The 57,671-nt window shown below is 60.2% G+C and carries 48 protein-coding genes (2 of these 48 running past the window's edge); 21 read left to right on the top strand and 27 right to left on the bottom strand.

The features are described 5' to 3' along the window. The 6 genes from rlmM to dinB form a co-directional block, all read right to left on the bottom strand. On the bottom strand, window positions 1–760 hold the 5' portion of the coding sequence (rlmM, locus tag AB5Y80_RS00855) for a 23S rRNA (cytidine(2498)-2'-O)-methyltransferase RlmM (RefSeq protein ID WP_041211280.1). It extends 335 nt beyond the left edge of the window; 760 of the gene's 1,095 nt are visible here — the first part of the coding sequence; it begins with the start codon at window positions 758–760; its stop codon lies beyond the left edge, outside the window. Then, complete coding sequence (locus tag AB5Y80_RS00850; RefSeq protein WP_010673377.1) at window positions 753–1,139, bottom strand: DUF423 domain-containing protein; 387 nt, start codon at window positions 1,137–1,139, stop codon at window positions 753–755. Before AB5Y80_RS00850 ends, rlmM begins: the two co-directional genes overlap by 8 nt. A gap of 43 nt (window positions 1,140–1,182) precedes the next feature. Next, entirely contained in the window at window positions 1,183–1,818 is a 636-nt protein-coding gene (locus AB5Y80_RS00845) for an alpha/beta fold hydrolase (RefSeq protein WP_042015876.1), read from the bottom strand. A gap of 12 nt (window positions 1,819–1,830) precedes the next feature. Then, complete coding sequence (locus AB5Y80_RS00840; RefSeq protein ID WP_029313926.1) at window positions 1,831–2,751, bottom strand: transcriptional regulator GcvA; 921 nt, start codon at window positions 2,749–2,751, stop codon at window positions 1,831–1,833. A gap of 286 nt (window positions 2,752–3,037) precedes the next feature. After that, complete coding sequence (locus AB5Y80_RS00835; RefSeq protein WP_042015878.1) at window positions 3,038–5,173, bottom strand: methyl-accepting chemotaxis protein; 2,136 nt, start codon at window positions 5,171–5,173, stop codon at window positions 3,038–3,040. A 67-nt stretch (window positions 5,174–5,240) separates the two neighbouring features. Next, entirely contained in the window at window positions 5,241–6,293 is a 1,053-nt protein-coding gene (dinB, locus tag AB5Y80_RS00830; RefSeq protein WP_010673373.1) for a DNA polymerase IV, read from the bottom strand. A 218-nt stretch (window positions 6,294–6,511) separates the two neighbouring features. Here dinB and AB5Y80_RS00825 point away from each other — a divergent pair, with 218 nt between their 5' ends. Further along, a complete protein-coding gene (locus AB5Y80_RS00825) occupies window positions 6,512–6,724 on the top strand; it encodes a hypothetical protein (protein ID WP_039040708.1) in 213 nt (70 codons plus the stop codon). Window positions 6,725–6,804: 80 nt separating this feature from the next. On the opposite strand, the gene nqrM is transcribed toward AB5Y80_RS00825, so the two are convergent. The 9 genes from nqrM to AB5Y80_RS00780 all read right to left on the bottom strand — a co-directional run bounded on the left by nqrM (window position 6,805) and on the right by AB5Y80_RS00780 (window position 14,631). After that, on the bottom strand, window positions 6,805–7,029 hold the full coding sequence (gene nqrM / locus AB5Y80_RS00820) for a (Na+)-NQR maturation NqrM (RefSeq protein ID WP_010673371.1): 225 nt from the start codon (window positions 7,027–7,029) through the stop codon (window positions 6,805–6,807). Between the two features lie 12 nt (window positions 7,030–7,041). Beyond that, a complete protein-coding gene (locus AB5Y80_RS00815; protein ID WP_368172413.1) occupies window positions 7,042–8,079 on the bottom strand; it encodes an FAD:protein FMN transferase in 1,038 nt (345 codons plus the stop codon). A gap of 3 nt (window positions 8,080–8,082) precedes the next feature. Beyond that, the gene (gene nqrF / locus AB5Y80_RS00810; protein ID WP_010673369.1) at window positions 8,083–9,306 is read right to left on the bottom strand and encodes an NADH:ubiquinone reductase (Na(+)-transporting) subunit F; all 1,224 of its coding nucleotides are present in this window, start codon (window positions 9,304–9,306) and stop codon (window positions 8,083–8,085) included. Window positions 9,307–9,323: 17 nt separating this feature from the next. Then, window positions 9,324–9,920 carry an NADH:ubiquinone reductase (Na(+)-transporting) subunit E gene (gene nqrE / locus AB5Y80_RS00805; protein WP_005303538.1) on the bottom strand — a complete coding sequence of 199 codons (597 nt, stop codon included), beginning with the start codon at window positions 9,918–9,920 and terminating at the stop codon, window positions 9,324–9,326. 3 nt (window positions 9,921–9,923) lie between these two features. Beyond that, window positions 9,924–10,556 (bottom strand): NADH:ubiquinone reductase (Na(+)-transporting) subunit D, encoded by a 633-nt coding sequence (locus AB5Y80_RS00800; protein WP_005303545.1) that lies wholly within the window; start codon window positions 10,554–10,556, stop codon window positions 9,924–9,926. Next, window positions 10,549–11,337, bottom strand: coding sequence for a Na(+)-translocating NADH-quinone reductase subunit C (locus tag AB5Y80_RS00795; protein ID WP_324032268.1), 789 nt, complete (start codon window positions 11,335–11,337; stop codon window positions 10,549–10,551). Before AB5Y80_RS00795 ends, AB5Y80_RS00800 begins: the two co-directional genes overlap by 8 nt. After that, window positions 11,327–12,556 (bottom strand): NADH:ubiquinone reductase (Na(+)-transporting) subunit B, encoded by a 1,230-nt coding sequence (locus tag AB5Y80_RS00790; RefSeq protein ID WP_010673367.1) that lies wholly within the window; start codon window positions 12,554–12,556, stop codon window positions 11,327–11,329. The genes AB5Y80_RS00795 and AB5Y80_RS00790 overlap by 11 nt, the downstream gene beginning before the upstream one ends. 3 nt (window positions 12,557–12,559) lie before the next feature. Further along, a complete protein-coding gene (locus tag AB5Y80_RS00785; RefSeq protein ID WP_257706924.1) occupies window positions 12,560–13,903 on the bottom strand; it encodes a Na(+)-translocating NADH-quinone reductase subunit A in 1,344 nt (447 codons plus the stop codon). Between the two features lie 419 nt (window positions 13,904–14,322). Then, window positions 14,323–14,631 carry a BolA family transcriptional regulator gene (locus AB5Y80_RS00780; protein WP_010673364.1) on the bottom strand — a complete coding sequence of 103 codons (309 nt, stop codon included), beginning with the start codon at window positions 14,629–14,631 and terminating at the stop codon, window positions 14,323–14,325. 207 nt (window positions 14,632–14,838) lie between these two features. Between AB5Y80_RS00780 and AB5Y80_RS00775 the strand changes: the two genes are divergently transcribed. The 6 genes from AB5Y80_RS00775 (at window position 14,839) to AB5Y80_RS00750 (ending at window position 20,031) form a co-directional block, all read left to right on the top strand. After that, entirely contained in the window at window positions 14,839–15,972 is a 1,134-nt protein-coding gene (locus tag AB5Y80_RS00775) for a methyltransferase (RefSeq protein WP_042877855.1), read from the top strand. A 24-nt stretch (window positions 15,973–15,996) separates the two neighbouring features. Continuing rightward, window positions 15,997–16,569, top strand: coding sequence for a YajG family lipoprotein (locus tag AB5Y80_RS00770; protein WP_039040711.1), 573 nt, complete (start codon window positions 15,997–15,999; stop codon window positions 16,567–16,569). 14 nt (window positions 16,570–16,583) lie between these two features. Next, on the top strand, window positions 16,584–17,135 hold the full coding sequence (locus tag AB5Y80_RS00765; RefSeq protein ID WP_010673361.1) for a peptidylprolyl isomerase: 552 nt from the start codon (window positions 16,584–16,586) through the stop codon (window positions 17,133–17,135). 114 nt (window positions 17,136–17,249) lie between these two features. Continuing rightward, the gene (locus AB5Y80_RS00760) at window positions 17,250–17,579 is read left to right on the top strand and encodes a hypothetical protein (RefSeq protein WP_042877853.1); all 330 of its coding nucleotides are present in this window, start codon (window positions 17,250–17,252) and stop codon (window positions 17,577–17,579) included. 187 nt (window positions 17,580–17,766) lie between these two features. Further along, complete coding sequence (locus AB5Y80_RS00755) at window positions 17,767–19,068, top strand: MFS transporter (protein ID WP_039040718.1); 1,302 nt, start codon at window positions 17,767–17,769, stop codon at window positions 19,066–19,068. Between the two features lie 156 nt (window positions 19,069–19,224). Further along, complete coding sequence (locus tag AB5Y80_RS00750) at window positions 19,225–20,031, top strand: outer membrane protein OmpK (RefSeq protein WP_039040713.1); 807 nt, start codon at window positions 19,225–19,227, stop codon at window positions 20,029–20,031. A 103-nt stretch (window positions 20,032–20,134) separates the two neighbouring features. On the opposite strand, the gene AB5Y80_RS00745 is transcribed toward AB5Y80_RS00750, so the two are convergent. Beyond that, on the bottom strand, window positions 20,135–20,617 hold the full coding sequence (locus AB5Y80_RS00745; RefSeq protein WP_010673357.1) for a YajQ family cyclic di-GMP-binding protein: 483 nt from the start codon (window positions 20,615–20,617) through the stop codon (window positions 20,135–20,137). A gap of 358 nt (window positions 20,618–20,975) precedes the next feature. Here AB5Y80_RS00745 and AB5Y80_RS00740 point away from each other — a divergent pair, with 358 nt between their 5' ends. Together AB5Y80_RS00740 and AB5Y80_RS00735 are read left to right on the top strand one after the other, a co-directional pair. Then, entirely contained in the window at window positions 20,976–21,923 is a 948-nt protein-coding gene (locus AB5Y80_RS00740; protein WP_039040714.1) for a ketopantoate reductase family protein, read from the top strand. Between the two features lie 30 nt (window positions 21,924–21,953). After that, window positions 21,954–22,529, top strand: coding sequence for a DJ-1 family glyoxalase III (locus tag AB5Y80_RS00735; protein ID WP_323904624.1), 576 nt, complete (start codon window positions 21,954–21,956; stop codon window positions 22,527–22,529). A 118-nt stretch (window positions 22,530–22,647) separates the two neighbouring features. Here the strand turns inward: AB5Y80_RS00735 and AB5Y80_RS00730 are convergent, their stop codons facing one another. From AB5Y80_RS00730 to AB5Y80_RS00715, 4 genes are read right to left on the bottom strand one after another with little or no spacing between them, the layout of a single operon-like run. Further along, the gene (locus AB5Y80_RS00730) at window positions 22,648–23,391 is read right to left on the bottom strand and encodes a hypothetical protein (RefSeq protein ID WP_368172412.1); all 744 of its coding nucleotides are present in this window, start codon (window positions 23,389–23,391) and stop codon (window positions 22,648–22,650) included. Then, entirely contained in the window at window positions 23,391–26,570 is a 3,180-nt protein-coding gene (locus tag AB5Y80_RS00725) for a toxin VasX (RefSeq protein ID WP_368172411.1), read from the bottom strand. Before AB5Y80_RS00725 ends, AB5Y80_RS00730 begins: the two co-directional genes overlap by 1 nt. Then, complete coding sequence (locus AB5Y80_RS00720; protein ID WP_368172443.1) at window positions 26,567–27,430, bottom strand: DUF4123 domain-containing protein; 864 nt, start codon at window positions 27,428–27,430, stop codon at window positions 26,567–26,569. The genes AB5Y80_RS00725 and AB5Y80_RS00720 overlap by 4 nt, the downstream gene beginning before the upstream one ends. 5 nt (window positions 27,431–27,435) lie before the next feature. Then, on the bottom strand, window positions 27,436–29,481 hold the full coding sequence (locus tag AB5Y80_RS00715; RefSeq protein WP_368172410.1) for a type VI secretion system tip protein VgrG: 2,046 nt from the start codon (window positions 29,479–29,481) through the stop codon (window positions 27,436–27,438). Window positions 29,482–29,526: 45 nt separating this feature from the next. Between AB5Y80_RS00715 and AB5Y80_RS00710 the strand changes: the two genes are divergently transcribed. Continuing rightward, window positions 29,527–29,772 carry a hypothetical protein gene (locus tag AB5Y80_RS00710; protein WP_324021678.1) on the top strand — a complete coding sequence of 82 codons (246 nt, stop codon included), beginning with the start codon at window positions 29,527–29,529 and terminating at the stop codon, window positions 29,770–29,772. Window positions 29,773–29,834: 62 nt separating this feature from the next. On the opposite strand, the gene hcp1 is transcribed toward AB5Y80_RS00710, so the two are convergent. After that, window positions 29,835–30,353: a type VI secretion system effector Hcp1 gene (gene hcp1, locus AB5Y80_RS00705; protein WP_005332563.1), complete on the bottom strand. Its 519-nt coding sequence runs from the start codon at window positions 30,351–30,353 to the stop codon at window positions 29,835–29,837. 232 nt (window positions 30,354–30,585) lie between these two features. Further along, complete coding sequence (locus AB5Y80_RS00700; protein WP_368172409.1) at window positions 30,586–31,350, bottom strand: LuxR family transcriptional regulator; 765 nt, start codon at window positions 31,348–31,350, stop codon at window positions 30,586–30,588. A gap of 574 nt (window positions 31,351–31,924) precedes the next feature. Here AB5Y80_RS00700 and AB5Y80_RS00695 point away from each other — a divergent pair. Further along, window positions 31,925–33,415: a SulP family inorganic anion transporter gene (locus tag AB5Y80_RS00695; RefSeq protein WP_368172408.1), complete on the top strand. Its 1,491-nt coding sequence runs from the start codon at window positions 31,925–31,927 to the stop codon at window positions 33,413–33,415. Between the two features lie 146 nt (window positions 33,416–33,561). On the opposite strand, the gene AB5Y80_RS00690 is transcribed toward AB5Y80_RS00695, so the two are convergent. Together AB5Y80_RS00690 and AB5Y80_RS00685 are read right to left on the bottom strand one after the other, a co-directional pair. Next, a complete protein-coding gene (locus AB5Y80_RS00690; RefSeq protein WP_368172407.1) occupies window positions 33,562–34,641 on the bottom strand; it encodes an ATP-binding protein in 1,080 nt (359 codons plus the stop codon). Continuing rightward, window positions 34,638–35,366, bottom strand: a complete 729-nt coding sequence (locus tag AB5Y80_RS00685) for a response regulator (protein ID WP_368172406.1) — start codon at window positions 35,364–35,366, stop codon at window positions 34,638–34,640. The genes AB5Y80_RS00690 and AB5Y80_RS00685 overlap by 4 nt, the downstream gene beginning before the upstream one ends. A 155-nt stretch (window positions 35,367–35,521) precedes the next feature. Here AB5Y80_RS00685 and AB5Y80_RS00680 point away from each other — a divergent pair, with 155 nt between their 5' ends. The 6 genes from AB5Y80_RS00680 to AB5Y80_RS00655 all read left to right on the top strand — a co-directional run bounded on the left by AB5Y80_RS00680 (window position 35,522) and on the right by AB5Y80_RS00655 (window position 45,457). Beyond that, window positions 35,522–36,679, top strand: coding sequence for an efflux RND transporter periplasmic adaptor subunit (locus AB5Y80_RS00680; protein ID WP_368172405.1), 1,158 nt, complete (start codon window positions 35,522–35,524; stop codon window positions 36,677–36,679). Window positions 36,680–36,693: 14 nt separating this feature from the next. Continuing rightward, window positions 36,694–39,828, top strand: coding sequence for a multidrug efflux RND transporter permease subunit (locus AB5Y80_RS00675; RefSeq protein WP_368172404.1), 3,135 nt, complete (start codon window positions 36,694–36,696; stop codon window positions 39,826–39,828). A gap of 834 nt (window positions 39,829–40,662) precedes the next feature. Next, on the top strand, window positions 40,663–42,000 hold the full coding sequence (locus AB5Y80_RS00670) for a putative glycoside hydrolase (RefSeq protein WP_124814158.1): 1,338 nt from the start codon (window positions 40,663–40,665) through the stop codon (window positions 41,998–42,000). A 61-nt stretch (window positions 42,001–42,061) separates the two neighbouring features. Continuing rightward, a complete protein-coding gene (locus AB5Y80_RS00665) occupies window positions 42,062–43,351 on the top strand; it encodes a carbohydrate porin (protein ID WP_041214661.1) in 1,290 nt (429 codons plus the stop codon). Between the two features lie 74 nt (window positions 43,352–43,425). Continuing rightward, window positions 43,426–44,295 carry a MalM family protein gene (locus tag AB5Y80_RS00660; RefSeq protein ID WP_039041337.1) on the top strand — a complete coding sequence of 290 codons (870 nt, stop codon included), beginning with the start codon at window positions 43,426–43,428 and terminating at the stop codon, window positions 44,293–44,295. 139 nt (window positions 44,296–44,434) lie between these two features. Then, a complete protein-coding gene (locus tag AB5Y80_RS00655) occupies window positions 44,435–45,457 on the top strand; it encodes a LacI family DNA-binding transcriptional regulator (RefSeq protein ID WP_039041338.1) in 1,023 nt (340 codons plus the stop codon). Window positions 45,458–45,797: 340 nt separating this feature from the next. Here AB5Y80_RS00655 and AB5Y80_RS00650 read toward each other — a convergent pair whose 3' ends face one another. From AB5Y80_RS00650 to AB5Y80_RS00640, 3 genes are all read right to left on the bottom strand, one after another. After that, window positions 45,798–47,129, bottom strand: coding sequence for an extracellular solute-binding protein (locus tag AB5Y80_RS00650; protein ID WP_323923684.1), 1,332 nt, complete (start codon window positions 47,127–47,129; stop codon window positions 45,798–45,800). 10 nt (window positions 47,130–47,139) lie between these two features. Continuing rightward, window positions 47,140–49,113: a methyl-accepting chemotaxis protein gene (locus AB5Y80_RS00645; RefSeq protein WP_368172403.1), complete on the bottom strand. Its 1,974-nt coding sequence runs from the start codon at window positions 49,111–49,113 to the stop codon at window positions 47,140–47,142. 93 nt (window positions 49,114–49,206) lie between these two features. Next, on the bottom strand, window positions 49,207–51,927 hold the full coding sequence (locus AB5Y80_RS00640) for a glycoside hydrolase family 3 N-terminal domain-containing protein (RefSeq protein WP_368172402.1): 2,721 nt from the start codon (window positions 51,925–51,927) through the stop codon (window positions 49,207–49,209). 676 nt (window positions 51,928–52,603) lie between these two features. On the opposite strand from AB5Y80_RS00640, the gene AB5Y80_RS00635 reads away from it, so the two are divergent. The 4 genes from AB5Y80_RS00635 to AB5Y80_RS00620 all read left to right on the top strand — a co-directional run. Further along, window positions 52,604–54,955: a glycoside hydrolase family 9 protein gene (locus AB5Y80_RS00635; RefSeq protein WP_368172401.1), complete on the top strand. Its 2,352-nt coding sequence runs from the start codon at window positions 52,604–52,606 to the stop codon at window positions 54,953–54,955. An 849-nt stretch (window positions 54,956–55,804) separates the two neighbouring features. After that, window positions 55,805–56,110, top strand: coding sequence for a PTS sugar transporter subunit IIB (locus AB5Y80_RS00630; RefSeq protein ID WP_368172400.1), 306 nt, complete (start codon window positions 55,805–55,807; stop codon window positions 56,108–56,110). A 27-nt stretch (window positions 56,111–56,137) separates the two neighbouring features. Then, window positions 56,138–57,490 (top strand): PTS cellobiose transporter subunit IIC, encoded by a 1,353-nt coding sequence (locus AB5Y80_RS00625; RefSeq protein ID WP_010673338.1) that lies wholly within the window; start codon window positions 56,138–56,140, stop codon window positions 57,488–57,490. 57 nt (window positions 57,491–57,547) lie between these two features. Further along, window positions 57,548–57,671, top strand: partial view of a glycoside hydrolase family 1 protein gene (locus AB5Y80_RS00620; protein WP_010673337.1) — the start only. Its footprint extends 1,256 nt past the window's final position; 124 of the gene's 1,380 nt are visible here — the first part of the coding sequence; its start codon is at window positions 57,548–57,550; the stop codon falls past the right edge of the window.

Raw genomic sequence — 57,671 nt, 5'->3', positions numbered from 1 at the left:
TCACCTGGCCTGTGTCCATCAGGGATTGTGCCATCATGCCGTTGTCCACCGCCGTCACCATCATGCCGCGACGCACCAGCTGATAGGTCCAGCCACCCGGGCAGGCGCCAAGATCCACGGCCTTCAGTCCGGAGCACAGGCGCAAGTCCCACTCTTCCTTCGGCACGAAGACGTAGAACGCCTCTTCCAGCTTGAGGCTGGAGCGGCTCGGGGCATCGGCCGGGAAGCGCAGGCGCGGGATCCCCATGTGGAAGGCAGAGTTGTTGAAGGAGTAGGAGTACCCCAGCATCAGGTGGTCATTGGCCAGGAAGAATGCGTGGAACACGGGACGGTTCGGGGTCTCCTTCTTGGTCAGGATCTCGTTGCTGCGCAGCGCCTGGCGAAGCGGCACGGTGAACTTGCGGCAGAAGGCGGAGAGCTCCTTCGCCTCGTTGGTGTCGGCCGTCTCCACCCGCAGATCTCCGCAGATGGCGTAGCCACTCGCCGCCTCCAGGATGGGAGAGACTCGATCGCTTATTTCCAGATCTTTCAGCTCGTGGGTCACCACCAGCATCTGGCGAATGAAGATGAGCTCGCGGAACGGCAGCTTGCGCGCCAGCAGATCGGCCTGCTCCTCGTCATACAACTCGAAGATCACATAGCCGCTGTCGTCCTTGACCCGGGCAAAGCCGTAGCACTGCATGTTGCCGGCACGCTCGGTGATCTCTGCCGCCGCCTCTTTCTCAAAACCCGGGCGGCAATAAAGCAGCAGATTATTCATTCTTTCCTCCAAGACGACAGCCGGCCCACATCAGAGCCGCCCATCCCAACATAAAACAGAGGCCACCGGCCGGGGTGATGAGCCCCAGCCCCTTGCTGCCAAGCAGCACCATGGCGTAAATACTGCCGGAGAATCCCAGGATCCCCAGCACAAAGACGGCGCCCGCGAAGGTGATCACCTTGCCGCGCACGCCGCACAACCCCAGCACCAGCAGGGCCAGGGCGTGGAAAAACTGGTATTGCACGGCGGTGTTGAACGCCGCCAGCAACGAAGGGGCGATGCCGGTCGCCGCCAGCCCATGAGCGCCGTAGGCCCCGAGCATGGTGGCCGTCAGGCCGAAGAAACCCGCCAGCACCAGCCAATGTCGTTGGATCTGCATCTTCTCTCCTTGCACGCTTCTTCTCTCGACCCGCTCGAGATGGTCAGGAGCGCCCCACCGCCGCGATAAAACCCTTGATCCGCTCCGCGGCCAGGCGCAGGTTCTCCTGCTCGCTCATGCCGCTCGCCTTTCTCGGTTTGAAACCATGATCCCCGTCGGTCAGCCAGTGGACCGATACGGCGGGTGAGAAGGGGAAATCGGCCAGCTCTGCGCGGGAACCGAAGGTATCGCGCTCCCCCTGCAGCAGCAGTGTGGGCGTCGTGATCTGCTTGAGCACCTCGCCCCGCCATGCGTCGGGCTTGGCCGGGGGGTGGAAAGGATACCCGAGAACGATCAATCCTGCAGCATCCATCTCGTCGCCCCCCTCGCAAAACAGCTCGGCCGCCATCCTCCCCCCCATGGACTTGCCCGCCAGAAACAGCCGGGGATGGGCAAACTGGCGCACCATCTCGCGCCAGTGAGCCAGCAGCACGGGTTGTCTGTCCGGCGGCCTGCGTTTGCCGTCCTGAGCCCGTTTGGTCATGTAGGGGAAGTTGAAGCGCACCACCTCGATCTCCGGCCCCGCCAGCAGTCGCGACAACTCGGCCAGGAAGCTGTGCTCCATGCCCGCCCCCGCGCCGTGGGCCAGCAGAATGCGAACGGGGGCGTCACTCGCCCCCTCTCTTGTCAGGTCAGTCACCAGGTCAACTCCTCAGGCATCGGCAAGGCGGGCACGCCTGCGGGCCTCTTCCTGCTCCACCAGTTCCAGCATCCAGTCACGGAAGGCCACTATCTTGCCCTGATCGGACTGCTGCTCCTGACACACCAGATAGAAAGCGTTCTTGCTCACCAGCACCTGCTCGAACGGGCAGATGAGACGACCCGCCTCGATCTCCGGCTGGGCCAGCACACTGTGGCCGAGCGCCACCCCCTGACCGTGGATCGCCGCCTGGATCACCATGGTGGAGTGGCTGAAGATGGGCCCCTGATTGACATTGGGGGCATCGATATCGAGCTGGCGGAACCAGGCCTTCCAGTCGCGCCGGGAGGTGTCGTGCAGCAAGGTGTGGCGGGTCAGATCGTCCGGGGTGCGCAGGGGCTTGGGGCCGGTCAGCAACAGGGGCGAGCAGACCGGGATCAGATATTCGGTGTGCAGCTTGTCCGAACGAAGACCCGGCCAGTTGCCGCGGCCGTAGTAGATGGCCACGTCCACGTCGTCGGTCAGCGACCCCTCGTCCATGTCCACCGCCTTGATCCGCACATCGATGTCCGGGTGGCGTTCGCTGAACTTGACCAGGCGGGGCACCAGCCACTGGATGGCGAAGCTCGGCTGCAGGGAGACGGTGAGCGCCCCCTTGGCGCTGCGGGCCAGCAGCTTGTCGGTCGCCTCGGAGATGGAGGCGAAGATGTCCTTGATGTCGAGGAAGTAGCTCTGCCCCTCCTCGGTCAGTAGCAGGGAGCGATTCTTGCGGCGAAACAGCTTGATGCCGAGATACTCCTCCAGCGCCTTGATCTGGTGGCTGATGGCTGCCTGGGTCACGAACAGCTCTTCTGCTGCGCGGGTAAAGCTCAAGTGACGAGCCGCGGCTTCAAACGCTTTCAGTGCATTGAGCGGAGGTAAACGACGAGACATGGAATCGGCCGACGATGAATTTTTCTAATGGGGCGCATTATAAATTGTCGGTTGCGGGTCGACCAGTGAATAAACATAATTCGCCACGCAATTCGTTGTCATATGGCTCACACCTTCTCTTCCATGTTGGTTTACATGTGGTTTTTGTGAGTGAGTCGACAGTGATTGTGGTGTTGTGTTTCTTCCTCTGCGGGAAGAAGGGCTAAATCAGGTCGATTTAACCCAGTCTGTCATCTGAATGTGTTTGGCGCCTCCGGTTGGATGGCGCCTTTTTTCTTATCCTCCCCTACACCCGGAACTGCCCCACCAGTTGCTGCTGCTTGTCCGCCAGTTGCGACAGCTCGCGCCCGTTGTCGGCGGAGGTCGCCGCTTCCGCCCGAATGGTATGGCTCACATCGCGAATGTTGCTGACGTTGCGATTGATCTCGTCCGCCACTCCGCTCTGCTCCTGCGCGGCCCTCGCGATCTGCTCGTTCATCTGGTGGATGGTGCCGACCGCCTGGATGATCTGCTCCAGCACGCTGACCGACTGCTCCACCTTGGTGAGGGTCAGATCCGCCTGGTGATGACCGGTCAGGATCGCCTTCACCACCGCCTCCGTCCCCGACTGCAACTGGCCGATGAGGTTCTGGATCTCGACGATGGCGTTCTGGGTTCGGCCCGCCAGGTTGCGCACCTCGTCGGCGACCACCGCAAAACCGCGCCCCTGCTCACCGGCTCGGGCCGCCTCGATGGCCGCGTTCAAGGCCAGCAGGTTGGTCTGCTCGGCAATCCCCTGGATCACCACCAGGATGTCGTTGATGTTGTCGCTGTTGGCGGAGAGGTGTTCCACCACTGGTTTGGCGTCGCTTATCACCGTCATCAGTCTGGACATGGCCTCCTGGGTCTGCGCCACCACGGACTTGCCCTCCTGGGCCGCCGTGTCGGCCTCATCGGCCGCCGCCACCGCCGCATTGGCATTGCCGGCGACCTGCAGGGCGGTAGCGCTCAACTCTTCAAACGCGGTCGCCACCAGATCCACCTCCTGATACTGGGACTGCATGCCGGCGCTGGTACGGGCTGCCCCTTGCGCCGCCAGGGCCGCACTGGCCCGGGTGCCCGCAACGGTGTCGATCACCTGGCTGATGGTGGATTGCAGCTTGTCCAGGAAGTTGTTGAACCACTTGGCCAGCTCGCCTATCTCGTCATCCCTGCGCAGATCGATGCGCTGAGTGAGATCCCCCTCCCCGCTGGCGATGTCCTTGAGGCGTGCCACCACGGCGCGGATGGGCGCCACGATGCGCTGGGCCATCAGCCAGATGCAGAGCAGGGCGAGCGCCGAAATCCCGCCACCTATGGTGAGCTGGGTGGCCACGCTGCGCTGGGCCTGATCCTCAAGCTCCCCTTGCAGTTGCAGGGCCGAGGCGAGCACCACGGCGCGGGGCAGCTCGATATAGATGCCCCACTTGCGATCCGTACCGCGCATGCTGACCGGCACGAAGGTCTGCAACAGTGCGCCATCCGGGCTCCAGCGCGTCACCACATCTCCCTTGGTCAGCCACCCCTTGAGATCCTGCGCCAACCCTTGCTGCTCCAGCAGATTGCCAAGGGCGACCGGGAACCCTTCCACGCCGGCCACCCGCCCTTCACTGCTGAGCAGGAGCACCTTGCCCTGCCCCTTGTAGAGGGTCCGGCCCATCTCTTCCACCAGGCTCTGCAGGGTCCCCAGAGAGATGTCGACCCCCACCATGCCAAGCAGGGAGCCCTGGTCCAGCAGCGGCACGGTCACCGAGGTCATCAACACCTGCTGGGTCCCCACCTCGTCCACATAGGGCTCGAGCAGACAGAGCGCCTTGCTGCGGATGCTGCAACTGTACCAGTCGTTCTCAAGACCGCCGTGTCCGGAGGGCTTGTCGTTGGCCAGCATCGCCTCGTCCATCACCTCCAGGTTGACCTTGCCGTCGACCCTGGCCCAATAGCTGGAAAAACGCCCCTTGTCGTTGGCGCCGAGCGCCGTCGACCCCTGATAGTTGTCATCCTCCCCGTCGAGCTGGTTGGGTTCGAATACCGCATAGACACCGAGCAGGTTCGCTGACGACTCCGCCGCATCCTGCAACTGCTGGTTGACGGCATTGCGCAGCGCCTCGGAGTGAACGAAGTTGTCGGCCGCGTTCTTGCGCTGGAACAAGATGCCCTCGGCAAGCAGGGTCGCCCTGAAGTAAGCCTCATCGAGGTAGCTGGTCACCCGGGCTGCCTGGGTCGCCCCCATGGCCTGCATCCAGTTTTCTGCCGCGTGCTGCCCCTCCAGGGTGGTGGAGGTGAGCACCTGCTCCTGCATGCGGGCCGCGTTGAAAAGAGAAGAAGCCACCAGCGCGACGGCACTGGCCAGCAGACAGCAACCGGCGATCAGGGTGATCCGTCCCTGAACAGAAAGAGAACTCATGCCACTATTTCCTAACGTCTACAGATGTGAACACTGTATCGGTTTTGGATACAAAAACTTAACTAAATCAGCAGAGATCCAGGCTTAATTGATTGATTTCACCCGCTCCGGGCAAACCAACGACCAGACCGAGCAGGCGAATGGGCTTTCCTTGAGCCCGTTGCAGTCCCTCGTGCAGCAGATCGTGGAAACGTGCCGCCTGATAACTCCCCTTGCGGTAGACGGTGGTCTGGTGAAAATCGGCAAACTTCAGCTTGATCCCCTGCCCCATCAGCATCTCCGCAGGGCAGGCCTTGGCAAAACGCTGCTCCAGCTCGGGAATGAGCCGGCTGAGTACCTGCCAGCAGGCGTCCTCGTCCAGCACATCGCTGGCGAGCGTCGTCTCTACGCCGATGCTCTTGCGCACCCGCCGGGCCTGCACCGGCTGATCGTCATGCCCCCAGATGCGGCCAGCCAGCATCTCCCCGAGCTTGCCGAAACGGGCGATCAGCTCCTCGTTGCCGAGCTGGCGGGCATCTTCGCACGAATACAGCCCGAGGGACTCCAGCCGCTCTGCCGTCTTGCGGCCGATGCCGGGCAGCTTGCCTAGGGGGAGCTGGCGCACGAACTCGTCCACCTCCTGGGGGCGAATGACGAACAGGCCGTCAGGCTTGCGCTGCTCGGAGGCGAGCTTGGCCAGAAACTTGTTCGGCGCCACACCGGCCGAGGCCGTCAGCCCAAGCTCGGCGCTGATGGCGGCACGGATCTCCGCCGCCATCAGGGTGGCGCTGCCACCGCAGCGGGGACTCTGGGTCACGTCGAGATAGGCTTCATCGAGGGAGAGCGGCTCCACCTGCTCGGTGTAGCGCAGGAAGATGGCGCGCAACTGGCGCGAAGTTTCTTTGTAGACGGCCATCCGCCCGGGGATCAGCACCAATGGCGGACAGAGCTTTCTGGCCAGGGCGCTCGGCATGGCGGAGCGCACCCCGAAGCGGCGCGCCACGTAGTTGCAGGTGGAGATGACTCCGCGTCGGTCGGCGGCGCCACCAATGGCGAGCGGCACCTCCCTGAGGGCCGGGTTGTCCCGCATCTCCACCGCGGCGAAGAAGCAGTCCATGTCGATGTGAATGATCTTGCGCATGGCCGTGTCTGTTGCTGTGTCGACAGCCTCCCGAACAGATCATAGGGATAGACCCTGGGCATCCGGCGAGGAGACGTGTCGAACGCCAAAAATACTGTATGGATAACCAGTTGAACGTTCCATGCTACCCCAAGCCTGTCATTTCTGCCAGTCTGCGCGCGGGCGCGGCGGCATAGACTCTCAAGGCCACATCCACACGAGACTCAAGGAGGAGAAGCATGAGCATCATCCGGGCGGGGCTCTGCCTGCTGCTGTTGCCGCTAGCGACCATGGCCAAGGATCACCCGACGGCCGAATGCAGCTGGCTGTACAAGCGCATCGAGATACTGGAAACCGCCATCAGGCAGGGGGATGAACTGGGCACCAGGGAGGAGCTGGCAAAGCGAAAGAAAGAGTTCAAGGCAAAGGCATGCAGCCAATATGACTACTGACCCCATGCCACATAAAGAACGAGCCGACCCAGGGGTCGGCTCGTTTCGTTGCAAGGCTGCCTTCAGAGCGATATCCGCCGTTAGATGATGCGGTTGTCCACCAGCATCTTGCGACGGGCCTCTTCCTTGGCCATCTTCTTCTTGCGGTTGTCACAAGGCTCGGGGCAGTCGCACTCCTTCTCGATCCCGATGGAACCCAGGCCGCCACAGGAGCCGGAGATGGACTTGCGCTGGAAAATGTAGCCGATGGCCATGGCCACCACGACCATCAGAAACACCCCGAAGGTGATCAGAAAGATCTGCATGTAAGTTACCCCTTACTTCTTGACCAGATATGGTTTGAAGGCATCCGAATAGGCCTCTTCGAACCCGTCATCCGTCTTGGTGATGGTGAAGATGGCCAGCCCCCGTTCCTTGGCATAGGCCAGGCTCTTCTCCGGCCCCATGACCATGAACACGGTCGCCAACCCGTCTGCAGTCATGCAGGAGGGGTGGATGACGGTCACCGACACCAGGCGGTGCTGGATGGTCTTGCCCGTCAGTGGATCCATGGTGTGGGAGAAGCGCTTGCCGTCCAGCTCGTAATAGTTGCGGTACTCGCCCGAGGTGGCCACCCCGTTGTCACCGGGCAGAATCACCTCCTGTACGGAACCGGCATTGACGGTCGGCTTCTCGATGGCGACACGCCAGGGATGCCCCTTGCCGTTGACACCGTTGATCCGCAGCTCGCCGCCGATCTCCACCAGATAGTTGCGCGCCCCCTGGGACTCCAGGTACTCGGCCACCTTGTCCACGCCAAACCCCTTGGCAATGGCGGAGAGATCCACGTAGAGGTCCGGGATGTCCTTTTGCAGGGTATCGGCATCGGCAGAGGTTATCACATGCAGATTGCCAAGGCCCGTCTTCTGCCGGGTCTGGGCGATCAGCTCGTCGGACGGCACCTTGGTCGGTCTGGCATCCGGCCCAAAGCCCCACAGATTGACCAGAGGACCGACGGTGACGTCCAGCGCCCCGCGGCTCTCGCGGCCAATGTGAATGGCCTCGGTCACCACCCGCGCGGTATCGCGGGAAACCACCACAGGGGTATTGCTCTTGTGCTGGTTGAAGCGTGACAGCTCGGAATCCGGGCGATAGGTCGACATCTGATCGTTGACCCGCTCCAGCAAGACATCGACCTCGGCTTGCAGCCTGGCGGCATCCTGAACGGCGCTATCCGCCACCTTGATGGAGTAGTAGGTACCCATGGTGCTGCCGGTGATGTGGATCTCCGGCTTCGATTGGACCGTTTCCTGACCGCACCCAGTCAAGAAAAAGGCTAGCCCGAAGGCTAGCCAGGTCTTTACAACGCTGTGCATGGATTAACCACCGAAGTCATCCAGCAGGATGTTCTCGTCTTCAACACCGAGGTTTTTCAGCATGTTGATGACGGCGGCGTTCATCACGGGAGGCCCGCACATGTAGAACTCGCAATCCTCAGGCGCCTCGTGGTTCTTGAGGTAGTTCTCGAACAACACGTTGTGGATGAAGCCGGTGTAGCCATCCCAGTTGTCTTCCGGTTGCGGATCGGACAGGGCGACGTGCCACTGGAAGTTGTCGTTCTCGGCCTGCAGCATGTCGAAGTCTTCGACATAGAACATCTCGCGCTTGGAACGGGCACCGTACCAGAAGCTCATCTTGCGCTTGGTCTTCAGACGGCGCAGCTGGTCGAAGATGTGGGAGCGCATCGGCGCCATACCCGCACCACCACCGACGAACACCATTTCGGCGTCGGTGTCCTTGGCGAAGAACTCGCCGAACGGACCGGAGATGGTCACCTTGTCACCAGCCTTCAGGCTGAAGATGTAGGAAGACATCTGGCCGGGAGGGGCAGTCCAGTTGCTGGGCGGCGGGGTTGCGATCCGCACGTTCAGCATGATGATGCCGAACTCTTCCGGATAGTTCGCCATGGAGTAGGCACGGATGATCGGCTCGTTGACCTTGGACTCCAGCTCGAAGATCTTGAAGCGATCCCAGTCGCCACGATACTCCTCGGGAATATCGAAGTTCTTGTACTGCACGTGGTGGGCAGGCGCTTCGATCTGGATATAACCACCGGCGCGGAACGGCACGCTCTCGCCATCGGGGATCTGCAGCTTGAGCTCCTTGATGAAGGTGGCCTTGTTGTCATTGGAGATGACGGTACAGTCCCACTTCTTCACGCCGAAGATCTCTTCCGGCAGCTCGATGTCCATGTCGGAGCGCACGGTGACCTGACAGGCCAGACGCTCGCCATGACGGGCTTCGCCCTTGCTGATGTGATCCAGCTCGGTCGGCAGGATGTCGCCGCCGCCGGATTTCACACGCACCTTGCACTGACCACAGGAGCCACCGCCACCACAGGCGGAGGAGACGAAGATACCACTGCCGGCGAGCACGCCAAGCAGCTTGCCACCCGCCGGGCTGGTCACAGCCTTGGCCGGGTCGCCGTTGATGCTGATTGTCACGTCACCGGCGGTCACCAGCTTGGACTTGGCGAACAGAATGACTGCCACCAAGGCCAGCAGGATCACGGTGAACATGACCACACCCAGAATAATTTCCATCTATATTTCCTTTCCGATTACAGGGAAATACCAGAGAAGGACATGAAGCCCAGCGCCATCAGACCCGCGGTGATGAAGGTGATGCCAAGGCCACGCAGGCCTTCCGGAACATCGGAATATTTCATCTTCTCGCGGATCCCTGCCATCGCGACGATGGCCAGCATCCAGCCTGCACCCGAACCCACGCCATAGACCACGGACTCAACGAAGTTGTAGTCACGCTGCACCATGAAGGAGACGCCACCGAAGATGGCGCAGTTCACTGTGATAAGCGGCAGGAAGATACCGAGGGCGTTGTAGAGGGCCGGGAAGTACTTGTCCAGCGCCATCTCCAGGATCTGTACCAGGGCCGCGATCACCCCGATGAAGGTGATGAAGCTCAGGAAACTCAGATCCAGACCGGATACCAGGGCACCGTCTTTAAGCACGTAGTTGTAGATCAGGTTGTTGGCCGGGACGGCAACGGTCTGAACCACGATAACGGCAATCCCCAGGCCCATGGCGGTCTTGACCTTCTTGGACACCGCCAGGAAGGTACACATCCCCAAGAAGAAGGAGAGCGCCAGGTTCTCGATGAAGATCGAGCGAATCAACAGACTGATATAGTGTTCCATACCTTAATCCTTCGCCTCCACCTGCTTGGGATCCTTGGTGCGCACGCCCCAGATGATCAGACCAATGATGAAGAACGCACTCGGCGGCAGCAGCAGCAGGCCGTTGGGCACATACCAGCCACCATTGTTCACCAGCGGCAGCAGCTCGATGCCGAACCAGGTGCCGGAACCCAGGATCTCGCGCACGGTGGCCACGGTCAGCAGCACGGCGCCATAACCCAGACCGTTGCCGATACCGTCCAGGAAGGAGGGCAGCGGGGCACTCTTCATGGCGTAGGCTTCGGCACGACCCATCACGATACAGTTGGTGATGATGAGACCAACGAACACCGACAGTTGCTTGGAGATGTCATAGGCATACGCCTTGAGCACCTGGTCAACCACGATAACCAGCGAGGCAATCACCGCCATCTGGGCGATGATCCGCACGCTGTTCGGGATCTGGTTGCGGATCAGGGAGATGAACAGGTTGGAGAAGGCGGTGACCGCGGTAACGGCCAGCGTCATCACGAACGCCGTCTTCATCTGGCTGGTAACGGCCAGCGCGGAACAGACACCCAGCACCTGCAGTGCGATGGGGTTGTTGCCGAGCACAGGCGTCAACAGCAACTTTTTCATTTCGCTCTTGTCAGCCATTGTTGATTTCTCCTGCACGTACCTTGGCCAGGAAGGGACCGAAGCCCTTGGGGCCCATCCAGAAGTCGAAGGTGTGCTGTACACCATTACCGGTCAGGGTTGCACCAGACAGGCCGTCGATTTCATGCTCGGAACCAGCCGGAGCATGGCCCTTGATCACCCGCAGCGCAGGCTGACCGTTCTGGTCGAACAGCTTCTTGCCGACGAACAGCTCGCGCCAGGCCGGGTTCTCGATCTCGCCACCCAGACCCGGGGTTTCACCGTGGTCATAGTAGGTGATGCCCTTGATGGTCTGACCGTCGGCCGCGACCGCTACGAAGGCATACATGGTGGACCACAGACCCTGGCCGTAGATCGGCAGGATGATGTTGTCGACCTTGCCTTCGGCATCTTTCGCGAAGAACACGGGAACCAGCTTGGAGATCTGACGCAGGCCGGCCTTGTCGTCGGCCGGGGCCAGACGGATGCTCTTGGCCGGATCCTTGGCGGCAACCTTGGTGTCGAAGTTGTCGGCGTCGCCTTCAACGAACTCACCGCTGGTCAGATCCACCAGACGCGCTTCAATCTTGTCGCCATAGAGCTGGGCCAGATCACGCTTGGCCACGGCGCTGATGTCGACGCCGGCGACGGACAGGATGTTGCTTTGCTTGTCCAGTGCCTTGTTTTCCAGCTGGGCCGGACGCAGACCCACGGCAGCCACGGAGACCACGATGGAGCAGACCAGACACAGACCGGTCACTACGGCGAGGGTGCCGGTAGTAGAGTCTTTATTAAACGCCACGTGCGATCCTCCGCTTGATGTTCGCCTGCGCCACGAAATGGTCAAACAAGGGGGCAAACAGGTTGGCGAACAGAATGGCCAGCATCATGCCTTCCGGGAAGGCGGGGTTCACTACCCGGATCAGCACCACCATCACGCCGATCAGGGCGCCATACCACCACTTGCCCTTGTTGGTAAAGGCAGCGGAAACGGGGTCGGTCGCCATGAAGGCCATGCCGAACGCGAAGCCACCCAGCACCAGGTGCCAGTGCCACGGCATACTGAACATGGGGTTGGTATCGGAACCGATGACGTTGAACAGCAGGGAGGTCGCGACCATGCCGACCATGACGCCGGCGATGATGCGCCAGGAGGCGATGCGCATGTAGACGATCATGGCTGCGCCGATGAGGATCATCAGGGTGGAAACTTCACCGATGGAACCGGGCAGGTTGCCAAGGAAGGCGTCCATCCAGCTGATGGCTTCACCGGTGGCACCGTTGATCAGCGCCATCTGGCCGCCCTGGGCCCACTGGCTCAGTGCGGTTGCGCCGGAGAAGCCGTCAACGGCAACCCAGACCGCATCACCGGAGATTTGACCCGGGTAGGCGAAGAACAGGAAGGCACGACCCGCCAGCGCCGGGTTCAGGAAGTTTTTGCCGGTACCACCGAACACTTCCTTGGCCAGCACCACACCGAAGGTGATACCCAGGGCAGCTTGCCACAGGGGCAGCTCGGGCGGCACGATCAGGGCGAACAGGATGGAGGTCACGAAGAAGCCTTCGTTGATCTCGTGCTTGCGCACCATGGCGAACAGCACTTCCCAGAAACCACCGACGATGAAGACGGTGATGTAGATCGGGAAGAAGTGCGCCGCACCGATCAGCATCTTGCTGCCGATGCCGGCGACGGCCGGATCCAGCGAGGCACCGAACAGGGTGGCCAGGGCGTATTGCCAGGAATCGGCACCGGCCGCGCTGCCCATGTGGGCGATGGCGGCGATGGACTGGTTGCCGACGTTGTACATGCCCCAGAACATGGCCGGGAACACGGCCAGCCACACCATGATCATCATGCGCTTCAGATCGATCGCATCACGGACGTGGGCGGCATTGCGGGTCACGGAACCCGGGGTATAAAACAGGGTGTACGCCGCTTCGAACAGGGCATAGTACTTGGCGTACTTGCCACCCGGCTCGAAGTGATGTTCCATATTTTCAAGAAGTTGCTTGAAACTCATCGCTTAACCTTCCAGTTCGATCTTGGTCAGGCACTCACGCAAGACGGGGCCGTACTCTGTCTTGCCGGGGCAGACGAAGGTACAGAGCGCCAAATCTTCCTCATCCAGCTCCAGGCATCCGAGCGCCTGCGCGCTGTCGGTGTCACCGGAGATCAGATCCCGCAGCAGCAGGGTCGGCAGGATGTCGAGCGGCATCACACGCTCATAGTTGCCGATAGGCACCATGGAGCGATCACTACCGTTGGTGGTGGTAGTGAAGTTGATGAGTTTGCCCTTCATCAGGTGAGAGAGGGTGGTACGGGTGATGGAGAACTTGTTGGCACTGGGTTTGACCCAGCCCATGAACTCTTTCTCACGGCCTTCGCCCAGCACGCTCACCTGGTTGTGGAAGCGACCCAGGTAGTCATGGACCCCTTCGGCCTTGGCACCGCTCAGCAGGGAACCGGAGATGATGCGGTTTTCGTCCGCACGCAGCTCGTTGTTGGTCAGCTGGCTGAGGCTGGCACCCAGACGGGTACGCAGCAGACGCGGCTTGATGACGTTCGGGCCAGCCAGGGAGATCACCTTGTCGGTGAAGATCTGGCCGGTGGTGAACAGCTTGCCGTAAGCGATCACGTCCTGATAGTTGATGTGCCACTGCACCTTGTTGGCACCGACCGGATCCAGGAAGTGGATGTGGGTGCCCGGCAGACCGGCGGGATGCGGACCAACGAACACGGCTTCCTTGACCTGGGCCAGGGAGGAGTGCGGCAGGCTGGCTTCGCCCTTGCAGACGTGGACGGTACCATCGGTCAGGCGGGTCAGCACGGCCAGACCGTCGAGAAAGGCCTGGGCCTGCTCCTTGATGATCAGCTCCGCACTGGCGGCCAACGGGTTGGTGTCCATGGCGGTAACGAAGATGGCGCGCGGGGTGGAGCCCAGGGCCGGCACCTTGCTGAACGGGCGGGTACGCAGCGCGGTCCATTGGCCTGATGCGACCAGGATCTCCTGCACCTTGCTGCGCTCGAGCTGTGCCAGCTCGGCGGAGGCAAAATGCTCAAAGGTCACCTGCTCGTCGGACCCATCGATGTCGATGACGACGGACTGGAGAACACGCTTGGCACCACGGTTGATCTCAGAAACCACACCGGTGGCAGGGGCCGTGAATTTAACGCCGGGATTCTTCTTATCTTCGAAGAGCTCCTGACCTTTAATGACGCGATCACCTACTTTGACAAACATAGTAGGACGCATCCCCACGAACTCTTCGCCGAGTGTAGCAACACGGGTGATGGCCGGGCCATCGTAGATTACTTGCTCCGGAGCACCCAGCACGGGGATGTCCAGTCCTCTTTTAATTGTAATCATACTCACTTGCACTACCGTTAAGGGAAGACAGGTTGGTTAGCGCCGAGAAATACATCACGACGAGTTGTTGAATGAGCCCGTCAACATCGCGGAAAGCTGTCGAAGAAATAAACAAATCAGCAACATACAGGATCATTCAAAAGCGCCTGAGTTTACCACCTTAGGCGAGTTAGCCGCCACGCCAAATGGGGAAAATCCCCGCCCTATCACAAAATTAACCTTCACTGAATATTTCGCGCACGTCCTTGCAAACCGTGGTTTTAAAGGACCTTTCGCAAAACTAACCATATAGAGGTATTTTTCAGGCGTAAGGAAAAGGATTAGAAAAAATAATGCTACACCCCTCATCCCTGGCGGCACACCATTCGTGATAGCGTTGTTAATGGCCCGAGGAAGGCGCCATCAGAAGGTCCAACGGCTCACGCAAAGGGGGATTTGCTGACGCAACCCGGCGTCTTTGGCGCCTGCTCCCTGGCCTGCCACTCGGATTCGGTATAGGTATGCAACGCCAATGCATGAATGGCTCCCGCCAGCTCGTCGGCCAGCACCCCGTTCACCTGACGATGGCGCCCCAGCAAACGCTGTCCCTCAAACGCCTGGCTCACCACGACTACCTTGAAGTGGCTTTCGGAGCCCGGTGCCACCCTGTGCATGTAGCTTTCATTGATCACTTCCAGGTGGCTCGGGGAGAGCGCGGCGGCCAGCTTGGCCTCTATCTGTTGTTGCATGCTCACGGTAAGGACTCCTCGTTGAATATCCGGCCATTGTAGCCAGGGTTGTGCGCCCGATGCATCAGGTACGAAGGATCCGCTCGCTCTCGCCGTACCGGACTGGTGAATTTCTCCGCCGCCGCTAGAATAGCGCCACTTTCACCGCTGCCGGGCAACACGGGGCAGACGGTCGCCATTCATCAATCACACGTTGGACTCTTGCCTATGCAAACCCTGCTCGACACGGCCCACTGCCGCCTGACCCTGTATCGTTACCCGCGGCAGAGCCAGGACCCTCTGCAGGCCTGGGATGCGGCGGACGAGTACCTGATAAGCCACCTTGCCGAATCGCAGCAGGCACCTGACGGCCCCGTCATCATCATGAACGACGGCTTCGGCGCCCTGGCAGGCTATCTGCATGCCCACGCCCCCGTCTGCGTGACCGACTCCCACATCAGCGAGCGGGCCACCCTGGCCAACCTGGCGGAAAACGGGCTGGCTCCCCACGCCATCACCCTGCAGGATGCGCTGGCCCCCCTGCCCGATGCCCCCGCCCTGGTGGTGATCAAGGTCTCCAAGTATCAGGCGCTGCTGGAGCAGCAACTGCTTGCCCTGCGCGGGGTCGTGACCCCTGCGACCCGCATCATTGCTGCCGGCAAGGCCAAGGACATCCACACCTCCACCCTCAAGCTGTTCGAAAAGTATCTGGGGGAGACCCGCACCTCGCTCGCCTGGAAGAAGGCACGCCTCATTCATTGCACCCCGGCCGCCGAGCGCCCGTCCCTGACCAGTCCCTTCCCGACCGTCTGGCCGCTGGAAGGCACCGACATGCTCATCCACAACCATGCCAACGTGTTCTCGCGCACGAGCCTGGATATCGGCGCCCGCTTCATGCTGGACAACCTGCCCATCCACAGTGCCCGCAGGGTGATCGATCTGGGATGTGGCAATGGCGTGCTCGGGCTCTCCCTGCTCACGCGCGACAGCGAGGTGGAGGTGACCTTCATCGACGAATCCCGGATGGCGGTGGCGTCCGCACGGCTCAACGTCGAGCACAACCTGCCCGATGCCCTGCCCCGTGCCCACTTCATGGTCAACAACTGTCTCGATGACGTTCCCGTCGGGGCAGCGGACAGGATCCTCTGCAATCCCCCCTTCCATCAGCTGCAGGCGATCACCGATCACATCGCCTGGCAGATGTTCAGCGACGCCCATCGGGTGTTGCCTCAGGGGGGCGAACTCTGGATAGTAGGCAACCGTCATCTGGACTATCACAACAAACTCAAGCGCCTGTTTGGCAACGCACAAGTCGTTGCGTCGAACAGCAAATTCGTTATTTTGAAAGCCATCAAACGCTAAAGATAAAGCTAAAGGAAACCCATGATGAAAAAGTCACTCTTGCTGCTGGCCGCTCTGGTATTAGGCGGTTGTGCTACTCACTGGCCCGAGAGCGCCCTGCTCAACCCGCAAGTCATCCCCTCCAACCAGCAGTATTACTCCGGCAACCGCATCACCATGGAAGGGGTGGACAAGCGTGAAGCCGCCTATGTCTTCTCCATCAAGAAGAAAGAGAAGGCCCCTGTGCTGGTGAACAGCAGTCAGCCTCTCAACAGCCTGCTGGCTGAAAAACTGGCGGAAGGGCTGCGCAGCCAGGGCCTGGAAGTGGGCAACAGCGGCACCACCAACCTGACGCTGGCCATCTCCACTGCCGCCGTCACCGTGGAAGAGAAGACCTTCACCTATGTCACCAAGTCCCGCGTCAGCCTGCAGGTGATTGCCGACTTCCAGGGCAGCAAGCTGACCAAGCAGTTCAACATGTCCTCCAGCAAGGAGGGCCCGGGCGAGCCGAGCATGGCCGATCTGGAATCCACTCTGAACCAGCAACTGGGCAGCGTGCTGCAGCAGATCATGGCCGACGAGGCGCTGCGCGGTTATCTCAAAGGTCAGCCGAGCTGAGCGAGGACATATAAATGAAGAAACTCTGGTTACTGGTCACCCTGATCGCCCCCCTGGCTTTTGCCGGTCAAAAAGTCCAGATGGAGACCAACCATGGCACCATCGTCGTGGAGCTGGCCCCCAAACAGGCGCCCCAGACCGTGAAGAACTTCCTGCGCTACGTGGCAGACGGCAGCTATGACGGCAGCCTGTTCCACCGGGTGATCCAGAACTTCGTGGTGCAGGGTGGAGGCTACAACCAGCAGTTCCAGCCCCTGCCGACCTTCGATCCCGTGGTCAACGAGTCCAGAGGCGGCCTGCCCAACAAGCGCGGCACCATCGCCATGGCCCGCACCCAGGCGGTCGACAGCGCCACTCGCCAGTTCTATTTCAATCTGGTGGACAACGACAACCTCAACGCCAATGCCGGCGCCGGTTACACCGTGTTCGGCCAGGTCGTGAAGGGGATGGAGGTGCTGGACAAACTGGCCCAGGTCCAGACCGGCTACAGCTCCATCCTGCGTGCCAACGACGTCCCCACCAGCCCCATCATCCTGAAGAAAGTGGTGCTGCTCGCGGACAAATAACGCGGCCCGGATCACATTCCACCGCGTCCCTGAACGGGTCACCGGTCTCTTTTTCTATACTCTGCTCCCCGATGTGTGCCACGCATCGGGGAGCAGAACCAGAAGGAGGAACCGGTGACCTGTCATGATTACATAGCCCAACACGCCGGCCCGCTGGCCCAGGCGGTTCGCCATTTTCTGGCACGCAAGATTCCCTACCAGCAGCTGGAGGACTTGAGCTGGCAGCTCCTCTCCCATTGGCAGGCGCTCTGCGTGATCCCCATGGACAAAACCCCCGCCAACGCACAGGAAGGAGTGTTCTGGCATCTGCTTCACAGCCTGCACCTGTGGGATGAGCAGCGCCTCCTTTGTGATGACGCGCTGCGCCTGCAACTCATGGCCTGCGCCAATTTTCTCGCCGACGGGGGCCCCTGCCCGCACCACTGCATCGGCTCACGCCCCTGAAACCTGCCGCTCCCCCCTCGGCTTGCCTTGGCTACGCCTGCCGAACCTGACAAAATGACCCCCTTTTCCCCGAGGAGTCAGGCAGTTGAACAATCTCCGCCCGCCCAGCCACACACCGGGCCGCGCCACCCGCTGGCGAGATGCCCTCGCCGTCTATCTGGAAGCGCGGGTACTCATCCTGTTTGCCATGGGATTCTCCTCCGGCCTGCCCTTGCTGCTGGTCTTTGGCACCCTCTCGTTCTGGCTGCGCGAAGCGGATGTCAGCCTGACCGACATTGGCTACATGAGCTGGGTAGCGCTGGCCTACGGTTTCAAGTGGCTGTGGTCGCCCCTGGTGGATCGGCTGCCCCTGCCCCTGCTGTCACGGCTGCTTGGGCGGCGACGCAGCTGGATGCTGTTCTCCCAGGTGCTGATCGCCCTCTCCCTGGTGGGGATGGCCTATTGCGATCCCAAGACCCAGCTCGCCCAGCTGGCCCTCTTCGCCCTGCTGGTGGCCTTCTCCTCTGCCACCCAGGACATCGTCATCGACGCCTATCGCATCGAATCCGCTCCCGAGCGGCTGCAGGCGGCCATGGCCGCGTCCTATATGACGGGGTATCGACTCGCCATGATCATGGCGGGAGCGGGGGCGCTTGCGCTGGCGGCCTGGCTCGGCAGCAACAGCGGCTATGACTATCGCGGCTGGCAGCTCACCTATCTGCTGATGGGAGGGCTGATGTCTCTTGGCATCCTCACCACCCTGATGAGTCACGAGCCGCAGATCGATCTCAAGAGTCAGGACGAGCAGCAGATGGCGCGCAAGGCCACCCTGCTGGCACGGGGTTGGTCCCCCACGCTGGCCGGGCTGGGGGCCTGGACCTACGAGGCCATCTGGTGTCCCTTCGCCGACTTCTTCCGCCGCTACGGCTCCTCGGCCCTGCTGATCCTGGGGCTTATCGCCTGCTATCGCATCTCGGACGTGGTGATGGGGGTGATGTCCAACAGCTTCTATGTGGATCTGCAGTTCAGCAAGACGGAAGTGGCCACCATCACCAAGGTCTATGGCGTCATCATGACGCTGGTGGGAGCCGCGCTCGGGGGCGTGCTGGTGATGCGCTTTGGCACCCTGCGCATCCTGTTCCTCGGCGCCGTGCTGACCGCCAGCACCAACCTGCTGTTCGCTCTCCTCAACGAAGTGGGCCACAACCTGGAGCTGCTGACTCTGATCATCTCGCTGGACAACCTCAGCGCCGGCATCGCCACGGCTGCGTTTGTAACCTATCTATCGAGCCTCACCAACGTCGCCTTCTCCGCCACCCAGTACGCCCTGTTCAGCTCCATCATGCTATTGCTGCCCAAGTTGCTGGCGGGGTTTTCCGGTCGCGTGGTGGAGCAGATCGGCTACAGCCACTTCTTCATCGGCACCAGTCTGCTCGGCATTCCGGTGATGATCCTGATCATCATGGTTGCCAAACGAGGCAGGGCCTTGTCACCACAAACGCACAAATAGCAAGCGTTTGCGCATTTTAGGGGGTGATTAGATTCACAAATCCTGACAAAGTTCCCTGGTGCTTGTTTATCCGCTGAATTTATTTGGCTAGAATCCCTCCCGCTCCTTGTGGGCAGGCTACGGAAAACCTCAACTAACGCACAAGAGACCAATAAAATGGCCAAATTTACCAAGACTCTGATCGCTGCCGGTCTGCTGGCTGCCTCCGCCACTCCGGCCTTCGCTGCCGACTACAGCGGCGACATCCACAAGAACGACTACAAGTGGTTCCAGTTCAACGTGATGCACACCATCGACCAGCTGCCCTACGCTGAGTCCGAAGGTGGTTACAACGATACCTACTTCGAAATGGAGTTTGGTGGCCGTTCCGGTATCTTCGATCTGTACGGTTACGTCGACGTATTCGACATCTTCCAGAACCGTCACGACGACAAGCACAACCAGGACAACCTGTTCATCAAATTTGCACCGCGCATCTCCATCGATGCCATGACCGGCAAAGATCTCTCCTTCGGCCCGGTGCAGGAAGTCTACATCGCCAACCTGATCAACGTCGGTGGTCCGGATGGTCTGTTTGAAGCCATGACCGGTCTGGGTGCAGACGTCATGGTGCCCTGGTTCGGCAAAATGGGCATGAACCTGTATGCCCGTCACGTCAATGAAGGCGGTGGCGAGCAGGGCTGGAACGGCTATCAGTTCTCCATGAACTGGTTCAAGCCTTTCTACACCTTCTCCAACGGCAGCTTCGTAGCCTATCAGGGTTACCTGGATCACCTGTTTGATGCCAAGGACACTTCCACCGACGGTACCGCCATGTTCAACGGCCTGTACTGGCACTCCGACCGCTACGCCGTCGGTTACGGTCTGAAGTACTTCAACGACATCTACGGCATCCAGAACGGTTCCTACGGTCTGAAGACCACTGGTTTCGGCCACTACTTCTCCGTGACCTACAAGTTCTAATCGAACTCGTCACACGGACACAAAAAAACCGGAGCAGCTGCTCCGGTTTTTTTATGCCCTCATGCTGGCAGTGGGGGGAGAGCCGCGCCCTCCCCGTTCGCCATCAATCGCGGAAGTTCTGGAACTGCATCGGCTGGCCCAGTTCGGCGCCACGCACCAGCGCCATGGTCTCTTGCAGATCGTCGCGCTTCTTGCCGGTGACCCGCACCTCGTCGCCCTGGATGGCGGCCTGCACCTTGATCTTGGAATCCTTGATGAGCTTCACCAGCTTCTTGGCCACTTCCTTGTCGATCCCCTGCTTGAACTTCACGGTCAGGTGGAAGCGCTTGCCGGAGTGGACGCTGTCACCCACGTCCATGGAACTGTTCTCGATCTGGCGCTTGAGCAGGGCGCCACGCAGGATCTCGACCATCTGCTTGAGCTGAAAATCGGCGTCGGCTTCCAGCTTCACTTCTTCCTTGTTCAATTCGAAGCTGGCTTCCACACCACGAAAATCGAAACGGGTCGCCAGTTCACGGTTGGCGTTATCAACGGCGTTCAACACCTCGTTCATTTTGACTTCAGAGACAATATCGAATGACGGCATAGCCGGGCTCCTCATGCTGTACTTCAGGTTGTGCTGACAGGTGGGCAAATCTACCAGAAAACGGGCAAATTTGCTGATTTCGATGGGATTGCTCTGCTAGAATCCCCTGCGCACAGGAATGGTGAGACCCGTTAGAACCCGTTCAGGAGCAGTCGCGAGAGGTCCGACACTCGGTGAAGTGCAGCCCAGACACCCGCATGTTCATGCATACATGAGGCTCCCTGGCTGCGCATGAACCTTGAGCACGACCCGGCAACCAGCTCATGCACCGGTTCCAGGTATTCACCAAGCGACATCTTCCCTTATCCCGGGTTGGCGGTTGACAGGATGGCAGCCCTTCCCATGATCGAGCCTCTTCATGCCAAGCGGATTACGCGACAACAACCTGAAAACACGCCGTCACCCTGTCTCTCCCGAGTGGACCTTGCTGGGCTGCGGCGCCCTGGGTGGCGTCTTCGCCTCCCTGTTGACCCAAAGCGGCCAAGCAACCCGCCTCCTGCTGCGCGAGCGCCATCGTGCCACCTTGCACCCCGGCGTCGACTTTACCTCCCTTGAGGGGCATACCCAGCTCCTGGCCATCGAACGCGCCTTCATCGACAAGCCGGGCAGCATCAAACGCCTGCTGGTGATGACGAAGGCGGGGCAGGTGATATCGGCCCTCACTCCCCTGGTCGGGCAACTGGCGGCAGGGGTACCCATCGTGCTGCTGCACAACGGCATGGGGATCGCCGATCAGGTGGTCGCACTCTTCCCCGACAACCCGGTGATCGCCGGCGTCACCAGCCATGGCGCCATGCAGAGCGGCCACTTCGTGTTCCGCCACACCGGCAAGGGGGAGACCTGGCTGGGCCCAATCAACGAAGCGGCCCGTGCCCATGCTCACCTCGCCGACGAGCTGGCCAGCGCCCTGGGTCAGGCCGGTTGGGATGAGCAGATCCTGACACGTCAGTGGCAGAAACTCGCCGTCAACTGCGCCATCAATCCCCTCACCGCGCTCTACAAGCTCAAGAACGGCGAATTGGCCGGTCCGCGTTTTGCCGATGCCCTACAGCAAATCTGCGTGGAAGTGGCTGATGTCATGCGGGCCGAAGGTCAGCCCACCGGCAGCGAAGAGCTGCTACGCCGCGTCATGATGGTGGTGGAGCTCACCGCCGACAATTACTCTTCCATGTATCAAGACATGGAACAGGGCCGCGAGACCGAGATCGAAGCCATCACCGGCTTCCTGCTGGGCAAGGCCGCCCTTCACGGTATCGCGGTGCCGGTCAATCAGGGTCTCTATCAGGCCGTCAAAGAGAAGCGCTGAGCAGAGCAACTGGCAAGCAAGGAGTGCAAGATGAACGTACTGGTACTGGTGGCCCCCGGGTCGGAAGAGATAGAGACGGTTGCCATCGTCGATACCCTGGTTCGGGGTGGCATCGATGTGGTGCTGGCCTCCTGTTGCCCCACCGGAGCGCGCCAGATCCGCGCCTCTCGCGGGGTGCAACTGGTGGCGGATTGCCATCTCGACGAGCTGACCACCCGTGACTTCGATGCCATGGTCGTGCCGGGCGGTCTGCCCGGCAGCGAAGTGATCCGCGACACCCCCCTCGCCATCGACCTGCTACGGGAGCAGGCAGGCCTCGGCCGCTGGCGCGCCGCCATCTGCGCCGCACCCGCCGTGGTACTGCACCATCACGGCTTGCTGGGGGATGCGAGCACCACCTGCCATCCGGGCTTTCAGGCCCGTCTGCCCGCGACACAATTGAGCACGGCGCGGGTCGTGACCGATGAAGCCCATCGCCTGATCACCAGCCAGGGCCCGGGTACCGCCATCGAGTTCGCCCTCGAGATAGTACGGGTACTGCGAGGTGACGAGGCTGCTCACGCGGTGGCCGGTCCCATGGTGTTGCCCCCTTCGGTGTTGCCATAATCGCACCAATCACTTCTCTGAAAACGGCAGAGCCCCTTTGCCACAGGCAAGGGGCCTCTGTTTTGGAGGCTCAGACGGCATGGAGACGGTCTTCACCTCACAGCTACGATATAAAAAATCAAATCATTGGATGGCCTTTTATATATTTTATATCGACACATCTAATCTGCTCTTTGATCAGACCGACAACTTTTTCAAAATCTTCAGATTTACAATATAAATTGTCGCTATGTGAAATCTTAAATGGCGTTGATTCAAACCTTAATGCTTTCTTTTTATTGGAGATGATTAACGTATAGTCCCAATCTTTTTTAAACATGGTTTCATGCTCTGTTACTTCACTTTTAAAATCAGTGAAAAATATCGCAAGGAGTGCCATCCCACCAGCACCGACTAGAGAAAATGGTCCCAATACAGCCACTGCAAATACACAGACCACCACGCCAAGCCAAGCCAAACCACGGACTATCGTATAAGCTACTTCTGGAATAACATCCTGATAAGTGACAATAACGCCTTCTGTTGTAAGACGGTAATGATAGTTTTTATCTGCCATCACTAAATAACGAAAATAAGGGATCATTGCTATAGCAACACCGAATGCTAGATAAGCAAACCCCCAATCAACATCACCTGTAAGTAATACACAACCTACAGCAAATAACGTCATAACTGCAGTGACTAGAAAAATAATAAGCCAAGCAAATGGTGTAGAAACCCGAATATTCCACTCCTGAAGAATTGGGGCCTCACGCACTTTTTTTTGATTGGCATCGAGAATACGTTGTTGCTCTTCCTGTGGTAATAGACGAAAAGGAATCTCCTGCTCATTCACATCAACTTCCTCGTTTGACTTATCCATTATTTATTCCCTTGCTTGCCGACCACCAACGCGGGCATTGTACCCAGATCGCCGCTGCAGCTATTCAATGTCACAGGGCCGCCACTACTACTGTTGCCCTTGAAAATAAACTCCCGCTGAACCATGCCCCCGAGATACCCCAGTTCCAGTTTGATGGCCGAGTTGGTATCAACCTCCAGCGGCAGGGAATAGACCATGTCCTCCCAGCTCCCGCGTAGTGTATCTATCATCTTGGGTTTCATTGCAGCCAGATAGCGGTCAAGCTCCTCTTTGGAGCGCGCGGGGATCATCTGACCAGCACTGGCAAGTGGTTGAGAAGTGACATTTAACCCTATGGTTTGTCCTCGCAAATGGGCAGGGAGTGAAAGTTGCAACTGCCACTGGGAACGACCGGTATCCATCCACCCCTGAGGTGCGGTGCGTACCACAGTCAAACTGGCCCCAGGCTTATTGACCAACATTTCAAAGCGAGCCAGTTCATCTTCGGCGGACCAATTGGCAGGCTGCTTTCCCCAGATTGATTTCAGCAACCATTTTTCCAAATCCGAGCGTTTAAAAATATTCAGCAACATAGTTAAAGCCAGATAGGCAATACCCAACACAAAGAGCCCGACAACCATCCAAGGCGCAAAAATAGCAGCGATGGATGAAAAACCTAAACCATTGGCACCTAAATACGCAAGCTGGATAAGGAAAATGCCACTTTGCCCAAATAGCACCCCTGCTTTCATCTGCAAAAGCGTTTTTTCCATACCACTTATCAGTGGATCTTGGCTAGCCTGCCAACTGTCCAAGGCTTCAAGCCCTGCCGCAGCCAAACCTAGACTAGAAAATGCCAGCATCCGTAGAGAGAAGGCTTTAACCCAGACCGCATGCTCACCTTCTTTTATTGCTGCTTTTATCGAGATTGCTGTCAGGGCTCGTTTACCTCCATCAGTAGTGAGCGGCTTTAGCTTCTCCCACGCCGCCCCCTGATAGAGCGCGGCGATGGCATTACCCGTCCAGGCGAAGGCCGAGCCCAACTGCATATTTGCCCGTTCCCGACCGATGGACTGGGCGTTTTGCGCCGTCCCTGCGATGACCACTGTCAGATTCCAGAGGTTGAGCAGGGCAACCAGCCCGCCAAAGGTCGCCAGATTGGGAATTCTCTCGTTCATGGCCGTGATGCGTTGATTCACGCCGCTACGTACGCTCGCCAGATAGTCACCAACATATTGTCTGGCTTGTTGCTGGTAGAGATCGCCTTTCAGTTTCACCAGCAGGGGCATTTCGCTGGCAATCAGGGTATCAAGCTGTTGCTGCAAGGTTTTTAGCTGACCGTTGATGGCCTTCACCGTGGTGCTGCGCCCGGGAGGGGGGGAGCTGATGGCCGACATCTCCTTGACTATGATCCAGACCTTCTGCTGGAAGCGGTTGTGGAGCATCCGATAGTCTCGGTTGACCTGCAGCGGCTGGTCGCCGAGCAGGGATTCCAGCAGTACCAGTCTGAGGTTGCCCGCCAGGCTGTTCTTCCAGGCATGGGGCAAGATGGCCGCCATGATCTGGGCGTGAGCCCCCTTGGCCATGGACTTTCCAGCCATTTTCATGGCTTCAATGACGGCTTCGATCGTCTGGAACCAGGACTTTTGCTTGAATCTCTCGTCCCCCAATAGCGTCTCCAGATCAGCCGTTCTGCCATAGAGGGCTGTCATATCCCCAGAGGAGGTGCTGAGCCAGGCATTGTCTACCGTCAGCTCGCTCAGTCCCTTGTGCAACGCGGCATCAAAGCCATAAGGGGCCAGCGCCAGCAAGTTGTCGCGGCTCTTTTCGCCCAGCAGTTTCTCCAGCGCTTTCTTCCTCTCCTCCGTGCGGCAGCTAAGAGAGAGAACCGGCCCGGCCTCGGCAAACAGGGTCTGCAGATAGGCTTGTCCCTTGGGTGTTCTGTTGTCCAGACCAAAGGGCAGCGGATCGGCCTTGAGGCGGGTCACACCGTTGAACAGGTCTTCATGAGCCCGCGTCAGGGCCAGATCCAGCTCATTGAGTGGCACCTGATACTGCTTGATAAAGGCATTGAGCCCGCTCCAGTTGACCTCATCCTGGAAGGCTGCGCGCTCTTTCCATTGGGAAACCTGTTTTTGAGATGGATTGAAACCATATTGTTCCCGCAAGATTTTCAGCTTCTCATCAGCCCGTTTCTCCATGGGGGAGTTGAACCGCACCATCCCGGGCTCTGCCGTCATGCTCTCCATGTCGGCGAGGTAGCGATCCCCAAGATAATCATCCAGCGCCTCTTCAAAGGCCTGGGTCCTGGCGACATTGCCCCTGACGGAGGCGGGCAACTCCTTCTCGTCGAGCCGCACCCTGGCCAGGTTGCGCGTGACCTCCGCCATCATCAGCTTGTGGCTGTTGACCTTGATGGTGGCATCATCTTTCCCCAGCAGTGCTTCGCGCTTGGCGAGCAGTTGATTGACCTTCATGGAAAGGTCGGCAAGGTCGGCCAGCGGGTCCTCCAGAGCGACCACCATGGCGCTCTTGGGATCCGGTATGCCCGCCTTGTAGGCAGTCGGTAAACTCGCAGGTTTGTGAGCCAGCAACTTGATCCCCTGCTTGTCCTCTTCGGCAGGCTTGGCAAGAGGGGTAGAAGAGAGCACAAATCCCTTGTTGGACATCCCCAGGTCCGCAACCTTGTCAAGCACATCTGGCAGACCGCAATGAGGGGCCTTCATGGTGCTGGCAAAACTGCCCAGTTTCACCTGCCGCATCCAGGTGGTGCGCAAACCGCCGCTCTTTTCCATCTCATGCTTGATGCGCCCCGTCCAGCGCTGGGGAGAATAAGCGAGGGAGAGGGTATGGCTCGCCGGGTAGAGCAGATGCCCCTTGCTTCCCTTGCTCTGGTTGATGAAGGTCGATCCTTTTATCTCGTACTCATCAAATGTCTTGGTCTTTTCGTCATACACATAGAGCCAGCCATCACGCAGTTGGCGCAAGGCATAACCGCTCTCTTTCAACTTGAGAGGCACCACAAAGCCTGCTCCGGCGGGGACTGGGTGAGGCTGCTTTTGTGGCGGGGAGAACGGCTCATCCAGGGCATAACGCACCGGGATGATGGCAATCTTCTTGTTCTTGAGCGGACAGACTCCTGCCGGGCTCTTGCTGTCGGTCGTGTTTGCACACTGGGCGGCTTGATTGGGCGTACTCATGCGTCTTGATCCTTGTTGCTCAATGCGGCAGCAAGCTCGGCGGCCTGCTCGATACGTTGCGAAGGGGTCTGGGGCGAACGCTGGGTAATCAACGCCTTGATCCGGGGATGCTCATCTTCATCAAACCAGTCACTGCCGAGATACCCCATCACATTGAAAAACAGCAGCAGATCCCGCTCGCTCTCGAATCCCTGGGCATAGGCGTAATCAGCCCAATGGGCAATCCACGCCATGGGTTCTGGCAGCGTCAGCATGCGAGCCCCAAACCAGGTGTGCATGTGTGCTCTTATCCCATTGAGGGTGTTCAACCAGCTCACCTCTCCCAGACGGCGCCACTGCACATCGGAAAGTCGCAGGCGCTCCCCCATGGGGGACCCCATTCCAGGCACGGCAACCTTGTGCTGCCACACCTGCCCCTCCCCCTGCCGGGTCGGGATCCAGACTTGAGCCACCCCCTGCCAGAGCCAGGGTTCATCATCCATAAACAGCCGCCACATGGTCTCCGGCATGGCCAGCTTGAGTAGAATCCTGCTGCCATAGGGACTCTCCACCTCGATTAGCTCACGCAGTCGCTCGGCCAACGGCAACAGAGAAAGAGGGGACGATAACAGGTAACCCCATGATGCATCGCGGTTTTGCATAAACCAATCCAGCAGATTGGGCGTTGCACATATCAGACAGGGGCTCACTTCTCGCAAGCTGTCCCAGGGGGCGTGAAGGTAAACGGGCTGATAGGAAGGAGATGCGTCCTGCTCGAACAACACTCGCTCAAGCGCGGGAATGCGCGCCCCATCTAGCAACAGATAGAGTTGCTCACCTCTGTTCAGTTCGATGTCGGGACGCTCTGCGACGAAAGCCATGGCCATCAGCCACCACCCTCCTGTCTGGCCAGTTGCTCACAGATCTCGCACACAGGTTCGGCAGACTTGAGCGTCGCAATCTGACGTGCGGGGTCCATGGGAGGCGGGGGCGCCACCACTTCAACCGCACCGGGCTGGATCGGCATCTGGCCGCCCCAGTCAGAGCCAGACCCCGGGCTGCCGCCTGAGTTCATCTTGATGGAGCCGCCCGAGAGGGTGACACCGCTCGGGTCGATTTTGACAAAACTCCCCCCCACCTTGAGGGTCAGCTCGGCCCCCGCCTCCATCACTATCTTCATGCCCGCCTTGTGGTGTACCTCGCTTCCCACTTCCACCAGCAGGGATTGCCCCAGCTTCTGGTGCAAGCTGGCATCCACGGTCAGGGAGTAGTCAGCCTTCACTTGGTCGCGCTTCTCACCCTCTACCGTTAGGTGGTCATTGGCCTTGATGCGGGTCACCCGCTCATTGTCGATGTCCCTGTGTTCGTCGTGCTTGATGTGCCACGCCGCATCATTCTCGATAAGTACATTCAGGTCTTTCTGACCGTGGATATAAATCTCTTCCTGCCCCGCCTGGTCTTCAAAGCGCAGTTCGTTGAAACCCTCCCCCTGGTGGGTTTCGGTGCGCAGCACGGTGCGGGTCTTGTTGGCCGGCAGCTCGTAGGGCGGCCGGTTGGTGGCGTGGTAAGTTCGACCCGTCACGATGGGCTGGTCCGGGTCCCCTTCCAGGAACGAGACAATGACCTCGTGGCCGATGCGCGGGATGGCCATCATGCCGTATTGACCGCCCGCCCAGCCCTGGCTCACCCGCACCCAGCAGGAGCTCTGGTCATTGGAGCTACCATATCTGTCCCACGGGAACTGCAGCTTCACCCGGCCGTGCTCGTCGCAGTAAATCTCCTCCCCCTCGGGGCCAACCACTATGGCGATTTGCGGGCCGTCCACCATCGGCTTGTGGGGCACCTCGGGGCTACCGATGAGCGCCCGCCAGGTGGTGCTGGCTTTCACCACCCCAAATTCGTTGTGGTAGACGGTGGGGCCGCTGCCCCCTTCCTCTTCCAGTGCCTGTGGCTGCAAGCCGGTGTGCTGGATGCGCACGATTTGCCAGTCGGTGTTGAGGTTGCCGTTGGGATGTTCGGTCAGCGAGAAGCTCTGCCCCGGCTGCAAGGCCGCGCAGTTGGACTTAGCCTGGCCCGCCACCGCGTCATTGCGCAGGGCATCGAGCCGGTGCTGAGCAAAGGCCTTGCCGCTGCCATCCTGCTTGTAGCGACCCGGATAGTCGAAGTGCTGGTAGGTATCCCGTTGATGCTCGAGCTCACTGCCCTGCTTTTTGTGAGAGAGGCCGTAGGCAGGCGTCTTGAAGCTGTAGTCTTTGAGCTCCACATCCGAGGGGCGCACCGCTTCGCGGTAGTGGAACTGGCGCACATAGGGGCCCTGCTCCAGCGAACGGTTGCCGAGGTTGAAGAAGAGCTCGGGGCCGGCAGTCAAGGCGGCTGCGTCATCGGCAAACACGATACGGTGCTTGCCCGCTTCAAACTCGTGGAAGTAGAACATCCCCTCTTCGGCGGCGAGGCGATTGAGGAAATCGAGGTCGGTCTCGCGATACTGAACGCAATATTCCCGCTTGGCGTGCTCGTTTTTCAGCGCAAAGGCATAGTCGGTGATGCCATGTTCTTGCAAGAGGATACTGAGGATTTCATCAGGCTTCTGCGCCTGGAAGATGCGGGAGTTCTGGCGAAGCGACAGCCGCCACAGGGCCGGCTGCACCATGAGCTGATAGCGGGTGCGGCGAAAACCGCTGTCCCCTTGCGCGAAGTCACTGACCACCCCGCACACCCGGCGCTGCAGCTCGCCGTTGTACCACACCAAGAGTTCGCACGGCTGGTCCAGCACGGCGCCAAAGTCGATGTCGGGCTGGGCACTCGCCAGCGCCAGGCGCAGGTTGAATGGCCGGTTGAGCCCTTCATCCAATGCAAACTCGGCCACCACGAAGGTGCTCTCGGGCAGAGCCCCCACCTTGACGGTGAATTGTAATCCTGTGCTGTCTGCCATGAGGGCTCCTTAACCAGCCAGTTCGCAGCCCCGGGAGCTGCACGGATGACGTCTGAGATCAGGCGCGTCGCAAGATGGGTCACCATCGCCATCAGCATCGCGAGGGAAGGCACGGTGCAAACTGAGAAGCGCCGCTTTCATCTGACAAGGCAATCGTGGGAGATGGCGCGACCGGCCTTCGTTGTGCTTTGCCATCCAGCCGCCATGCAGCCGGATGGCAAAACACAAAAGCTCCGACCACATCCGGTTGAATGGGTCGGAGAAAGCTTGCACAGGTCTGGTGACGGCTGACACGGCAGTCATCAGGCCCTGGGGTGCACTACAAGGAACAACGGCAATCAATAAATCGGTGATCAGGCCTCGATCGGCGCGCGCCAGTCATCAGCACCAGAGGTGCCGGCAACGGTGTGCTCCCAGTCGATCTTGCGGTAGGCCATGGAGACCTGGATCAGCTGGGTGAAGTCGGACTTCGCCGGATCCTGGCAGTGGGGCATCTGGCAGTCGATGTCAACGATGGTGGCATCGGTCAGTACAGTGCTGAAGAAGTGCTCCTGCTTGCCCTCGACGGAGGTGCGGTACCACTTCAGGGTCACTTTCGGCAGCATCTCGCCGGAGGCCAGGGAGTTGTACATCAGCGGCACGGCCTTGTTCAGGGCTACGGTGAACTTGAACGGCTTGTGGACACGTTGACCCGCCGGCTGGCCGGATTGCGGATCGGTCGGCACGGTGACGACGTGCTGGAACTCTTGTACCAGCATCTCGTCTTCGTGGCCCTGCACGAAAATGTTGCCGACGGAATCGGAGGTGAAGGCACCGGCGGTGATGTTGCCCTGGGTTTTACCTTCGATGCTGATATAACATGGGGTTGGCATGGAATTGCTCCTGATGGTTGAACGGTTATGACACTCGCCCGAATCCGTTAGCAGCGTCCATGCCACTCTTTTTACCCATTACATTTCAATCAGTTATAAAAAAATCCCCCCACAAGGCAGTACGCTCGGCGCAATAAGTTGTACTTTTCAACACGTTTGACCATCAGTCATTGCACTGGCAGTGTAATCCTCTGGTATGTGCGCAATTTTTTGCGCCAATCCGACGGGAACACTACTGTTCGTCCACATTGGCGACGGCGGCCAGCTCTACATTCAACCTCACCACCCCCTGTTTCAGCGCCCAGGAGATCGCCTGGCACTTGCTGCTGGCCCCCAGCTTGGTGACCACATTGTTCAGATGAAAGGTCACCGTGCGCGGGGTGATCCCCAGGATCTGCGCAATATCGCTCGTCTGCTTCCCTTCCGCCGCCCAGCGGCATACCTCCAGCTCGCGCAGGCTCAGGGCATCATGAGAGGACTCCCCTACCAGACAGACCCTCACCACCGCCTCGAAGATATGCATGGATAGCCAGCTGAGAAAAGGCACCGCAGAGAGCCACTGCGCTCTGGTGCGAGGCGTGCTGGTGATCAGGGAGAGCAGGCCCACATGACCGTTGGCTCCGTGCCAGGGAAACGTAATGCCGTCGCGCAATCCCGCCTGCTGCGCGAGCGTCATCACCGCAAGGCGCTCATCGTCACAGACCCCCTGCACCATGAGATCCGCCCACAGGATGGGGGTGCTCCGCTCCATGCCGCGCTGGACGACGGGATCGATGGCAAAGAAGTTGGCCTGGGTATAGGCGTCAACCCACTCCTGAGGACAACCATTGAAGATGGTGACATCCGGTCGCTGTATGGTGCTGGGAGACATCAGGGCCAATCTGAAGTAGTCAAATCCCGCCTGTGTCGTCAACTGGCGCAGCAACGCCACTATGGTGTGCTCATCGTCGGCCTGTTCGAACCGGGAGATGAGATCTAACGCGTAGCTTGTATCCATGTTGTCGAATTGTTTTCAAATGGTGTCGGCATTGTTTTTCATGAAACCCAATGGGAGCTGAATCACGTGCCAACAAATAGAAACGGAACCCGTGAAACCCTGATCTCAGGGCCCGCCACTAGCCTCGGGGCTCGCTCTCGGCGGGATGGAGGGCATGACGCAGAGCGAAATACCAATAACCAGAACTTAACTGCATTAAAATCACGAGTTTTTGCAAAAAACATCGCAATCATATAACAGCACTCGACGGGGAAGGGATAATAAACTTTCCAGATGAGACCTTGGTCACTGACAGGCCGATCGTTTTGTGTCCCGTCCCCCGTTTCTGGCCCTTTACGGGCTTCCCCGGCCTGGCACCGGCTGTTAACATGCGCCCCTTATGCCTGTTATGTGCTCTGAGGTGGCCGTCACGCCGCCCTGACCCTGCCCTGTGCGGCCTCTGCCGCCTGACTCCGGTTATGCCGACCGGCCGGTTTGCCCGGCCACCAACAGCCAATGCAACCCTGTGATCCCCGCCATTTCCCCTGATTTGCGGGCCTGTGGCCATGGACCCTCAACGAGCGAGAAAATCCCCATGCTGGAACGTGCAAGACAAGAGTGGTTCTCCAACATACGGGGTGATCTGCTGTCGGGTATCGTCGTCGCCCTGGCGCTGATCCCGGAGGCCATCGCCTTCTCCATCATTGCGGGCGTCGACCCCAAGGTCGGCCTCTATGCCTCCTTCTGCATCGCCGTGGTCATCGCCTTCGTCGGCGGTCGTCCCGGCATGATTTCCGCCGCCACCGGCGCCATGGCGCTCCTGATGGTGACCCTGGTCAGGGAACATGGCCTGCAGTATCTGCTGGCGGCCACCCTGCTCACCGGCCTCTTCCAGATAACGGCGGGCTACCTCAGACTCGGCAGCCTGATGCGATTCGTCTCCCGCTCCGTGGTGACCGGCTTCGTCAACGCCCTGGCCATCCTTATCTTCATGGCCCAGCTGCCCGAGCTCACCAACGTCACCTGGCAGGTCTACGCCATGACCGCGGCCGGGCTTGGCATCATCTATCTGTTCCCGCTCGTTCCCGTGGTGGGCAAACTGCTCCCCTCCCCCCTGCTGTGCATCGTCGTCCTGACGGCGGTGGCCATCACCCTGGGCATCGACATCCGCACCGTGGGCGACATGGGCGAGCTGCCCGATACCCTGCCGGTCTTCCTCTGGCCCGACGTACCCCTCAATCTGGAGACCCTGGCCATCATCTTCCCCTATTCAGCGGGGCTGGCGGTGGTGGGACTGCTCGAGTCCATGATGACGGCAGCCATCGTCGACGAGATGACCGACACCCCAAGCGATCGCAACCGCGAGTGCAAGGGTCAGGGGATCGCCAACATTGGCGCCGGTCTGCTGGGAGGCATGGCGGGGTGCGCCATGATTGGCCAGTCCGTCATCAACATCAAATCCGGTGGCCGCGGCCGCCTCTCCACCTTCGTGGCGGGGACCCTGCTCATCCTGATGGTGGTCTTCATGGATGAGTGGATCCGTCAGATCCCCATGGCCGCCCTGGTGGCCGTGATGATCATGGTCTCCATCGGCACGTTTTCCTGGGAGTCGGTACGCAACCTGAAGAGCCACCCCCTCTCCACCAACCTGGTGATGGTGACCACTGTCGCCGTGGTGGTCGCGACCCACAACCTGGCACTCGGGGTCTTCGTGGGGGTGCTGCTCGCCTCTCTCTTCTTCGCCCACAAGGTTGCCCGCGTCATGCTGGTCAAGAGCGACAGCGAGCGCAGCGGCGCCGTGCGTACCTATCTGGTGCGGGGCCAGGTCTTCTTTGCCAGCGCCGAGCAGTTCCTGGCCGGTTTCGATTTCAGGGAGGAAGTGGAGAAGGTGGTCATCGACCTGACGCACGCCCACTTCTGGGACATCACCGCCATCACGGCCCTCGACAAGGTGGTCATCAAGTTCCGCCGTGAGGGGAAAGAGGTGGCGGTCATCGGCCTGAACGACGCCAGTGCCACCCTGGTCGATCGCTTTGCCATCCACGACAAACGCCAGGAGGGAGAGCCCCTGCTGGCCGAGCATTGATCCCGGCGCGCCCCATGAGGGCGCTGCCTGCAAGCCATAAAAAAAGCCCGTCTCTCACCATGAGATGGGCTTTTTTTGGGCTGTTGGATCACAGTCAACACACGCGCCTCGGCGCGCCCATCCCGAGCCGATGCGGCAACGCGGGGTCATGACCTGCCGTCAGGGTGCAAGAGGGGCCATGAAAGCAGGAACAGGGTGCCGCCCCGCCCGCCGGGTTGGCAAACAGCACTGCCGCCGTGGGCCTCGGCAATGGCCTTGACCACGGCCAGCCCGAGCCCGCTGCCGCCACTCTTGCGTGAGCGTGACGGATCCCCCCGGCGAAACGCCTCGAAGAGATGGGCGGCGACCTCCTCGCTGATGCCAGGCCCTTCGTCTTCCACGCTCAGGATGCACTGGGTGCCCGAACGATGCAGGCGCACGGTCAGCATGCCCGGCACCGCGTGCTTCTGGGCATTTTCCAGCAGCGCCATCAGGGCCTGACGGATGCGAAGTGCATCGCAACAGACACAGAGTTCGGCATCGAGCTCCCGCTTGAGGGTGAAACCGCTCGCAGCCAGAGGGGTGGCAAACGCCTCGAGCACCACTGCAAGCTCATCAGCCAGCCTGACCTCTGTTCGTTGCAACTCCAGGTGGCCGCTGTCGTTGAGGCTCAATACCCGCAAGTCTTCGATCAGGTGGGTCAATCCCTCCACCTGGCGCAACAAACCTTCAAAGAGCGCACGCTCTGGCGGAAATACCCCTTCGGCCAGCCCCTGCAATCGGCCACGCAAGATGGTCACCGGGGTGCGCAATTCGTGGGCGATGGCGGCATTCCAGAACTCCCGCTCGCGGGTCATGCTTTGCAGTCGCTCGGCCATGGTGTTGAAGTCCCGCACCAGTTGCGCCGTCTCCCCGATCGCCTGTTCATCCAGCGGCACGCGCGCATCGAGTTTGCCCTCTGCCACCTCTCGCAGGCTGTTCGCCACCGAATTGAGCGGGGTCAGGATGCGCCGAGAGAGGCGCACCGCCACGTACAGCGCCATCCCCAATGCAATAAGAATGGTCGAGCCGATCCAGATCATCTCGACCCTGGATGGCATCCAGCTCTCGGAGATGCTGCCAGGCACATAGGTCACGGCAATGGCGTAGAACACATAGGTGCCGATCACCGCGAGGCAGATGATGCCGAGTGCCATCAGCCCCAGGGAGCGGATGATTTGCCTGCGCAGGCCGGGTGCCGATGTCACGCATCGCCCCCGAAGCGATAGCCGACGCCCCAGACACTGGCGGGCACCCCCTGGATGCCGTGCGCCTCCAGCTTCTTGCGCAGCTTGCTGATGTGGCTGTCCACCGTGCGCTCCTGGGTATCCCCCTCCGGCAGGCAGTGGGTCAGCAGTTCGGCGCGGCTGAACACCCGCTTGGGTGCCCGCATCAGGGAGGCGAGCAACTTGAACTCGGTCAGGGTCAGATCCAGCATCTGCTGCCCCTCATCGCGGCAAATGCTGGCCTCGTGGCTCTCCAGATCGATCTGGAAGGGGCCGACCCGCAGCACCCGGGCCGTGGTCTGCTTCGCAGCCTGGCTGCGTCTGAGCACCGCCTGTACCCGGGCCACCACTTCGGCCGGGTTGAAAGGTTTGACCACATAGTCATCCGCCCCCATGCGCAGCCCCATCAGCTTGTCGAGGTCCTGATCCAGGGCGGTCAGCATGATCACCGGCGTGTCGCCACGGGCTCGGATCTCGCTGAGCACCTGCCAGCCATCGAGCTGCGGCATCTGCACATCCAGCAACAGGAGATCGGGTTTGCATGTCTGGTGCATGGCCAGGGCTTCGCGGCCATCGGCGGCATGCAGGGTGCGCAATCCGTGGCGTTGCAGGTAAGCGGCGAGGATGTCGGCTATCTCGGCTTCATCCTCTGCAATCAGTACCAGTGACTGGGCCGCCGGGTTGGCGGAAGCAGGAAGATACGACATGGTCGGCCTCGAAAATGGTGGGTTTGAACTTTATCACCGCCTCCATGGATTCTCCACAAAGCCTCGAATCATTCGCAATAGCCCCTCTCCATAATGCCCGCTCGATGTGCTCTCGCGGCAACACCATGCCCGGGAGGCGGTTTAACGAGGTGAATATGATGTTTGTCAAACAGCGGTATGCGGGCGCTTTGCTCGCCGTCATTGCCGTATTCGGATTGGCAGGTTGCGATGGGGCGACGCAAGCGCAAGATGCGCCGGCCCTTCCTCAGGTGTCGGTGATGACGCTGGCAGGTCAGGACCTGGTCATCAGCGAGGATCTGCCCGCCCGGGTAGCCGCGGTGCGCAGCGCCGAAATTCGGGCCCAGATCAGCGGCATCGTGCAGCGCCGCCTGTTCGAGCAGGGTGCCGAGATCAACGCTGGCACCGTGCTCTTCCAGATAAATCCGGCCCCCTTCAAGGCGGATGTCGACAGCGCCGCCGCCGCATTTCAGCGCGCGGAGGCCGTGCTGGCCCGCGCCCGTATCCAGATTGACCGTCTGGTGCCGCTGCTGCGCACCGAGGCCATTAGCCGCCAAACCTATGACGATGCTGTCTCCCAGCGTGATCAGGCGGCCGCCGACGTGGCTCAGGCCAGGGCGACCCTGGCCCGGCACCAGCTGAACCTGCAATTTGCCAGCGTGGAGGCCCCCATCGCCGGGCGCATCGATCAGGCGCTGGTGAGTGAAGGGGCTCTGGTGTCCCCCACCGACGCCACCCCCATGGCCAGGATCCAGCAGATCGATCAGGTCTACGTCGATGTGCGTCAACCGGCCTCTGTGCTCGACACCCTGCGCCAGCAGGCTGGCTCGACGGCACCGGAACTGACGGTGGACATCCTCGGCAGCGACGGCAAGCCGCTCGGCATGCAGGGGCACATCCTCTTCTCCGGCATCGAGGTGGATGCCGGGACCGGTGACGTACTGCTGCGGGTACTGGTGGACAACCCGGAGCGGCGGCTCTTGCCCGGCCTCTACGTACAGGCGCGCATTCCCCGTGCCCGCTATGCCAACGCCCTGAGCGTGCCTCAGCAGGCGGTGGTGCGCACATCGGGCCAGACCAGCGTGTGGGTGGTGGATGGCCAGGGGCAGGCACAACTGGTTCCGGTCAACACCGCTGAACTGGTGAATAGCCAGTACCGCATCGCGTCCGGGCTCAACGCCGGACAGCGGGTGGTGATCGAGGGGATCGACCGCCTGACCCCGGGGACGCAAGTCATTGCCCATCCCTGGCAATCCCCCGCAGTCAGCCAGCAGGCTGACGCCGGTAACCGTTGAATCGGAGACATTTCATGCCGCAGTTTTTCATTCATCGCCCGGTGTTTGCCTGGGTGATCGCCCTCTTCATCGTGCTGGCGGGGGTCATCGCCATCCCCAAGCTGCCCATCTCCCGCTATCCCTCGGTGGCGCCGGTGTCGGTGACCCTCTATGCCACCTATCCGGGCGCCACGCCGCAGACCCTGAACGATGCGGTGGTGAGCCTGATCGAGCGCGAGCTGTCTGGGGTGAAGAACCTGCTCTACTTCGAGTCGTCGGTAGATGCCTCCGGCAGCGCGCAGATCACCGCCACCTTCAAGCCGGGCACCGATCCGGAGCTGGCCCAGATGGACGTGCAAAACCGCATCAAGGCGGTCGAGCCTCGCTTGCCACAGGCGGTGCGGCAAACCGGCCTGCAGGTGGAGTCCGCCTCGTCCGGCTTTCTGATGATGGTCGGCATGACTTCACCGGATGGCCGCTTCGATGAGGTCGCGCTGAACGACTACATGGCCCGCAATATCGTGCAGGAGCTGCGCCGCATCGACGGCGTGGGGCGAGTGCAGCTGTTCGGCGCCGAGCAGGCCATGCGCATCTGGGTGGATCCGGGCAAGCTCGCCGCCTACGGGTTGACCATCAGCGAGGTGGCGCAGGCCATTGAGCAGCAGAACGTGCAGATTGCACCGGGGCGCCTCGGCGACGAACCCGCCCTGCCTGGCCAGCGACTGACGGTTCCCCTCACGGTAGAGGGGCAACTGACCACTCCCGAGGCGTTCGCCGCCATCGTGCTGCGGGCCGGTGGCGATGGCGCCAAGCTGGTGCTGGGTGACGTGGCCCGGGTCGAGCTGGGGGCGCAATCCTACGCCTTTTCCAACCGCGAGAACGGGGTGGCTGCCACCAGCGCCGCCATCCAGCTCTCCCCCGGCGCCAACGCCGTGCGCACCGCCGATGCGGTGCGCACCCGTCTCGCCCAGCTCGCCCCCACTCTGCCGGCGGGCATGGCCTATTCGATCCCGTTCGACTCGGCCCCCTTCGTCAAGGTCTCCATCGACAAGGTGATCCACACCCTGCTGGAAGCCATGGTGCTGGTGTTCCTGGTGATGTTCCTCTTCCTGCAGAACCTGCGCTACACCCTGATCCCGGCCATCGTCGCCCCCATCGCCCTGCTTGGCACCTTCGCGGTGATGCTGCTGGCCGGCTTTTCCATCAACTCCCTGACCATGTTCGGCATGGTGCTGGCCATCGGCATCATCGTCGACGACGCCATCGTGGTGGTGGAGAACGTCGAGCGCCTGATGGCCACCCAGGGGCTATCGCCCCGAGAGGCGACATCGCGGGCCATGAAGGAGATCACCGGGGCGGTGATCGGCATCACCCTGGTGCTCACGGCGGTGTTCATCCCCATGGCGTTCGGCAGCGGCTCCGTGGGGGTCATCTACCAGCAGTTCACCCTGTCGATGGCGGTGTCGATCCTGATTTCGGCCTTCCTCGCCCTGACCCTGACGCCGGCGCTCTGCGCCACCCTGCTGCGTCCGGTCAGCCCGAGTCACCATGAGAAGCGCGGTTTCTTCGGCGCCTTCAACCGGGGCGTCGAGCGGCTCACCACAGGCTACGGCGTTCGGGTCACCCGGCTGGTCGGGCGCAGCGGACGCATGATGGCTACCTTCGCCGCCCTCTGCGCCGTGCTGGCCATTGCGGCCACCCAGCAGCCCTCCTCCTTTCTGCCGGACGAGGATCAGGGCTACTTCATGACCTCCATCCAGTTGCCGACCGGCGCCACCAGCGAGCGCACCCTGGCCGTCATCAAGGAGTTCGAGGCCCATGTGGCCTCTCGCGAGGCGCTCGACACCAACCTGGTGGTGCAGGGCTTCAGCTTCTCCGGCGCCGGCCCCAATGCGGCCATGGCCTTCACCATGCTCAAAGACTGGGACCAGCGTCATGGTGCCACGGCCGCCGAAGAGGCAGAGCTGGCACAGGCCGCCATGGCCAACAGCAAGGAAGGCATAGTGATGAGCCTGTTGCCGCCCGCCATCGACGAACTGGGCACCTCTTCGGGTTTCACGCTCTTCCTGCAAGACAGGGCCAACCAGGGGGAAGCCGCACTGCTGGCCGCCCAGGCGCAACTGCTGGCACTGGCGGCCCAAAGCGAAGTGGTGAGCGATGTCTATCCCGACAGCCTGCCCCCCGGCGAGAGCATTCACCTCGAGATCAACCGTCAGAAGGCCGAGGCCATGGGACTCTCGTTCACCAGCGTGAGCAGCACCCTGTCGGCGGCGATGGGATCGCTCTACATCAACGATTTCCCCAACGGCGGGCACATGCAGCAGGTCATCCTGCAGGCCGACGCGTCGGCGCGCATGCAGCTCGATGACGTACTCGGCCTGCGGGTGCGCAATGCCAGCGGCGGCATGGTGCCCCTGCGGGAGGTGGTGACGCCGACCTGGCGCCAGTCGCCGCAACAGATGATGCGCTTCGAGGGCTTCCCCGCCGTGCGTCTCTCCGGGAGTGCCGCCCCCGGGGTGTCCAGTGGCGCCGCGATGGCGGAAATGGATCGCCTGGTGGCGCAATTGCCGCCAGGCTTCGCCCTGGCCTGGACGGGACAGTCGCTGCAGGAGCGCCAGTCGGCGGCCGAGGCCCCCCTGCTGATGCTGCTGTCGGCGCTGGTGGTCTTCCTGGTGCTGGCCGCGCTCTACGAGAGCTGGTCCATTCCGCTCTCCGTGATGCTGGTGGTCCCCCTGGGCCTGCTCGGCGCCGTGGCGGCGGTGATGCTGCGCGGCATGCCCAACGACGTCTTCTTCAAGGTGGGCATGATCACCATCATCGGTCTGTCGGCCAAGAACGCCATCCTCATCGTGGAGTTTGCCCGCCAGTTGCACGGCGAAGGGCGCTCGCTGCTTGACGCTGCGGTGACCGCCGCCCGCCTGCGCCTGCGCCCCATCCTGATGACGTCGCTCGCCTTCACCCTCGGCGTGGTGCCGCTGATGCTTGCCAGTGGTGCCAGCGCGGAGACCCAGCATGCCATCGGCACCGGCGTGTTCGGCGGCATGATCAGCGGCACCCTGCTGGCCATCTTCTTCGTGCCGGTCTTTTTTGTCTTCGTCATCGGCACCCAGGCGCGCATTCAGGCCTGGCGGGCACAGCGAGCACAGCGAGCACAGCACCGATCATGCTGACCGCTGCGCGGGTTTGCTGGCCCTGGGGAGGCGATGATCATGCTGTGCATGCCTGGCACCATTTTGCGTTCCTTCGAAGAGGATGAGCGCGCCATGGTGCCGGGCCTGTGGTTCATGACCGATGCTGCGGGGCGACCCTATCGCGGGTTGCCTCTCCTGGGTTTGTGTCCAGCCCTCCGTCGCCGGTGCATCCTTGGTCTTCTCCAAGATGGCGATCTGCTATCTGGCACAGGGGGCTTGCACCATCCCGGGTCGGTGCCGACCCAGCAGGAACCCGGCCTCAGCATCGCTCTGAAGACCGACGCCATTGGCCTCATCGACTGCATGCTGTCTGCCATCACCAGTCAAGGCTGGACACTCCTGGTGTCTGAACCGCTGGAGAGGCCCCCGCAAGGTTGATGACACCCTGGTTCTCATGCAATACACCATGAAATCGAAGTCAATTTAAGTGTTACTCAGAAATCGACACATCGCAATCACCTCAGATACATTGCAGATCTACTCCGATACTTTCCCTCTGATCGTCAGCCTCAAGAGAAAAATAAAATAAACCACTAAAAACAACATCATAAACTCTTTTCATTTAAAGATAACTCTTTCTTGCACATCCCATCAGCTGGTCGTCAGGACACGTTTTCTGTGATTTGAAACACAAACTTTGATCATCACAGGGGATAAGCATTGCATTGGAAATCGATTTCAAGAAAATGAAGCCAGCATGATTTGTCTTGGCATCGATTGCATAGCGTCTGTTTGAGTCTTGACGGTTCATCGCGGTGGATATTTTTCCCATTGATTGGAGTGGTCAGTATGAATGCATCAAAAAAAGGACTTTTGGCGTCGTTGATCGCCGCTGCCCTGCTTGGCGGGTGTGGTGGGGCCGATAATATCGACTCGAATAGTGGCAACACCGGTGGTAATAACGGTGGCGACAACGGTGGCACCACGCCCCCTGGCGACAGCACCCTGATCCTGTTCGGGGTCGGTGCCAATGGGGGTACAACCCCCAGCATCCAGTCAGAGAAGGACAACTGGAGCTTGCAACCGGTCACCGCTTCTCCCGTCGCCATGACCAGCATCAGCGCCGTGCTCATCAACAATGCCGGTACCGATGACACCGCCGATGTGCAGGTAGCCGGTGACGGAGATGGCACCTTCATGCTCAAATCCGCCACCCCTCTGAACCTGAGCAAATACGCCTCCGGTTTCATCGAGTTCCAGCTGCGGACCAAGAGCAAGGTGCCGGAAGTGCTCAATGCCTCCATCGACAACGAGTATCCCAACCGCAGCAGCCTGCCCATTGCCAGCGCCCTGACCGGTTCCGGCGACTGGGAAACGCTCACGCTGCCCATCAACTGCATGAAGCCCTTCCCCGGTGCCACGGCCATCAACCTCGCCACTGTGGGCACACCGTTCCACCTGGCCACCAAGGAAGCCTTCAACTACGAAATCACCAACATCAAGTACCTGCTCACCACCTCGGCCAAGCCCGTTGTCGACCCGGTCACCTGTGAAGCGCCTGGCGGCGCTACCGACCCGGGCACAGACCCAGGCACCGACCCGGGAACCGATCCCGGTACCGATCCAGGTACCGATCCAGGTACCAATCCGGACACAGGCTCCGGCGTCAACAATGCCCCCGCGCTGGTGGCCACCGATGCCGCACTCTACTACTCCGGTGACAAGAGCCAGGCCTTGGACCGCAGCGCCGATTACCCGGCAGCCAGCTTCGGCGGCACCCTGACCGATGAAAACCAGGTCATCACCATGGACCTGCCAGGCAATGGCGCCGCCTTCCTCGGGACCGACAGCGCCAATGGGGATCTCTCCGCCTATCAGGACGGCGCCATGCTGCTCGACCTGAAAGTCTCCAGCTACGGTGACTCCCCCAACATCCAGATCCGCATGGACGGTACCGCAGGCCCGGACTTTGGCACCTTCTTCACCATGGACAGCAACATCGTGCCCGATGACGACACCTGGTACCGCTGCATCCTGCCGGTCGCCTCTCTCATTCCGGCGGCCAACACAGGCTCGGTGCAAAAGGCGCTCTACCTGAGCGGGGCCTGGGACTCCATGGCCGGTCTGCGCTTCGCCTTCACCAACGTGGCCCTGAAAACAGCCATCCCGGCAGACTTTGACAGCAATCAGCCCTGCCAACAGATCAAGTGACAAGGCATTGAATCTTCGAGAAATCGATTGAAAATAATTTTCTACGGATTGGAGCAATAAGATGAAATTGAAGTCACTCGCCTTGTTTGTCGGGGCATGTTGCGGGCTGGCAATGCCCGCAGTATCGAATGCCGCCGAGAGTTTTGGCTTCCACGGTTATATTCGTGCTGGCTCGATGTTTGACGCCAAGGACAACTTCGCCAAGGCGGGGTACGAATATGAGATGGACAAGACCATGGGGCGCCTGGGCTCCGAGCTGGACAACAGCTGGGAAGCGGGCCTGAACAAGTTGTGGGATCTGGGCAGCAACAAGTCGGTCAACATCCACTTCAAGGTGGAGTCCGATGCCGATGGCCTGCAAACCCGTGCCGCGCCTCGCGAAAGCGGTGTGTCAGAAACCTATGTGGAGCTGGGTGGCATCACCCCGACCGGGACCATGTGGGGCGGCCTGCGCTATTACGACCGCGAGAACTACATCTGGACCACCGACTATTTCTACACGGACTACTCGGGAACCGGCGTCGGCATCAAAGCCATGGAGATGGCGGGTGGCAAGTGGGACTTTGCCTATATCAACAGCAACGACACCAGCCACTCCGACCGCGCCAATGGCACTGAAGCCACCATGCACACCCTCCACACCAGCGCCCTCTACGGTGCCTGGGACATGGAGATTGCACTCAAGCAGATGCCCAGCAACGAGTTCACCGGCGACAACAAGCAATATGCGACCAAGGGGGCAGAAGGAACCGTCATCTATTCCCGCGACGACTTCTTCTTCATGCCGGGGGGCTTCTCCAAGTTCATCGCCCAGGCAGGACGTGGGCTGGGTTCAGGGGACTTGCTGGGTGCCAACCTGACCAATACCGCCATGTATCGCAAGGGCTCCCTGTATCAGAAGACACTGCAGGACAAGGCGGATGGCTATAAACCCTACCAGTCCAAGGTGATGGAAGGCGATCAATCCTACCGCCTCTTCCTCTGGGGTGGCTGGTATGGCGCCAATATTCATCTGCTGCCGACCCTCTCCTACCAGTACAACGACTACGAGCTGGGTGGCCATGATTCCTGGTATGCCGCATCTCTGCGCCCGGTATTCCCGATCAATGAGTTCTTCTCCATCCAGACGGAAGTCGGATATGTGAAAAACAACCTGATCATCGACAACGTCGAACGGGGTGGCACCTCTCACAAGGTCAGCATAGTGCCGACCTTCACCGTCAATACCGGCATGGGGCCCTCACCGGAGATCCGCATTCTGACGACCTATGTCGATCACAACAACGAGACCCCCTGGCAGGAAGACCGGGAAGATTTCCTAGTCGGTGTACAGGCGGACATGTGGTGGTAGGTTAGGTCGCGATACTTATCTGCACTATAATCTCGGGTCCCTTGGGGGACCCGCATTGCATACGAGGAAACACGATGAAGGGAACGAAGCAGTGTCTGCCTTTCCTGGTCAGTCTGCTGATGGCCGGATGCGCCGGCATGGGCCCGGAGCATTCGCCAGGATCGGCAGTCTCCGCCCTGCAGCAACAGGTTGAACAAGGTCGGGAACAATTGTCGAACAAGGTGGCGGTCGAGTCATTCAAGGAACTTCGCTTCCAGTCCCTCGGGCAGGAGAGCCGCTGGGTCGATGTGAGCACCGACAGCCAGGTCTATGCATTTGATTCAGGCAAAAGCTATGTAATGGCCTTCTCGCTGCCCGAAGTCAGCCAGGCAACTCGCGTCAAAATAACCATTCCGGTCGACTATACCGTCTTCCTGCCCAGCATCCTGTTGCTGGACGAGCAATACAACGCCGTTCAAACCATTCCCGGTTCCACATTCAGTTATGACGGTCGTTCGTTAATTTCAGGGCAGAACATTCAGGGGGAATTCACCATTCCAGCCCCCATCGGCAGCGCTCGGGCCGCCTATATGGTGATCTATTCCACGGCGAAGGACATGCAGGGCAGTACCCGGCTCAACCCGGACGATCTCCAGCGCGCCATGCAATATGATCGCACCACGGATGTCGCCCGCCTCATCAATGTGGAAGTGCCTCACTCTGCTACCGGACGCCTATATTTGACGCTGGACGCAGAGCCCGCTGCAAATGCGACGCAGATCGCAAAAACCATATCGCCCGTGATGGTCTCACCAGATAAATCGTTGGGTGAACTGGATTATTATCAGCATATTCGCACTGCCGTTCAGAGCAAAAACTATGAGCAGGCGCTCGCCTGGGTCAAAGCCGCCGAGCAAGCCGGTTTTACCAAGGCAAAAGAGGTCTTTTTTGCCGCCCAGCAGTAGCGTTCCCTCCCCTGGCAAGGCGCATCATCGCTTGTCACCACCAGGGGAAACGGGTATCCTAACTTGCTGATTTATTAAGAAGATATTCATATAACACTGGCCATGACCAGGGGTTTTCACAGTCGAGTACGGAGGGGGGATGTCGAAGTCAGCTCAGGAGAAAAAAGCCACTGTCTATGATATCGCCCGCCGAGCCGGTGTCTCGGCAAGCACTGTATCCCGGATATTGAACGGCTCGGCCAAAGTGGCCGCAGATAAACGTCAGGCGGTGGAAGATGCCATTCAGGAATTGAATTTTCGTCCCAACCTGATGGCGCAATATTTGAAAACGGGTCAGTCCATGACCCTGGGTGTTTTGACCCAACATGTGGAGAGTCCATTTTCCAACGAAATGTTGCGGGGTGTTGAACACACTCTTCAGGGCATGGAGTATGTGCCGCTGATTGTCAGCGGTCACTGGAATGCGGAAGAAGAAGTTGAGCGGTTGCGTCTGCTGGTGGCCCGGCGGGTTGATGGCCTTATTATTTTGACCGGCCACGTCAATCAGCAAACACTACTCGAGTTTTCCCAGCAAATACCGATTGTGGCCACAGGTCACAATATCATGACCGAGCGGGTACACTCCTTCAGCATCAATAACCGGCTGGGTGGCTACATGGCGACTCGCTATTTATTGGATCTGGGTCATCGTGACATCGCCCATATCGTCGGTTTGCCGGATCATAACGATGCCATCGAGCGTCATCATGGCTATCGCCAGGCTCTGGTGAGCGCAGGTATCGAATATGACCCCTCCCTGGTCATCCAGGGGGATTTCGCCGAAGTCGGCGGGCTCAATGCCGTCAAGAAGCTGGTGGAGAGCGGCCGGAAATTCTCCGCCATCTTCTGCGCCAACGATCAGACCTGTTACGGGGCCATTCTGGGGCTCAAGCAGTGCGGCTTGCGGGTGCCTGAGGATGTCTCGCTCATCGGTTTTGACGACCTGCCCTTCTCCACCTTTTCCAACCCGCCATTGACCACGGTACGCCAGCCCATCTACGAGATGGGTGTCAAGATGGTCAAGACTCTGTTGGGTTTGATTGAGAACACGGAGCTGAACTCGGACGAACTGCCCGAGTTGAGCATTGTGGTGCGTGATACCACACTGCCGTACAAGGGGTGAACACAGACCGGGGCAGTTCCCTGGGCAGCATCAGATCCCTGCACAGCATCAGCGCAAAGCGGCCTTCGGGCCGCTTTTCTTTTGTCAGCCACCTGTCCAGCGAATGACTTGCCCCTGCCACGTCTTCCACCTTGACTCTCTGACATAGCACAGACACCACGCACAACCTGGCGTCCCTCTTCTGCCGGCCCCTCAATCCGGCCTGGCCCCATGACACCAGCCAAAGCCTGGCAATCACAACCCGATGAACCCGGTCGACCTGAATGAAACAAGGCGCCTGAAGGCGCCTTGGATAGTATGCAGATCCCTTCGGGGGATTGCCCTGTGAGCATGGCCACCGTCAAGGCGCTGCGAAGGGGGATTCCGTCCCGGTGGGCGCGCTGGTTGCCAGCGTGGGGAGAGGCTCATCCGCTTCACACAAACTGGCTCTTCTCGTGGCCGCCTTCTGGGGGGGATACCAGCTTGCCAACCCCTGCTGGATGCGCGCGGCGGCCGCTTCCGGCGTCATGGTGCCGAGCACCACGGATTGCGATACCTCCGCAAGCTCTGTGGTAAGCGATGGCTCACCCCGGGTGAGGAACTGCGCCCCCAGACGCAAGGTGGAATCGCAGGTATCCCGCCAGCCCATCATGGTGCTCGCCACCGGGTCCTTGAGCTCGAAGAAGTGATTGGAGAGGGAGAAAAAGCCGGGCACCGAATTGGAGAAACGCTCGGCAAAGTCGGCGCTAGCCATCCACTCCACCAGTTTCAGGGCGGCCTCCTTGTTCGGGCTGGCGGCATTGATGCCGATCCCCATGTCGGTGTGATCGGTGAAATAGCAGGTGTCCCCCTCCCGCGCGACGGGGGGCGGGAAGGCACCAAAATTGACCTTGCCGGTGAACTGGGCCAGCGACCAGGAGCCCGCCACTATCATGGCGGCCTTGCCCGCAGCAAAGGCATCCACCGCCTGTGCTTCGGTGGCATCGGCCGGATGGTCCCCTATGTAGGGCCGCCAGCTCGCCAGCTCACGAAACGCCGCCACATAAGGGGCATCGGTCACTCGCGCCTGACCGTTGATCAGGGCCAGGCGGCCATCTTCCCCATGCCAGTAATTGGGACCGATATTCTGATAACCAAGCTCGGAGACCACCCAGCTGTCGTGAGCCGCCAGCGCCAGCGGCAGATAGCGGCCATCCTGCTTCACCTTCTCCAGCACGGCGAAGAAGTCGGCACGGGTTCGCGGCGGTGTCAGCCCAAGGGCGTTGAAGATATCGACATTGAAGTAGAAACCCTGGATCACGGAGGCAATGGGCAGGCAGAAGGTCTGGGCCCCGGAGTCGGTCTGCCAGGCGGCCTTGGCAAAGCTCGGGAAGTTCTCCATCCCGGGCAGGTCCGTCAGATCCAGCAGATGCCCCTGCTGGAACAGCCGCAGGGACTGATCATAAGGACGGCAAGTGATGAGATCCCCCGCCTTCCCCGCCGCCAGCCGCTCGGCAAGCTCCCGATCATAATCCGCCGAGCGCTGCGAATGCAGCTTAAGGGTGATCTCGGGATGGATAGCCTGAAAACGGGGCAGAAACTGCTCCTTCCAGATCGCCTCGTCATCCACGCGCCAGGTTTCCAGCACCAGCTCCTGGGATACCGCCGCCGTACTCAGCCCCCAGACCAGCAGGGCACTCACAGATTTCCACATCGCCTCTCTCCTACACCTTGAAACGGGCCACCAGAGTCTGCTGCTGGCTGGCCAGCCCCGACAACACCTCACCACTGCTCGCCGATACCCGGGACGCCTGCTCGGTCTCGTGAACCACGTCTGCGATGGCCGCCACGTGCTGGGCCACTCCCTGACTCACCGAAATCTGCTCCGCTGCGGCATAAGCCATGTGATCCGCAATCTCCTTGATGGCCTCCATGCGCGAGGCGATCCCCGCCAGGGCACTTTCGACATCCCGGGTCTGCTGCACACTCTGCTGGGTCTGCTCATGGCTCTGGGCCATCACGCTCGCCACATCGCGGGCGCATCCCTGCAGGTTGTCGATCATCACCTGGATCTCCTGGGTCGCCCCTTGTGAACGGGTAGCCAGCGCCCGCACCTCCTCGGCCACCACGGCAAAGCCCCGCCCGGCCTCCCCGGCACGGGCCGCTTCGATGGCCGCATTGAGGGCCAGCAGGTTGGTCTGTTCAGCCATGCCACGGATCACCTCGAGAATGTTGCCAATGTTGCTGCTGTAGCCTTCGAGCTTGCGGGTGATCGCCATGGCCCCGGCGATGCCGGTCGCCAGTTGTTCGATGCCATCCCGATTGGCCTGCATCAGATGACGTCCGCGCCGGCTCTCGTCATTGGCCTCCCCCACCTCCCGACGAACATGATCGCTCGAGCGCGCCACTTCGGTCGCACTGGTCTCCAGCTCGAAGATGGCGGCCGCCACCTGATCGGTCTGGGCCTTCTGCGCCTGCACCTGCGACATCACCTGCTCGCCGATCTCTGCGGTCTTGCGCGTCTCGCTCACCAGGTACTCAGAGCCGCTCTGGACCTCCATCAGGAGCGTCTTGGTGTGGTGGGCCAGCTGGTCGATGGAATTCGCGACCTCACCAAGCTCGTTCCTGGCGGGGTAGCGTACTCGCAGCGTCATGTCCCCTTGTGCCATCAGACCGAGAACCCGATTGATCCGCCCCAGCGGCACCTGGATGCTGCGGGCCGTACTCCAGGCAACAATGAGGGCGATGAGCACGGAACACAGGGCCACCATCACGATCCAGGTGCGGGCGCTGTCAACCGCGACGTCGGCACTCAGCCTGTCCTCCTGCATGCTCTGGTTGCTGATGGCGATAAGCCTGTCCAGGACCTCCCCCAGTTGGTGGCTCTGCGCCTCCTGCTGTTCACGCAAGCCATGGAGTTGCTGGCTGATTTGCTGACGGCGCACCAGGGTGGCAATCAGCCCCTTGTCGCCAAATACCAGCTGGGGAATGCGCGCCACATGGCGGGTGAACCTGGCCTTGACGTCATCGGGGACAACAATCCGCTCCAGACGCTGGTTCGCAATGTCGATGTCTTTGGCCAGCACCCCCTGTAGCGCCACCAGATCCGTGTTGCCGTCGGCACGCAGGATCAGCTTGAGATCCCGTGCAATACCGCTGGTGATGAGCTCCGCCTTGTTCTGCAAAGAGCGCCGCCCCGCCGTGTAACGCACCAGCAGGTCCGCCGCCGAACGGTAGTTGTCGTCCAGGTGCAGCAGATCGTTCCGCATCCGTGCGAGCACCCGCTCCAGCTCGACCGACTCTTCGTGCAGGCTCATCAACTGCTCAGAGATGGTAAACAGCCGGGGGGCCTGGTCGGTGACCCGGGCGAGTTGCCGCTCACTCTCGGTATCGAGTGTCAGGGCCGCGAATGCCTTGATGTGCTGCTCATAGCGGACCTTGTCATGGGCAACACGCTGACGGGACTCGGGGAACGCCGACGTCTCCCAGATGGCGAGATGCGCCAGGCTGTCCCTGTCAGCCATCAGCAACGCGGCGTGCAGCCGGCTGGCGGTCAGGGCCTGAGGCGTCGCCTCTTCGGTCACCTGCTGGAAACGACCGTGAATGGAGGTCGTTTTCAGGTAACTGATGGCCCCGAGCAATAGCAACAGGACCAGCAGCAGCGTAAAGCCCAATCTGATCCGCTGTACGATCGACATCCTTCTCTCCCACCTCTCCCTCCGCATCGGGGCGGAGCCGGTTATCAAGGCACCAGGAGCCCGACAGGCATCCTGGTGCATCTGGCTGACGGCTTATCGACTCAACCTGCCCTGGCAATCGAGCCTGACCACTTCCCCTGAGGCCCCCAGCAGAGAAGCCGGTACCCAGCGAACGGTCGCCATGTCGATGCGTGCCTGTCCACTGGTGCCCAGGATGAAGGGGGTATTGACCTTCGCGAAGTCCATGCCCTCTTCGAGGCAGCGCAGGGGCAGACTCAGGGTCACCCACTTCTGCGGGGGCAACTGGCGCAAGGCCGGAGCAATCTCGATGGACTTGCCGCAGGGCCAGCCACACTGCAGCCCCAGCGTCATGTCCCCCGCTGGCGCCTGCTGCACCCGCAGCGTCACCTGCAGCTCGCTCTCGCCCTTCAGGTAGGTGCGACGATCCGCCCCCTTGACCTGGGTGGTCTGCAACTGGATCGTGGCCCCGGAGTCGACACCCGGCTTGTCCGCCCCGAGGAAGGTGACCGCTCGCGCATCCTGCTGGCGCAGGTAGTCGATGGGCTGAACCTTGATGAAGGTCATCTCGGTCACGCTGTTGCCGGAGACTTCAGTCCCCGTCCAGTTGCTGGCATCCCCCATGCGCAGACGGTGTTCTTCACCCGCCTTTGGCCCGAACAGCTCGAGCACCTTGTCAGCGGCGCTCAGTTTGGCGGGGTCGCTCTCGTTGCAGCCGAAGGTGCGTTTATCCAGGGCCAGGGTATTGAGGTTGCTGACCCGGGCCGCCACAGGGGAAGGCTTGCCGTAGCTGAGCCCGTAGCCATAGGGGAAGAGCGGTGCGTACTCACCCGCTGGATCCTGCTCGAAGGCTGGACGCTGCCAGCCCGGGATATGGGTGGGCGTGCGATTGATGGTGGTGGCGCACTTGCTGAAGGGCCACGAGAAGGAGAGGCGTCCCTGGAAGTCATGGGCCACCTTGCCCTTGGCATCCCTGAACAGCAGATCGGTGATCCCCTCCCCCTCGGTGCCCGGCAGCCAGGCGGCGACAAAGGCGGAAGAGAGATTGAGCTCCTCATTGACGTAGAGCGGACGTCCGGAGAAAAGCACGGTCACCACGGGGATGCCGGCCGCCTTCAGCCGCTTGAGGGTCAACAGGTCCTCGTGATAGCTGCTCTTGAGATCCCCATAGGCAAGGGTCTTGTTGTCAGGAATGTCGCCGAACCACTCGGCATAGGGATCCTCCCCCATGACCAGGATGGCGACATCGGGCTTGGCTCCCGCAAACTCACCGGATCCCGTGCTCACCTGCACATGATCCGCACCGACGGTGGCGGTCACCGCATCCAGCACGCTCTGGGCACCGGGGAAATCACCGCGCCCGTTTTCGCTGCCTTGCCAGGTCAGGCTCCAGCCCCCCACCTGCTTGCCCAGATCGTTGGCGGCGCTCCCAGCCACCAGCACCCGGCTCTGCCGGCTCAGGGGCAGGATCCTGCCCTCGTTCTTGAGCAGCACCAGCGACTTGCGTACCGCCTCCCGGGCCAGCGCCTTGTGCGTCACGGCACCAAGTTCACCCTGCTTGCCCGCCAGCTCACGGGCCGACGGCATGGGTTTCTCCCACAGCCCGGCCCGCATCTTGACCCGCAGGATACGCGTCACGGCATCGTCGATCCGGCTTATCGGGATCTGCCGGCTCGCCACGTCATCGAGCAGGCTCTGGCGAAACTCCATCCAGTCCTTGCGCGCCGTGACCATGAAGATGTCGACCCCGGCCAGCACCGCAGGCAGGCAGCTCCCCATGGTGCAACCGGCGATCTCGCTGTGACCGTTCCAATCAGAGACGACAAGACCATCAAAGCCCATCTTGCCCTTGAGCACGTCGGTCAGCAGATAGCGGCTGCCGTGCAGCTTGCCGTTGTACTCCACCCCGTCTTCTGGCAGCACGTCGCGGTTGAGCTCGTTGTGCCAGCTGTTGAACGAAGCCATGACCACCTGGGCACCGGCATCCAGCCCCGAGAAGTAGCCCACCGCGTGCAGGTTGCGCAGGTCCTCTTCCGAATAGAAGTTCTGACCCCGGTCGACCCCGTTCAGGGTACCGCCGTCCCCCACGAAGTGTTTCACGTTCGAGATGACATGGCGCTGGCCGCGCAGATCCGTCGCGGAACCTTGCAGGCCACGCACCATCTCGCCGGCATAGTGATAGACGATGGCGGGATCTTCGGAATAGCCCTCATAGGTCCGGCCCCAGCGATCATCCCTCGGCACCGCCACCGTCGGGGCGAAGGTCCAATCCAGCCCGGTGGCGGCCACTTCCCGCGCCGTCACCTGGCCGATACGGTAGATGAGATCCGGATCCCGCGCCGCCCCCAGGCCAATATTGTGCGGGAACAGGGTCGCCGCGAAGACGTTGTTATGGCCGTGCACCGCATCGGTCGCCCACATGAAGGGGATGCGATACCCCCTGCCCTCAAAGCCCGCTTCCGCCGCCTGCCAATAGGTGTCGGCCTGGTGTGCCCAGTCCTGGGCCGACGCGTGTTTGTTGTTGCCGGGCCAGCCACCCCCCCCGTTGAGGACGGAGCCAATCTTGTAGCGCGTCACCTCCTCAGGTGTCACTTCACGAAAGTCGGGCTGGATCATCTGGCCAACCTTCTCCTCCAGGGTCATCCGGGAAAGCAGAGCCTGGATCTGGCGCTCCATCCCCTCGTCCCTGGCAATGGCGCTGTGGATCTGCGGCCAGGTGGAAAAATAGGGCATGGTCGACAACTCATCCGCCATCCCGGCACTCCAGATGCCGCACCCCACGAATAGGCAGGTCATAGACCTGGTGAGACCTGTAGTTTTACGCATTTTCCTTATGACTCTCCGGATGTTCTCGTTCATCGCCTGGACTCATCGTTCATGGCGAGTCGTCTTGAAAAACAGTCGAACCTGAAATCGATTGCAAGAATATTAAATGGTAAACAGAAATCTCTTCGTCATTCCAGCAGTATCTTTGTCATGCCATGACAAAGATCCCGCTGAAAGAGAAAATAGTGATGCAACTCACAAACTCGGGGGCTTGTCTCATCAGCAGAATACCCAGGAAGGAACAGAGAGAACGGGTAGACTCATTGCAGGAAGACCAAAAAAATAAAATTAAAACAATAATTTAAATGCAATCGATCACATTGATTTGCCGCATGAGCTGCCTGGAACGACACCGATATGGCCAAACGGCTGGGGAGTCAGAGGAATGTTGAAAGGATTCAATGGAATTCAATTCAAGTGCATGAATATATCAATAAACGAAAATTTGCCGTCTCCATCACATTTCATAAAAGCAAACTTGATCTGCCAAAAAATTTACTGTTACCTGAATCGTGAAATCGATTTCCACTCAAGGATTGTGTGTGAATCTTGACAGTGAAATGCGGGCCGCAGGATGACTCGGTCATTTTCTGCGTGAGTGCGAAAATCGACGCCATTATTTCCGTCTGTGATCAAAGGGGTAACAATGAAAACATCTCGGCTTAGTGCCCTGACGCTTGCCATGTCTTGCGTCATTGGCTTGCATGGCTGCTCCCTGCCCAGCGCAGGAGCATCTGGTTCAGCGACCTCCTCGGCATCTGCCGGACCTGTGGGTGAATTGCTGACCAATGGGGGCTTCCAAGGAACCGATGGATGGTGGACGGCCGGGGGGACCCTGAACGCCGAGAACCAGATGGGCTGTATCACCTTCACCGAGTCGGGCTCCAATCCCTGGGATGTCATCCTGGGTCAGTCCAATCTCGGCCTGGTGCAGGGGCAAACCTACAAACTCCATTTCACTGCCATGGCCAAGAGCGACATCAACGTCAAGGCCCTGATCCAGCATGATGGCGCCCCCTACACCAACTACATGGTGCAGGACCTCGCCCTCGGCAGCACGCCCAAACCGTTCGATATCCAGTTCACACCTTCTGCCACTGACGAGAAGACCCAGTTCCAACTTCAGATGGGCACCCAGACACCGACCACTGTCTGTATCGGTGAAGCCACGCTATCGGGCCCCTCCTTGATCAAGAAATCGGAGCTGGGCAGCGTGCGCGTCAACCAGGTCGGCTATCTGAGCAAGGCTCTGAAACGGGCGACCATCGCCACCGACAGCAAGGACGCGCTCCCCTGGACCCTGCGCAATGCCCAGGGTGAGACCATCGCGGAAGGCAAGACCACGCCCTTTGGCCTGAATGCCGCATCCGGCGAGAACGTACAGATTGCCGACTTCAGTCAGGTCACCACCCCGGGCACCGGCCTGGTACTGGAGGTCGCCGGCCAGAAGAGTCATCCGTTCAGCATCGGCGATGACATCTATCACACCATGAAATTCGATGCCCTCTCCTTCTTCTATCAGCAGCGTAGCGGCATCGACATCGAAGCCAAATATGTCCAGCGCCCCGACCTTGTTCGCCCGGCAGGACACAAGCCCGAGAACGTAACCTGCTTCAACAAGCAGGACGCCAAGGGCAACCAGTGGCCTGGCTGTGACTTCACGCTGGATGTGACCGGCGGCTGGTACGACGCTGGCGATCAGGGCAAGTACGTGGTCAACGGGGGGATCTCGGTATGGACCTTGATGAACCTTTATGAACGGGAGCAGCTGGCGAAAGAGGGTGACAAGAGCGCCTTTGCCGACGGCAAGGTCAAGATCCCGGAACAGCACAACGGCTACAACGATCTGCTGGACGAGTCCCGCTGGATGATGGAGTTCTTCCTCGCCATGCAGGTGCCCGAAGGCAAGAAGGCCTGGGTGCCGGTAGGCGATCAGTCCAAGCAGCTCGACAGCCTGAAACTGACCGAGATCGATGCCTCCGGCATGGTCTTCCACAAGGTCGCCGACGAAGCCTGGACCGGGATGCCGCTCCCGCCCCACAAGGATCCACAACCCCGTTTCCTGAGCCACCCCAGCACGGCTGCGACTCTGAACCTGGCGGCCACTGCCGCCCAGTCTGCTCGCGTATGGAAGGATCTGGATCCGGCCTTCGCACAGCGCAGCCTGCAGGCAGCAGAACGAGCCTGGAAGGCGGCCAACCGCCATCCGGACGTCTATGCCTATGACAACTTTGTGGGATCCGGTCCCTATGATGACACCAACCTGAAGGACGAATTCTACTGGGCTGCCGCCGAGCTGTTTGCCACCACCGGCAAAGCCGAGTACAAGCAGGCCGTCCAGCAGTCCCCTCTCTATCTGGCCGCCCCCAAGGGGGATCGCAGCGCAAGCGGTGATCTCTACTGGCAGGATCTCAGCAGCGCAGGGACCATCACGCTGGCCATGGTGCCCAACAAACTGGGCAAACAGGAAGTGGAGAAGGCGCGCGCCGCTATCATCGCCGCAGCTGACGGCTACCAGAAGAGCGTGGCGACGGAGGGTTACCTTATCCCCTATCAGGCGACCGAATACCCCTGGGGCTCCAACTCCAACCTGATGAACCGCAGCATCTTCCTCGGGTTGGCCCATGACTTCACGGGAGAGCGCAAATACCTGCAGGCCATGTCCGATGCCATGGACTATGTGCTCGGCCGCAACCCCCTCGACCAGTCCTATGTGTCGGGCTACGGCAGCCGTCCGCTGAAGAATCCGCACCACAGGTTCTGGGCTCACCCCATCGACCCCGCGTCTCCCCTGGTTCCGCCAGGTGTACTCTCGGGCGGGCCGAACTCCATCAACTTCAGCGATCCCGTTGCCTCCACCCTCAAGGGCAAGTGTACCGGCCAGACCTGCTGGAAAGATGAGATTGGTGCCTGGACGCTGAACGAGGTCACCGTCAACTGGAATGCCCCCTTCTTCTGGACGGTCAGTGTACTGGATGAAGGTGGATTGACCCGCTGATCACCCTTCCAATGCTCCGTCCCCGTGACGGAGCATTGTTTTACTCCCCTGCCATTCTTGCCCAGGACAGCTCCCGCACCGGTCGCCACCCTCAGCTTTACGTTTTCCTTTTCCCTTTTCCCTTTTCCCTTTTCCATCATCATTCAGAGGCTGACGGCAGCAGAACCCTCTCTTATCGATCATTTCATCTGACCGCACCTTCGCAACCCTGTCATTTACATGTCCGTCTCTTGGCCACCTTATTTGCGCATCCACTTGATCCCTCATTTGCCATCAGATCTGCTGACGCCAACTGGGCATCACCCGCCCCCCGCCTCTTCTACAGTGCCCCCCGCGCGAAGAAGGCGGGACAGCAGGATACCCGGCTCCTGAATCGGGTTTCGTGACCCTCAGCGAGAACCACAAGGAAACCCCAGGCTGAGCCCGCCATCTGAGCAAGACACTGTACAGAGCCCCTTAGCCGCCACCATGACCCCCTGCCACCAGGGGGGGAAGGAGCACGGCGATGGGCTCGGTTATCCAGGATTGCTGGCATGGGCGCCGGATCGGCACCATGCCGAAAGCGCCCTCTGCATCATGCAGGGGTGCAGGGGTGCAGGAGCAGCATGAAAACCACGACAGATTTGAAATCGATATTTCAAAATGCCAAATCGAATAAACATGGCGTAAACCACATCATAAAAACAACCATAATTAACTGATAAATAACGATATTTTATTTTATATACCTTATATCAAATATCCATCAAGTGATCGCGATCACAATTACAAAACCCTATTCGTGAAATCGATTTCCCACTTTGTTGCATCGATCTATAGTGAGCCCAGCTTAATAACTGAGGAATGATCATGAAAAAAATCATGTTGTGCTGCTCTGCCGGGATGTCCACCAGCCTGCTGGTGAAAAAAATGCTGGTAGAAGCCGAAAAACGGGGCCTGGCTGCCGAGATCAAGGCTTTTGGCGCATCGGAGTTCGATGACCAGATGCCCCATTACCAGGTGATCTTGCTGGGACCGCAGATCAAGTACATGCAACCGGAGTTGCAAGCCAAGGCGGCGGCTCACGGCATCAAGGTACAACCTATCGACATGATGGATTACGGCATGCAGCGCGGCGACAAGGTGCTGGACTACGCCCTCTCCCTGATTGGTTAAGCGTGCTCACAAGGAAGGACACACACTATGAGTTCACTCTATGGGATGCTGGTCAAGTTGATCGAACAACGGATCGGCCCATTGGCAGGAAAACTGGGCCAGCAACGCTATGTTCTGGCCATCCGTGACGGTTTTATTGCCGCGCTGCCGTTCATGATCGTCGGCAGCTTCATGCTGGTCTTCATTTTTCCACCCATCTCCAGCGAAACCACCTGGGGCTTTGCCAGAGCCTGGCTCGATTTTTCCAACACCTATCGTGCCGAACTCATGTTGCCCTTCAACATGAGCATGGGGCTGATGACGGTCTTCATTTCGGTGGGCGTCGCATCCAGCCTGGCCAAACAATACTCCCTGGACCCCATCACCACGGGCCTGCTGTCGCTGATGTCGTTCATGCTGGTGGCGGCGCAATATAAAGACGGCACCATCTCCACCCAGTATTTCTCCGGTCAGGGCATCTTTACCGCACTCATTTGTGCCATCTATTCGACCGAGGTCTACGCCTGGCTCAAGCGCAACAACATCACCATCCGTCTGCCCGAGCAGGTGCCGATGGGAGTGGCGCGCTCCTTTGAGGTGCTGATCCCGGTCCTGGCGATTATCCTGACCCTGCACCCCTTCAACATGCTGCTGCAGGAAACCACTGGCATGATCCTGCCCGAGGCGATCATGTCCATGCTCAAACCGCTGGTGGCGGCTTCCGACAGCCTGCCTGCCGTCTTGCTGGCGGTGCTGTTGTGCCAGATCCTCTGGTTTGCCGGCATCCACGGCACCATGATCGTCACCGGCATCATGAACCCCTTCTGGATGGCAAACCTGGCCAGCAACCAGGCCGCATTGGCCGCCGGCCAAGCCATTCCCCACACCTTCCTGCCCGGTTTCTGGGATCACTTCCTGTTTATCGGCGGCGTGGGCTCCACCTTGCCACTGGCATTCCTGCTGATGCGCAGCCGTGCCGTGCACCTGCGCACCATAGGGCGAATGGGCGTGGTCCCCGGGTTCTTCAACATCAACGAGCCGATCCTGTTTGGTGCTCCCATCATCATGAACCCGGTCTTCTTCCTGCCCTTCATCCTGGTGCCGGTGATCAACGCCATCCTGGCCTGGTTCGCGGTGGATCTGGGTCTGGTTGAGAAGGTCGTGATGCTGACCGCATGGACCACGCCGGCCCCCATCGGCGCCTCCTGGGCGACCAACTGGGCCTTCAGTCCGGTCATCATGTGCTTCATCTGCATGGGGATCTCCGCCCTGATGTATTACCCCTTCGTGCGGGCTTACGAACGCACCCTGCTCAAGCAGGAAGCCGAGACGGCTGAAGCGGAAGAAGCCGCCAGATCAGAAAAAGCAGACACAATCACACCGATTCAGAGTCAGGCGTAAGCGCCAGGCGTGCGGGCGCCACGCCGCCTGCACGCCGGTCATCAAGAGGAAACTGCAATGCAATATACATTCCCCGAAGGCTTCTGGTGGGGTAGCGCCTCGTCGGCCGCACAATCGGAAGGAGCTGCCAATGTGGGCGGCAAGGCACCGACCATCTGGGATCACTGGTTCGAGACGGAGC

Origin of the sequence: Aeromonas sp. R2-1 (assembly GCF_040908425.1) — a bacterium.
GTDB lineage: Bacteria > Pseudomonadota > Gammaproteobacteria > Enterobacterales > Aeromonadaceae > Aeromonas > Aeromonas caviae.
Note: the sequence above shows the minus strand (reverse complement) of the source record. Positions and strands in the feature narration are given on the sequence as shown.

What these genes read in the sequence shown, in the direction of transcription:
- AB5Y80_RS00755 (WP_039040718.1), top strand. Translation starts at nt 17,767, where the DNA reads ATGGGATTCTCCTCCGGCCTGCCCTTGCTGCTGGTCTTTGGCACCCTC.
- AB5Y80_RS00700 (WP_368172409.1), bottom strand. Translation starts at nt 31,350, where the DNA reads ATGGATACAAGCTACGCGTTAGATCTCATCTCCCGGTTCGAACAGGCC.
- AB5Y80_RS00710 (WP_324021678.1), top strand. Translation starts at nt 29,527, where the DNA reads ATGACGTCTGAGATCAGGCGCGTCGCAAGATGGGTCACCATCGCCATC.
- AB5Y80_RS00780 (WP_010673364.1), bottom strand. Translation starts at nt 14,631, where the DNA reads ATGCAACAACAGATAGAGGCCAAGCTGGCCGCCGCGCTCTCCCCGAGC.
- AB5Y80_RS00720 (WP_368172443.1), bottom strand. Translation starts at nt 27,430, where the DNA reads ATGGCTTTCGTCGCAGAGCGTCCCGACATCGAACTGAACAGAGGTGAG.
- AB5Y80_RS00765 (WP_010673361.1), top strand. Translation starts at nt 16,584, where the DNA reads ATGAAGAAACTCTGGTTACTGGTCACCCTGATCGCCCCCCTGGCTTTT.
- AB5Y80_RS00640 (WP_368172402.1), bottom strand. Translation starts at nt 51,927, where the DNA reads ATGACCTGCCTATTCGTGGGGTGCGGCATCTGGAGTGCCGGGATGGCG.
- AB5Y80_RS00680 (WP_368172405.1), top strand. Translation starts at nt 35,522, where the DNA reads ATGATGTTTGTCAAACAGCGGTATGCGGGCGCTTTGCTCGCCGTCATT.
- AB5Y80_RS00750 (WP_039040713.1), top strand. Translation starts at nt 19,225, where the DNA reads ATGGCCAAATTTACCAAGACTCTGATCGCTGCCGGTCTGCTGGCTGCC.
- AB5Y80_RS00645 (WP_368172403.1), bottom strand. Translation starts at nt 49,113, where the DNA reads ATGTCGATCGTACAGCGGATCAGATTGGGCTTTACGCTGCTGCTGGTC.
- AB5Y80_RS00730 (WP_368172412.1), bottom strand. Translation starts at nt 23,391, where the DNA reads ATGGATAAGTCAAACGAGGAAGTTGATGTGAATGAGCAGGAGATTCCT.
- AB5Y80_RS00835 (WP_042015878.1), bottom strand. Translation starts at nt 5,173, where the DNA reads ATGAGTTCTCTTTCTGTTCAGGGACGGATCACCCTGATCGCCGGTTGC.
- AB5Y80_RS00825 (WP_039040708.1), top strand. Translation starts at nt 6,512, where the DNA reads ATGAGCATCATCCGGGCGGGGCTCTGCCTGCTGCTGTTGCCGCTAGCG.
- AB5Y80_RS00745 (WP_010673357.1), bottom strand. Translation starts at nt 20,617, where the DNA reads ATGCCGTCATTCGATATTGTCTCTGAAGTCAAAATGAACGAGGTGTTG.
- AB5Y80_RS00725 (WP_368172411.1), bottom strand. Translation starts at nt 26,570, where the DNA reads ATGAGTACGCCCAATCAAGCCGCCCAGTGTGCAAACACGACCGACAGC.
- AB5Y80_RS00630 (WP_368172400.1), top strand. Translation starts at nt 55,805, where the DNA reads ATGAAAAAAATCATGTTGTGCTGCTCTGCCGGGATGTCCACCAGCCTG.
- AB5Y80_RS00675 (WP_368172404.1), top strand. Translation starts at nt 36,694, where the DNA reads ATGCCGCAGTTTTTCATTCATCGCCCGGTGTTTGCCTGGGTGATCGCC.
- AB5Y80_RS00660 (WP_039041337.1), top strand. Translation starts at nt 43,426, where the DNA reads ATGAAGGGAACGAAGCAGTGTCTGCCTTTCCTGGTCAGTCTGCTGATG.
- nqrE (WP_005303538.1), bottom strand. Translation starts at nt 9,920, where the DNA reads ATGGAACACTATATCAGTCTGTTGATTCGCTCGATCTTCATCGAGAAC.
- AB5Y80_RS00800 (WP_005303545.1), bottom strand. Translation starts at nt 10,556, where the DNA reads ATGGCTGACAAGAGCGAAATGAAAAAGTTGCTGTTGACGCCTGTGCTC.
- AB5Y80_RS00740 (WP_039040714.1), top strand. Translation starts at nt 20,976, where the DNA reads ATGCCAAGCGGATTACGCGACAACAACCTGAAAACACGCCGTCACCCT.
- AB5Y80_RS00695 (WP_368172408.1), top strand. Translation starts at nt 31,925, where the DNA reads ATGCTGGAACGTGCAAGACAAGAGTGGTTCTCCAACATACGGGGTGAT.
- AB5Y80_RS00850 (WP_010673377.1), bottom strand. Translation starts at nt 1,139, where the DNA reads ATGCAGATCCAACGACATTGGCTGGTGCTGGCGGGTTTCTTCGGCCTG.
- AB5Y80_RS00790 (WP_010673367.1), bottom strand. Translation starts at nt 12,556, where the DNA reads ATGAGTTTCAAGCAACTTCTTGAAAATATGGAACATCACTTCGAGCCG.
- AB5Y80_RS00650 (WP_323923684.1), bottom strand. Translation starts at nt 47,129, where the DNA reads ATGTGGAAATCTGTGAGTGCCCTGCTGGTCTGGGGGCTGAGTACGGCG.
- AB5Y80_RS00735 (WP_323904624.1), top strand. Translation starts at nt 21,954, where the DNA reads ATGAACGTACTGGTACTGGTGGCCCCCGGGTCGGAAGAGATAGAGACG.
- hcp1 (WP_005332563.1), bottom strand. Translation starts at nt 30,353, where the DNA reads ATGCCAACCCCATGTTATATCAGCATCGAAGGTAAAACCCAGGGCAAC.
- nqrF (WP_010673369.1), bottom strand. Translation starts at nt 9,306, where the DNA reads ATGGAAATTATTCTGGGTGTGGTCATGTTCACCGTGATCCTGCTGGCC.
- AB5Y80_RS00815 (WP_368172413.1), bottom strand. Translation starts at nt 8,079, where the DNA reads ATGCACAGCGTTGTAAAGACCTGGCTAGCCTTCGGGCTAGCCTTTTTC.
- nqrM (WP_010673371.1), bottom strand. Translation starts at nt 7,029, where the DNA reads ATGCAGATCTTTCTGATCACCTTCGGGGTGTTTCTGATGGTCGTGGTG.
- AB5Y80_RS00775 (WP_042877855.1), top strand. Translation starts at nt 14,839, where the DNA reads ATGCAAACCCTGCTCGACACGGCCCACTGCCGCCTGACCCTGTATCGT.
- AB5Y80_RS00665 (WP_041214661.1), top strand. Translation starts at nt 42,062, where the DNA reads ATGAAATTGAAGTCACTCGCCTTGTTTGTCGGGGCATGTTGCGGGCTG.
- dinB (WP_010673373.1), bottom strand. Translation starts at nt 6,293, where the DNA reads ATGCGCAAGATCATTCACATCGACATGGACTGCTTCTTCGCCGCGGTG.
- AB5Y80_RS00715 (WP_368172410.1), bottom strand. Translation starts at nt 29,481, where the DNA reads ATGGCAGACAGCACAGGATTACAATTCACCGTCAAGGTGGGGGCTCTG.
- AB5Y80_RS00635 (WP_368172401.1), top strand. Translation starts at nt 52,604, where the DNA reads ATGAAAACATCTCGGCTTAGTGCCCTGACGCTTGCCATGTCTTGCGTC.
- AB5Y80_RS00625 (WP_010673338.1), top strand. Translation starts at nt 56,138, where the DNA reads ATGAGTTCACTCTATGGGATGCTGGTCAAGTTGATCGAACAACGGATC.
- AB5Y80_RS00840 (WP_029313926.1), bottom strand. Translation starts at nt 2,751, where the DNA reads ATGTCTCGTCGTTTACCTCCGCTCAATGCACTGAAAGCGTTTGAAGCC.
- AB5Y80_RS00655 (WP_039041338.1), top strand. Translation starts at nt 44,435, where the DNA reads ATGTCGAAGTCAGCTCAGGAGAAAAAAGCCACTGTCTATGATATCGCC.
- AB5Y80_RS00770 (WP_039040711.1), top strand. Translation starts at nt 15,997, where the DNA reads ATGAAAAAGTCACTCTTGCTGCTGGCCGCTCTGGTATTAGGCGGTTGT.
- AB5Y80_RS00685 (WP_368172406.1), bottom strand. Translation starts at nt 35,366, where the DNA reads ATGTCGTATCTTCCTGCTTCCGCCAACCCGGCGGCCCAGTCACTGGTA.
- AB5Y80_RS00785 (WP_257706924.1), bottom strand. Translation starts at nt 13,903, where the DNA reads ATGATTACAATTAAAAGAGGACTGGACATCCCCGTGCTGGGTGCTCCG.